Annotated in this window: 32 protein-coding genes and 4 pseudogenes; 25 read left to right on the forward strand and 11 right to left on the reverse strand. The window is 36.8% G+C overall.

What is annotated here, in order from left to right:
- Positions 1-229 (reverse strand): transposase (locus AC0UA9_RS15630; RefSeq protein WP_475661400.1); only part of this gene is annotated, 229 nt, incomplete at its 3' end.
- Positions 230-574: 345 nt separating this feature from the next.
- Between AC0UA9_RS15630 and AC0UA9_RS15635 the strand changes: the two genes are divergently transcribed.
- Entirely contained in the window at positions 575-1,339 is a 765-nt protein-coding gene (locus AC0UA9_RS15635; protein ID WP_475661402.1) for a phytanoyl-CoA dioxygenase family protein, read from the forward strand.
- A gap of 279 nt (positions 1,340-1,618) precedes the next feature.
- Positions 1,619-2,692 (forward strand): NHL repeat-containing protein, encoded by a 1,074-nt coding sequence (locus AC0UA9_RS15640; protein WP_475661403.1) that lies wholly within the window; start codon positions 1,619-1,621, stop codon positions 2,690-2,692.
- Positions 2,693-2,827: 135 nt separating this feature from the next.
- Here AC0UA9_RS15640 and AC0UA9_RS15645 read toward each other — a convergent pair whose 3' ends face one another.
- The 3 genes from AC0UA9_RS15645 to AC0UA9_RS15655 form a co-directional block, all read right to left on the reverse strand.
- The gene (locus tag AC0UA9_RS15645; RefSeq protein WP_475661405.1) at positions 2,828-4,543 is read right to left on the reverse strand and encodes a sulfatase-like hydrolase/transferase; all 1,716 of its coding nucleotides are present in this window, start codon (positions 4,541-4,543) and stop codon (positions 2,828-2,830) included.
- 263 nt (positions 4,544-4,806) lie between these two features.
- Positions 4,807-7,578, reverse strand: coding sequence for a TonB-dependent receptor (locus AC0UA9_RS15650; protein ID WP_475661407.1), 2,772 nt, complete (start codon positions 7,576-7,578; stop codon positions 4,807-4,809).
- A 382-nt stretch (positions 7,579-7,960) separates the two neighbouring features.
- A complete protein-coding gene (locus tag AC0UA9_RS15655) occupies positions 7,961-8,575 on the reverse strand; it encodes a GntR family transcriptional regulator (protein WP_475661409.1) in 615 nt (204 codons plus the stop codon).
- A gap of 210 nt (positions 8,576-8,785) precedes the next feature.
- On the opposite strand from AC0UA9_RS15655, the gene AC0UA9_RS15660 reads away from it, so the two are divergent.
- A complete protein-coding gene (locus tag AC0UA9_RS15660; protein WP_475661411.1) occupies positions 8,786-9,547 on the forward strand; it encodes an IS5 family transposase in 762 nt (253 codons plus the stop codon).
- A gap of 81 nt (positions 9,548-9,628) precedes the next feature.
- Here the strand turns inward: AC0UA9_RS15660 and AC0UA9_RS15665 are convergent, their stop codons facing one another.
- A complete protein-coding gene (locus AC0UA9_RS15665; RefSeq protein ID WP_475661413.1) occupies positions 9,629-11,947 on the reverse strand; it encodes a beta-galactosidase in 2,319 nt (772 codons plus the stop codon).
- Between the two features lie 363 nt (positions 11,948-12,310).
- Between AC0UA9_RS15665 and AC0UA9_RS15670 the strand changes: the two genes are divergently transcribed.
- The 8 genes and pseudogenes from AC0UA9_RS15670 (at position 12,311) to AC0UA9_RS15705 (ending at position 26,137) form a co-directional block, all read left to right on the forward strand.
- Positions 12,311-15,970 (forward strand): TonB-dependent receptor, encoded by a 3,660-nt coding sequence (locus AC0UA9_RS15670; RefSeq protein WP_475661416.1) that lies wholly within the window; start codon positions 12,311-12,313, stop codon positions 15,968-15,970.
- Between the two features lie 59 nt (positions 15,971-16,029).
- Positions 16,030-18,189, forward strand: coding sequence for a hypothetical protein (locus tag AC0UA9_RS15675; RefSeq protein WP_475661418.1), 2,160 nt, complete (start codon positions 16,030-16,032; stop codon positions 18,187-18,189).
- Positions 18,190-18,278: 89 nt separating this feature from the next.
- Positions 18,279-19,841: a tryptophan halogenase family protein gene (locus AC0UA9_RS15680; protein WP_475661420.1), complete on the forward strand. Its 1,563-nt coding sequence runs from the start codon at positions 18,279-18,281 to the stop codon at positions 19,839-19,841.
- Between the two features lie 14 nt (positions 19,842-19,855).
- Positions 19,856-20,575 (forward strand): SapC family protein, encoded by a 720-nt coding sequence (locus AC0UA9_RS15685; RefSeq protein WP_475661422.1) that lies wholly within the window; start codon positions 19,856-19,858, stop codon positions 20,573-20,575.
- 48 nt (positions 20,576-20,623) lie between these two features.
- Positions 20,624-20,785, forward strand: coding sequence for an IS66 family insertion sequence element accessory protein TnpA (gene tnpA / locus AC0UA9_RS15690; protein ID WP_475661426.1), 162 nt, complete (start codon positions 20,624-20,626; stop codon positions 20,783-20,785).
- A 76-nt stretch (positions 20,786-20,861) separates the two neighbouring features.
- Positions 20,862-21,161, forward strand: a complete 300-nt coding sequence (tnpA, locus tag AC0UA9_RS15695; protein WP_475661428.1) for an IS66 family insertion sequence element accessory protein TnpA — start codon at positions 20,862-20,864, stop codon at positions 21,159-21,161.
- A pseudogene (locus AC0UA9_RS15700) lies at positions 21,154-21,356 on the forward strand (transposase domain-containing protein); the annotation flags it as partial. The gene tnpA (AC0UA9_RS15695) and the pseudogene AC0UA9_RS15700, both read left to right, overlap by 8 nt.
- A gap of 320 nt (positions 21,357-21,676) precedes the next feature.
- Positions 21,677-26,137 (forward strand): FG-GAP-like repeat-containing protein, encoded by a 4,461-nt coding sequence (locus tag AC0UA9_RS15705; protein WP_475661430.1) that lies wholly within the window; start codon positions 21,677-21,679, stop codon positions 26,135-26,137.
- A 168-nt stretch (positions 26,138-26,305) separates the two neighbouring features.
- On the opposite strand, the pseudogene AC0UA9_RS15710 reads toward AC0UA9_RS15705, so the two are convergent.
- The 4 genes and pseudogenes from AC0UA9_RS15710 to AC0UA9_RS15725 all read right to left on the reverse strand — a co-directional run.
- Positions 26,306-26,794: pseudogene (locus tag AC0UA9_RS15710) on the reverse strand (transposase); the annotation flags it as partial.
- A 54-nt stretch (positions 26,795-26,848) separates the two neighbouring features.
- A pseudogene (locus AC0UA9_RS15715) lies at positions 26,849-27,031 on the reverse strand (IS982 family transposase); the annotation flags it as partial.
- Positions 27,032-27,129: 98 nt separating this feature from the next.
- On the reverse strand, positions 27,130-29,145 hold the full coding sequence (locus AC0UA9_RS15720) for a methyl-accepting chemotaxis protein (RefSeq protein ID WP_475661432.1): 2,016 nt from the start codon (positions 29,143-29,145) through the stop codon (positions 27,130-27,132).
- A gap of 120 nt (positions 29,146-29,265) precedes the next feature.
- Positions 29,266-31,728, reverse strand: coding sequence for a hypothetical protein (locus tag AC0UA9_RS15725; RefSeq protein ID WP_475661434.1), 2,463 nt, complete (start codon positions 31,726-31,728; stop codon positions 29,266-29,268).
- A 353-nt stretch (positions 31,729-32,081) separates the two neighbouring features.
- Between AC0UA9_RS15725 and AC0UA9_RS15730 the strand changes: the two genes are divergently transcribed.
- Positions 32,082-34,751 (forward strand): glycoside hydrolase family 2 TIM barrel-domain containing protein, encoded by a 2,670-nt coding sequence (locus tag AC0UA9_RS15730; protein WP_475661436.1) that lies wholly within the window; start codon positions 32,082-32,084, stop codon positions 34,749-34,751.
- A 149-nt stretch (positions 34,752-34,900) separates the two neighbouring features.
- Here AC0UA9_RS15730 and AC0UA9_RS15735 read toward each other — a convergent pair whose 3' ends face one another.
- On the reverse strand, positions 34,901-35,530 hold the full coding sequence (locus tag AC0UA9_RS15735; RefSeq protein ID WP_475661437.1) for an HAD-IA family hydrolase: 630 nt from the start codon (positions 35,528-35,530) through the stop codon (positions 34,901-34,903).
- 242 nt (positions 35,531-35,772) lie between these two features.
- Between AC0UA9_RS15735 and AC0UA9_RS15740 the strand changes: the two are divergent.
- Positions 35,773-36,001 (forward strand): annotated as a pseudogene (locus AC0UA9_RS15740) (LysR family transcriptional regulator); the annotation flags it as partial.
- 368 nt (positions 36,002-36,369) lie between these two features.
- Positions 36,370-37,350 carry a Gfo/Idh/MocA family protein gene (locus tag AC0UA9_RS15745; protein WP_475661441.1) on the forward strand — a complete coding sequence of 327 codons (981 nt, stop codon included), beginning with the start codon at positions 36,370-36,372 and terminating at the stop codon, positions 37,348-37,350.
- A gap of 185 nt (positions 37,351-37,535) precedes the next feature.
- On the opposite strand, the gene AC0UA9_RS15750 is transcribed toward AC0UA9_RS15745, so the two are convergent.
- Positions 37,536-38,507, reverse strand: coding sequence for a LamG domain-containing protein (locus AC0UA9_RS15750; RefSeq protein WP_475661444.1), 972 nt, complete (start codon positions 38,505-38,507; stop codon positions 37,536-37,538).
- A gap of 624 nt (positions 38,508-39,131) precedes the next feature.
- On the opposite strand from AC0UA9_RS15750, the gene AC0UA9_RS15755 reads away from it, so the two are divergent.
- The 11 genes from AC0UA9_RS15755 (at position 39,132) to AC0UA9_RS15805 (ending at position 50,950) form a co-directional block, all read left to right on the forward strand.
- The gene (locus tag AC0UA9_RS15755) at positions 39,132-40,058 is read left to right on the forward strand and encodes a sugar kinase (RefSeq protein ID WP_475661446.1); all 927 of its coding nucleotides are present in this window, start codon (positions 39,132-39,134) and stop codon (positions 40,056-40,058) included.
- Between the two features lie 141 nt (positions 40,059-40,199).
- A complete protein-coding gene (locus AC0UA9_RS15760; RefSeq protein WP_475661448.1) occupies positions 40,200-41,279 on the forward strand; it encodes a glycoside hydrolase family 117 protein in 1,080 nt (359 codons plus the stop codon).
- Positions 41,280-41,485: 206 nt separating this feature from the next.
- A complete protein-coding gene (locus tag AC0UA9_RS15765; RefSeq protein ID WP_475661451.1) occupies positions 41,486-42,526 on the forward strand; it encodes a UDP-glucose--hexose-1-phosphate uridylyltransferase in 1,041 nt (346 codons plus the stop codon).
- 8 nt (positions 42,527-42,534) lie between these two features.
- A complete protein-coding gene (gene galK / locus AC0UA9_RS15770) occupies positions 42,535-43,701 on the forward strand; it encodes a galactokinase (RefSeq protein ID WP_475661454.1) in 1,167 nt (388 codons plus the stop codon).
- Positions 43,701-44,726, forward strand: a complete 1,026-nt coding sequence (gene galE, locus AC0UA9_RS15775) for a UDP-glucose 4-epimerase GalE (RefSeq protein ID WP_475661456.1) — start codon at positions 43,701-43,703, stop codon at positions 44,724-44,726. The genes galK and galE overlap by 1 nt, the downstream gene beginning before the upstream one ends.
- The gene (locus tag AC0UA9_RS15780) at positions 44,726-45,703 is read left to right on the forward strand and encodes an aldose epimerase family protein (protein WP_475661458.1); all 978 of its coding nucleotides are present in this window, start codon (positions 44,726-44,728) and stop codon (positions 45,701-45,703) included. Before galE ends, AC0UA9_RS15780 begins: the two co-directional genes overlap by 1 nt.
- A 322-nt stretch (positions 45,704-46,025) precedes the next feature.
- Positions 46,026-47,186 (forward strand): cytochrome P450, encoded by a 1,161-nt coding sequence (locus AC0UA9_RS15785; protein ID WP_475661461.1) that lies wholly within the window; start codon positions 46,026-46,028, stop codon positions 47,184-47,186.
- 71 nt (positions 47,187-47,257) lie between these two features.
- Positions 47,258-47,566, forward strand: coding sequence for a 2Fe-2S iron-sulfur cluster-binding protein (locus tag AC0UA9_RS15790; protein WP_475661463.1), 309 nt, complete (start codon positions 47,258-47,260; stop codon positions 47,564-47,566).
- 38 nt (positions 47,567-47,604) lie between these two features.
- Positions 47,605-48,849, forward strand: a complete 1,245-nt coding sequence (locus tag AC0UA9_RS15795; protein ID WP_475661467.1) for an NAD(P)/FAD-dependent oxidoreductase — start codon at positions 47,605-47,607, stop codon at positions 48,847-48,849.
- A gap of 149 nt (positions 48,850-48,998) precedes the next feature.
- Positions 48,999-50,120 (forward strand): Zn-dependent alcohol dehydrogenase, encoded by a 1,122-nt coding sequence (locus AC0UA9_RS15800; protein WP_475661468.1) that lies wholly within the window; start codon positions 48,999-49,001, stop codon positions 50,118-50,120.
- A gap of 11 nt (positions 50,121-50,131) precedes the next feature.
- Positions 50,132-50,950 (forward strand): alpha/beta hydrolase, encoded by an 819-nt coding sequence (locus AC0UA9_RS15805; protein ID WP_475661469.1) that lies wholly within the window; start codon positions 50,132-50,134, stop codon positions 50,948-50,950.
- Positions 50,951-51,189 lie beyond the last annotated feature (239 nt).

The raw sequence follows: 51,189 nt of genomic DNA on the forward strand, positions 1-51,189 counted from the left end.
TAAGCCTTTCTTCTAAACTCCAGTCTTGAGGTCGTTTTTCTGTTGTCATATGACTACCATTATTTTTAGTTTTAAGTTCATGGTTTTTAGCAAGTGCTATCCATCGTTGTAACGTTGAATAGCCCACACCTAAATCATAAGCAATATCTTCCAAGCGTACACCATCACATTGAGATAATGCTTTTTCAACCGCATGTACTTTAAATTCTTGAGTAAATTTACGACTCATTATATCTGCCTATACTAAAAGTTATAAGCGACAACTATCCTGACACAGTCGGTAACTGGGGAAGCCTGGCATCTAAACTTAACTATTAAGTAAGTGGCTAATTTGAGTGATAAGAAATAGTAAATTGCATGAGCCGTATACGAGGTACGTACGGTTCTGTGAGAGGGATGAGGTATAAGCCTCACCCTACTCGATGTGTCTGAAATAAAGTCATTTTTTTCTAAATAACACTTTACTTATTATTTTTATTTGAATACAGTGTTTGCATATAAATATTATATTGTTTAATGTTTACAATGTGCTCATTAAACTGAGTGGTTTTTCTATAACTGAGAGAGTTAAATAATGAATAAAATTAGATTAACGAACGAGCAAATAGCAGAATTTAATGAAAATGGTTATGTTATTGCAAAGGGTTATTTCAATGACAAAGAAGTTGCTCGTTTACAAGAAGTCGCATATAACGATCCTAGGCTACACAATGATGCATGGCACCAAAAAGACAGCACAGGTGCTGTGAGTAAAGTTTGTATTTGGCAAGAAACTACGGATGATCTGTATAGTATGTTTTCTCGTAGTCGTCGTTTAATTGACTCATGTGAACAAATTATTGGCGAAGAAATGTATCACACTAGTACCAAAGTGATGATGAAAGAGTCTAAAGTCGGCGGAGCTTGGGAATGGCATCAAGATTTTGGTTACTGGCATCATGACAACTTAATGTTATATCCAAAAGCAATAAGCTGTATGGTAGCAATTAGTGAGGCAACCCAAGAAAATGGGTGTTTACAAGTTTTAAAGGCGTCACATAAATTAGGACGATTAAATCATAATAAAACGGGTGATCAAAAGGGTGCTGAATTAAAGTTTGTGGAAGAAGCAATGAAAACTTTAGAGTTAGTTTATGTAGAGTTAGAGCCAGGGGATACCTTGTTTTTTGATTGTAATTTATTACATAAATCAAATCAAAATAAATCCGACAATCCTCGTTGGTCTATGATTAGTGCCTATAATGCTATGTCGAATCAACCCTTTGAAGAAAATGAAGCTGAGTATTTTCCACTTAATCGTGTAGATGATGATGCAATTATAAACTGGAAAGAGTCGTAACTTTTAAAATAACAAGCCTATGTATTTGCATAAGGCGTATCCTTCTCGCCGATTATTAATCGTCAGTTCAGTTGATAAAAGGAGCATGGCCCTTCGATCAGAAACACCGAAGATTAGCCTTACAAGATGTTCCCTAGATAAACTACATAAGCATGTAAAATAGTTTTTATTTAAAACGGTGCTAATCAATAAGCACCTTTTTTGTTTGTAATACCCAAGTGGCTTAATGCTAATTAAACACAGCGAAGTCCTACAACACCGAAGTTAAGGAGAGCATATATGTCTAATTATTTTCCAAAATCTACTATTGACCCACATGGTTTAATCATAGGTCATGGTGATTTGAAATATAAAGTCGACACCCAGTGGGGGAAATTAGACCCTATAAAAAATCCCGTAGAAAATTGTCATGATCTAGCTATTGATTCACAAGGTAGAATTTTCATGCTAACAGACAATACCCAAAACAATTTTATTGTGTATAACCCTGATGGCACGTTGAATGAAGCATGGGGAAGTGAGTTTCCAGGCGCGCACTCTATTGAAATTGTCAATGAAAACGGTGAAGAGTTTATTTATGTTGTTGACCATGGTTGGGTGTTAAACAGGCATTGGGATGGAGTAAACACAGATGACTGGGACTCTCCCACTAATAAAGTTATATCTCAACAAGGTTTTGTTGCTAAGTTAACCATTGATGGTCGATTAGTCTTTACCATAGGTCACCCTTTAACAATTGGTATCTATGAGCCTGATATGCCTTTTCGACCATCAGACATTGCCGTAGCGCCTAACGGTGATATTTATATAACAGATGGCTATGGATCTGATTTTGTCATTCAATATGATTGTCACGGTCGCTATATTCGTCACTGGGGCGGTCACAAGAATGAAGACACTAATTACAACTTAGTTAATACCCATGGCATTGGTATCGATTTAAGAAATCCAGATGATCCGCATTTAATTGTAAGCTCTCGTTGGCAACAATGCTTAAAGCTATTTAATTTAGATGGAAGCTACCGTAAAACGATAGAAACTCCTGGTGCGTATATTCACGGCCCTGTTTTTAGTGGCGATAATTTTTTTGCTCCTGTTTGTTGGTCACATATTAATGATGAAAATGCACAGGACTCTGGATTTATTAGTGTTTTTGATAAAAATAACAAAGTAGTCGCTAATCTAGGCGGTACAGAGCCTATTTATATTGATGGAAAGTTACATACTATGTCAACTACATGGGATGTATTTAAACATTGCCATGGTATGTGTATAGATAATGCGGGTAACTTATATGTTGGCCAATGGCGTGCTAATCAAAGTTATCCATTTAAATTGACGCCCGTAAAATAAATCACATTAAATTAAAAATAGACTAGCTTTATATTTTTATAAGCCATTTAATGATGAATAATATGGAAATCCACCGAAAAATAAAAGGGGCAGATTTTACTCTGCCACTCTTCGAGGAGGCTAACTGATTGTGGCTTAATATGGGTCGTTAGGCTTTAATTTAATAATTTCTCTATAATCTACAATGTTACTTTCTTTTTTCCATTCTTCGGCCATCGCTGTTAATTTTGCGACTAATTCAGGATTGTTCTTGGCAAGGTTCTTGGTTTCTCCAGGATCATTGCTGATATCGTATAATTCATAATTAACACCAGGCTTTGCAAGGGTCTGTAAATACCAACCAGGTTCAATTAAAAGTTTCCAACGTCCTTGATAAAGTACACTTTGTTGTCCTTTATCATTGTTAAAAATAGCTTCTGGTGGTGCCATATTTTCACCTTTTAGGGTGGCAAGAATGTTTCGGCCATCAGGCTTTCTTGGCGTTGAGCCACGAAACATTTCAGGAAACTTAACGTTAGTAATATCTAGTAGCGTGGGAACAATATCACCCACCCAAACTACATCATCAGTAATGGTTCCTGGCTTCACAACACCGGGCCAATTAACAATAGCGTGTGTTCGAGCACCACCTTCCCATAGTAAGGCTTTAACGCCTTTATAAGGTGAATTCATCAAATCACCAATGTGAGAGGCGGCACCATTATCTGAAAAGTATAATATAAGGGTGTTTTCATATTCGCCACTGGCTTTTAAACTAGCAATAAGCTTACCTACGTTATCATCTATTTTCTCTATCATGGCGCCATGAACAGCAGATTGAAGTCTAAACTTATCAATCTTTGATTGGTCTTGTTTAGTCCATAGGAAATTATTGTTTGCAATTTTTACGTCTTTTGGAAATAATCTTTCATCAATCGCTCCTTGATGGCGCTCATCGGCAATTTTTTGTAAGTCACTGTAACGTTTTAAATATTTTTGTACTAACTCTTCCGGGGCTTGTAGTGGCTTGTGCGGTGCTCTATAAGCAACATACATGAAAAATGGCTCGTCTTTAGTTGCAGCTTCATCCATCATTTCAATAGCACGGTCAGTCATCCCGTCAGTGGCATAGAAAGCTTTTTCTGATTTACCATGGCATCCGCCATAACGCTGTTTATTAAATGCGTTATCAAAGTAGCAATGCATATTGTAGCTATTATCGTATTTTAACGAAGCTTTATTGTTGTCTTCGTAATAGTTATGAGGATCTTCAGGACTAAAGAATAAGTTACCTTGAGCGCCATGAAAAACAAAGCTTTTTTGAAAGCCACGTTGTGGTGGGAGCGCGAGATAGTCTTGCTCCATTTCTTCTTCAGTTAACTTTAGACCAGAACCTGCGTGAGTTTCTTCCCAAGCAGGCGATAATTCTTTTGGGTTGTTTTTTATATAACTACCACCTAAATGCCATTTACCAGCCATTAAAGTCTGATAGCCATTATCACTAAGTAATTCAGAGATGAGCGGTTGGTTGTAAGCTAATCTGCCTCGGTGTGCTGGAAATGGTAATTCTCTAACCCAATCGCCAACTACGCCACCGCCGAAGCCAACGTGGGCCGCATTAACCCCCGTTAATAAGGTTGCTCGTGTTGAGCTACATCTAGCATTACTATAGAAACTACTAAAACGCATACCCGTTTTTGCTAACTCATCAAGATTAGGGGTGTCTATTTCACCACCAAAGCTACCTAAATCGGTAAAACCTGAATCATCAGATAGTATTACTACTATATTAGGCGGTTTATCAGCAGCATAGCTAAAAAATGATAATAGGGCGCTGCATAATATTAAGTATGTTAAAATATTTTTTTTCATTACTTTCTACTTTAAATTTATTGAATTATCGTGTTACTGATACTGTTGGGCTTCTGTGGTCGTTCTAAGGTAATTATATATATTACGTTGAATTTATCAGATATAAGAAGAACCTTAATTAAATTTGTTATATTGCAGTTTATAGCAGCAACATATTTGATTTGTGTAGTCATATAGCCTTAGTTAATAATTCTGGCTAATAGTGTTCTCCTAAAAAGGAGATCTAACAATGTAGACCTCCTTAGTATTTAGTTGTTTAAATATTAAAATGTGGCACGAACACCAATATTATAACGAGCACCGTATTGTTCAAAATCAATTAATTGATTACTAAAGCGACCGTGACGTCGGGTATCTTCGTCTGTCACATTAATACCGTCAATAAATACCGATACATTGTCGTTGATATCGTAATTTGCTGAAATATCTATTTGTGAGTATGACTCGGTAAATACTGGGCTAATACCGCCTTTAAGTAAGAAATCATCACGCCAGTTATAGGCTACACGGAATGAAAATGAATCATTTTCATAAAAAGCAACTAAGTTAGCCGAGTCACTTAAACCAGTAACGGCAAAATTATTTTCTAAGCTATATGGGTTATATTTATCCTTAGTATTTACAAGCGTATAGTTTGCGATACCACCAAATCCTGTGTCACCAAACATGTGTTGAATGTTGAGTTCCCAACCATCTACTGTTGTATCACCTTGGTTTATTGGCGTTTCTACTTCCCATGTAATAGCAGGATCGTTAATTTGAGAAATACAATCAGGGTTAGGACTAGCAACACTTCCGTTAGGACACGTACCACGTGGATTAACACTTGGATCGGTTAATGGGCCATCTGGTCCATTAAGACTCCTGCTTTCTTCACCAATACCAATATAATTGCCAACATTTTTACTATAATATCCAACAGAAGCAAAACTGCCTTCGCTGTAGTACCACTCTAATGATAGATCTAAATTATCTGATTCATACGGTAGTAAACTTGGGTTACCTTGTGATGCTCTAAATGGACCACCAGAATAATGGTCATTGAGCGACGTTGCAGGAAACATTGCATCTATGTCGCTTCTAGCAATAGTTGTACTGTATGAAAAACGTGTAACTAAATCATCACTAATTTCTAAACTTAGATTAACGCTCGGTAATGTATTGGTGTAATCACCAGCTAATGTGCTTGACACTTCATCAGCTGCATACATTTTTGACATTTCAAGTGGTGTAATCCAGTTAAAACCATAAACTGGGTTTTCTACAGAGTAGGAAGTAACACTTGTGTCTTCATATCTAAGTCCTAAGTTAGCTTTAAAGAGCATACTACTTATTTCAGTTATTACATCTAGCGCAATATAAATGGCGGTTGTATCTTCTTCAATGCCATTGGTAGAAATATTTTTATCGTTCATTAAGTTTTGCTGTTTAACAAGATCAAGAAATTGGGCTGCACTATAGTGAGAACGTTGTTCAAACCCTAAATCACCAGGTGAAAAGCTTATATCAAGATCGCTAATATCCATAGCACCATTACCTAAACCAAAATTGGCGCCAGTAATCTTTTTTGTATCAACTTTGTAAATAGTCTTTGAGATACCAAATTGAATGGCTTCTAGTATACTGTCGTTGTCATTCTCCCAAGTACCAGCAAGGTGTAATTGTTGAATGTTATTTTCAATTTCATAACCACGTTCTTGATACAAATCACTTTCAATATTACTTAGGGCAAAAGCACCACCGGAAACACCTGAATCGTCATAAAAAACTGAAGGCATATCTTTAGTGAAATCAGCCCCTATATGTACAGGAGCAGCAGCACCAAAGGGGTTTTTTAAGTTAGCGATACTTTCAGCTGGTAATGCTCCTGGGTTTGCATGTGATGTCGAGTCATGAGCATCTAAAGTAAATGTTAATGTGTCGTTTGCTAACCATTCTAGGTTGATACCTAGGGAATCATTTTCAGTTTTATAAGCGTACTCCCATGCCCAAAAGTTGAGTTCATCATTTTGGCGAGCGGGGTTAATAATCGTGCCATTTGCATCAGCAGTACCCGTTTGAATATTATCAAACCAAAAGCTGGTACGATTCATTTTACTGTTTATATCTAAACGTGACAGGGTATAATCAACAGAGGCAATAAGTGAGTCTGTTGGTGCCCATTGTAGAACGAGTTGGGCATTTTGACGTTCACGTTCAGTATTACTACTATCTAGATCAACAGTTGGTACACCCCAAGTATTTAAATCTGGATTTTTAGTCGTATCAATGGCACTTTTATCTATATCTGCTTGCCCTGGGTAGCCAGTACTCCACTGACCTGAAGTACCAACACGATCGGTATGGCTATCTCGCTCAGCATGAGATACGGCAAGTAATAGCCCGAAAGTATCATCAAAAAAAGTGTTACTGACCATACCTGAAATTTCAGGTGTGATAGAGCTACCGGTATCAACACTAGTATCAACAACGCCTTTAACACTAGCCAATGCTTTCAAACCATCATAGTTGAACGGCTTTGCTGTTTGAATATTGATTGTTGCGCCAATACCGCCGGAATTAATATCTGCTCTACCTGTTTTAAAAACCTGAACCGCAGACACTGACTCTGAGCCTATTGCGTTAAAGTTAAAGCTACGCGAAATACCGTCTTCTTCTAAAGCAGAAGAGTTTGGCATTTGTCTACCGTTTAAGGTAACTAAATTAAAACTAGGACCAAAGCCACGTACGGTGACCTGGTTACCTTCATTATTAGCGCGGTCAATCGATACACCGGTAATACGCTGTAAAGACTCTGCTAAGTTTGTATCAGGAAATTTACCGATATCTTCAGCTGAAATAGCGTCAACAACTCCAGTACCATCACGTTTCATTGCAGCTGATTTACTTAATGAACTAAAGATTCCTGTAACTGCTATGACTTCAATTTTATCATCTTCTGAAGTAATGTTATCTTGTGCATATGTAGGAAGGATTGCTCCGGTACTCGCTAGAAAAATAGCAGTAGATAGCACTGTTTTACTAAATTGTTTCATTTTGTTATTCCTCTTTATTTGACAGAAATCGCACCTAGATATAATAGTTTTTTGTTAGTTTACTACCCTTTGTTTTTTGATTAATAAATATTGTTAACAATAGTGGTGCTGTATCAATAATGAACGAAAAATAACTACTGTCAACTGTTTATTGTTGACATTAGGTGTTTGGGATAGTGTTTAATGTGATTTAGCGGTCGAAATATTTAAAGAGAATTTTAGTAAGATATTCAAAAGAAAGGGGTAATCAAGAAAGGCGATGTTTTGGAGGTATTTAGCCGTTCATAGCATAATAAACTATGAGAACTTTATGATAAAATAAAAAACCCCGTTTGTATCATTTCGGGGTTTAAAAATGTTGATATGTATTAATTTATTTTTTTTATCTGACGTTTGCTCTAATAGCTTTTGTTGCTGCATTTATATCTGAATCTCTTAAAGCATCAACGACCCGTTTGTGTTCAGCTACACATTCAGTACTTGAACGTATTCGCTTATAGTTTAATCGCATTCTCATTACATAAGGATACCAAAGGTTAACAAGTTCATTACCACCGGCTTTGTATATTAAATAATTATGGAAGGCAATATCGCTTTTTGTTACTTCAGTATAATCTTCAATATCAAAAGCACTTTGAATCCTAGCAAGTAAACCATCTAAGTCGGCAAAGTCTTGTTCAGTGAGTTTATCTTTCAATTGTTCAATAGCATAAACTTCTATATCTCTGCGAAGTTTAATCATTAATTTTTGTATTTTAGGATCCAGAATACTATTGACAGAAGCACCACAATTGTTTTTTGAGATGATTAAACCTTCTTTACTGAGCTGTAAAATAACATCGCGAATAGGGCCTCTAGATACACCAAACCTATCAGCCATTTCTTTTTCATTTAGCTTAGTATTAGGCGCTAAATCACCTGCTATAATGTCTGAGCGTATTTGATCCGCTATTTGGTCTTTTATAGAGAGTATTTTATTAGGTTTACTTGTATTCATAGCGATACCTTTGATTAATTAATTCGTAATATTTTACAGTCAAAAATAAATTTAATTATTTATTGTTTACAAAAATCATAAGTATACAGTAAAAACAACTAAAGTAAATTTTGGAGTAAATTAGAGCGTGTTGATCTTTGTGGTTTAAAAAGTAAACAGCAATTGGGTCGGTTATAATGGTTTCGCCAAAAAACAATGTAACCTTCCCAAATGCCGAGACTAATGTTAACAGATGATAGCTGGCGATTGCTATCGAGAATAATGTATTTAACGGGGCGAATTTATAATAAGCCTGAACACAGAATGACACTTGAAGGTATTCTTTATCGAATGCGCACAGGGATTCCTTGGCGAGATTTACCCAGTGAATTTGGTCGTTGGAGTGCCGTATTTAGACGCTTTAACTTATGGTCTAAAAAAGGCGTCATCACTGAGATTTTTCAGTTTTTATCTCGCTTAAATGACCCTCAATGGTTATTCATTGATGGAAGTATTGTGAAAGCTCATCAAGATGGAACAAACATCAGTGCTCAAGCAGAGCAAGCGATAGGTAAGAGTCGTGGTGGCAATTCAACGAAAATCCATTTGGCAGTTGATAGTGGTGGCTTGCCCGTTCACTTTGAGCTATCAGGGGGACAAGCTCACGATGTTAGCTACGGTGAGTCCCTGATAGTTTCGTCACCAGAAGCCGAAGTAGTGGTCGCGGATAAAGGTTATGACAGTCAGGCATTACGTGAAATAATAAACAGCCGTAATGCAAAGCATGTCATACCGAGAAAAGGCAATAGTAAACAAGGTAATGATGATATCGATTGGGCGATGTATCGCTATCGGCATTTGGTTGAAAATGCTTTTTTGAAGATAAAGAAATATCGAGCTGTAGCCACTCGATATGATAAGTTGGCTAGAAACTACCAGAGTGTGGTTGCACTAGCCTTTTCGTTTATGTGGTTACCGATGTGGGTTGATTAATTCAATTTGTAAGCTTTTATAAAGCACAGAATATTGGTTAAGTTAATCGTTATTCTGTGCTTGTTTTTTATTTTTTATTTTTTATTTAAATCTACGTTCATACATCTTTGAATGAAGATCTTTAGCTGCTTTGACCATAGGAGCGTAGGGAGTATCAGTTACTGTAATAAAACCAACATTATAGTTTTCACCATCATAAGCTCGTCCTGTTATTGGTGAGTCTATATATTGAAACCAATGTGCGCCAATAAAATAAGGGTTATCAATAACCGAGTTCATATATTCTTTATACATTTTAGCGCGATCTTTTTGATCGGTAGCCATAATTAAACCAGGATGATATAAGCCAGAATCCATTGAGCCCATGTGAAATTCACCAATGATACTAGGCTTGTCAATTTCACTTAAAAAATCCCATGCGGTTGATGTAATGCCCTCTTTGTAGACATTATAACTGACTACATCTGAGTATTTAGCCGACGCTTTAATTACTTCATCAGACATCGCCCAACCAGGAAGGCGTGCCCCCATATATAGATGGTTTGGCATGTGCTCTGTTAACGCATTTTCAACAACACTAAAGTATTTTTCAACATAGCTAGAAAGTAAAGTTGAGTAATCTGCAATCTGTTCGTCATTATTAATTGTTGAATCAATTCCTTTGTTAAACTCTGCCCAACTTACAATGTTTTTGTCCCAAACTTTATTCAATTTAGCTATATCACCATATTTTTCTTTCATCAATTGTGTGAAAACTGCTTTAGTTGGTACTTCTTTACCATCTCGTGTTAAGGTGTTAACAACAATACCATAGGTACTTTCGGGGCTACCAGGGCGACCAAAACTTTTTTCATTGTCTATGAATACACCAACACACCAAGGGTTATTTTTAACTTGGTCGGCAACTGTTTTAACCGTAAATTGTGCTCGTTCTTCAAATTTTGGGTCGAAGACATCAGGCATCGCCCCCCAAAAGTCACTTCCACTTGAGACTGTTTTAAAATCACCAATAATCCAGCCATTTGCAAAAAAAGGAACTTTATTGGCATGGTAGTACATAGGGTCACTCCAGTTGCCTAAAGAAGTAAAGCCCCAATCTATCATGCGATTTAAAGTGACTTCTTTCCAAACTTCCATAAAATCATTATTATCTTCGCCATATTTTCTTTCTAAGTTTGCCGAGTAAAAGCTAAAGGTTTCACCATGCTTCATTGGTCCTGAATGCGCACTAATACGATAACCAAAATGTTTACCTAGTGGTTCGTCATATGTAGGTAGCCACTCGAATAGACCAGCTCTGGTTTCTGAAATTAATTCTCTGGTTTTACTTATAGTATTATCAACGCGGTTTAAACCTTGTGAATCTTCAGGTGTTACATTATCAGCTGATCTTTTTGCAATAAGGGATTGATTAAAATCGTAGCCAGTCATTGTTGACGAATTAGACAATCTGATAATATCAATACCAGTTGAAAAATATAAATAGCCCTCAGGGTCTACCAACGACCACTTGCCATTTACTTTTTCTGTTCTAAAATAACCGGTAGCGGCTAATTTAGGTCCATTTTTCCAACCACCATAAATTGAACGATCTTTTGGTAATATGCCCGATAGATGTTTTGCTTCGTTATTCTTTTGATTTATTAAGTCTTGGTCAGTATATATTTTGTCTATAAAATCTACAGTAGCATTTTGCCCATATTTATCGACTATTTTGGTTAAGTAATCTTGTTTAAACTCAGGGTTTTCTCTCAACCTTATATTATTTAGTGTAATGGTTTTATCGAAAATGTTACTTTGTACACTTATTGATATTTCTTTAATGCCCTTAAGGTTTAAGTTTTTCTTTCCCCATAAAGAGATAAATTGGGTATCATTCGATTCCCATGTATCAGGATTACCTCGTAGTCCAGATGTGAAATTAAGCTCAACAGACTCATCGCCTTCAGGTGTAGCTAAATCATGGCCCGCCATTTTGGCATAATAAGTTTTACTTTCGCCTATTGGCACATTAATACTTCTTGTGTAATTGCCACCATCGATATCCGTTATATCTAAATATATTTGTGCGCTGTGCTGACCTGTATTAGCAATATCCATTGCTAAATTAAAATTTTGATATTGACTCCAATCCCAAGGTTTTTTAGGCGAGATAACGATACCACTGTAAGTATGATCTTTTGAATCAAAGTTTACTTTTAAACCTTCGCCAGCAACAACTGTATCGGCAGAGGCATTCATAAATTCAACTTGTTTAGCATCAATTGCATGCTCAAATTTAATTAATGATTTTATAGTATTGCCGTCAGACTCTACAAACTCATTATTTTGCTTATTTTGACAAGCAGTAAGTGTAGATATTGCTATACAAGATAACAAAAGGAACATTTTTTTATTCATTTTTAACTCCTAAGTTTTATATCATTAACTAGTATACATCTTTTTTGTTTAAAGTAAATTGTTAACAATAAGGGTGTTGGTTTAACTTATCCTAATCTTATCAAAGAAAATATATACTATGCTCTTCGTAGATTTATTATTGTGTTTCGTAGATTTATTATTGTGTATTGTTAACAAAATAAAGTTGACATGCGGTGGTTTCTAATAATACAGTAGTCTTATAAATGATCTTATCAAAGTTAAGTTTGTTAGTTTTATTTATAACGATGCAAAAATACATAATCATTAATAAAATAAATAATCATTAATATAGTGCATCAAAATACAAAATAGATAGAAATAAGATACCTAGGGGAATCTAAAATGATAAATCTGCGTCAAAAATATAAATTAAGTCCTGTATACTTAGCACTACTTGCTTGTACAAGCTTGAATGTTTATGCACAAGATACAGAACTAGACAAGAAAAAAAATGATAATGCTGAAAAGCAAATTGAAGTGATTGAGGTTACAGGTTTAAGAGGTAGCATAAGAAAAAATATTAACGACAAACGATTTTCATCTAATATTTCTGATTCAATCAATGCTGAAGATATCGGTAAAAGTACCGATCAGAACATTGCTGATGCATTAGGTCGAATTACTGGTGTTACTGTTGTAAGTGCTGATGGTGAAGGTACACGAATTAGTGTTCGTGGCGCTGACGCTAACCAAAACCAAATCACACTTAATGGTCAAACGTTAACATCGACCGATTTTTCGCAAGCGGTTGACTTAAGTTCTTTTTCTGCAGATATCTTATCTAAATTAGAAGTTGTAAAAACCTCTAGTGCAGATCAGGATGAGGGATCATTAGGTGCTTCCGTTAATTTGATTACTGTTCGTCCGCTAGATCAAGAAGAAAGTGTTCGTTCAGTGACATTGCAAGGCCGTTATAACGATTTCTCAGAAGAACCAAACTACAAGCTTAATCTTTCTCTTTCAGAAAAATTCCTTGATGATACTTTGGGTGTTGCTTTCACTGCATATGATGAAACAAATGCTTATCGTAAAGATCAATTCAGTGCAGTAAATTTTAAGACATCACAATTGTACCCTCAAGCAATTGATCAACACGGAAACACCATTTCTAATGTAAAAGCAATCGAGGCTGAGAATGCCACTTACGAGCTTCACCAAAATGAAAGTGATCGTTTTGGTGGTTCTCTAGGTCTTCAATACTTAATCGGTGATGTGACCGAAGTTATGTTTGATGCTACCTACAGTAAGCAAACGGTAAAGATATCAAGAGATGCGATTCAAACAAAAAGTTTCGCTAATAACTCTAATTGGGTAGAAGGTGAAAGCTCATCTAGTTTCTCAAGACCACCTAATCCATCTAGTGACCCTATCGACTGGATTCAAGTTAATACTGACAGCTATGACACCGTTAAACGTCTGAACCGTTACGGTAACGGTATTATGCAACGTTCAGATGGCGGTGACGAAAATGAAAACTTCAGTACAACACTAAATTTCCAAACAGAGTTTACAGACTCTTTGCGTGTTGACGCTCAAGTAGGTTATTCTTCGAGTAAATCTGAAAGCTTACCAAACGCTTTTACATACATGCAAAACCATTGGCAAGTACCACCATTTTTATTATACGATGCGGGTAGCGATATCCAACCAGTAGGTACTGAGTGTGTTGCCGGTGATATTTGTCAAATGGTTTACGGCGATTCTTTTGTTGATTTAGGTGAAAACATATACAGCTATTATGACGAAGAAGGGGTTTACAGAGCAGGTAATTATGACAATAGCGTTTCTACAGGTTTTAACCCTCAAGACCTAGCATCTTTCTTCTTAGGTAGTATTACAGAACAAGATCGTAATGTGGAAGACACAATCCTCAATGCTCAAGTAGATTTTGAATGGGATATCTACGAATTTGGTATTTCCTCTATAGAGTTTGGTGCTAAAGTTTCTAAACGTAATAAAGCAGTTGATGATCAGCTATATAGCTTCCGTTCGTTGGAAGCAAGTGAAGTTATTGTTGACCCTATTACAGGCGAGACTATCGTTGAACCCGGTGGCTCTTTAAATGAAATCCGTGGTGATATGATAGCAGGTGAGCCGATTCCATATGATAATTTCATGGAGTCGCTTGGTGTGGGCCGAGAACCTGCAACAGTAGGTTGGACACCTATTGATGTGTTTGAAGCTAAATCATTGGTTTTAGGTGATGGTGAAGTTGTACGTGATGTTGATAACACAGCTTCTCGTGAAACAGATATAGATTCTCAAGCACTCTACTTGAAAACTAATTTTGAGTTTTTTGATAGTAAGTTAACTGGTAATATTGGTATTCGCTATGTTAAAACTGAGGTTGATGCAAGCGGCTATTCAGGTATTAATTATTACGAAAGTGGTGATTTACAACGTGATTCTGACCGTCATACATTAACTGAACTAGCAGACAGAAGTTTACCAGAATGTCCTGCAATTAAACTAGGTCCTACTGGAGAGCTACAATTGTATGACCAGAAATATCAACGTGTTGATGGTTTAGGTTGGGATACAAGTGCCGGTCCAGATCCATCAACTTGGACACCTATTCCTGATGCTGGTCCATGTCACGATCCCGCATTTGCAGACTACGCAGATGCATTAAACAGTTTCCGTGCAGGAACAGGTCCACAACCAACGCCTGATTCCTCGGATGTGTTATGGCAAGTAGCTTGGCGTTACGCAGATGTTGCGACTAGTACTACATACGGTTTTGATGATTTACCCGCGTGGAACGGTAATACTGATGGACAAAATACTAATTATACTCCTGCAAATCCTACTAATAGAGGTCTCGCTTCAGTAGCTGCCAATAAAAAACACAGTTACACTAACCTTTTACCTAGCTTAAATCTTAACTATGCAGTAACTGATAACTTTATTGCTCGCTTTGCTGTATCTCAAACTATGACCCGTCCAGAAATAGACTTGTTACGACCTGGTTATAAATTAAACGAAGGGCAGTACTGGGGAAGTGGTGATACTAATATTGGTAACGTGACTGTTTATAACACCGAATTAGAGCCACTTAAATCAAATAATTTAGATTTATCATCTGAATGGTATTTCAGTGATACAGGTATGTTAAGTCTTGCCTATTTCAGAAAAGATATGTCTAACTTTGCTGACCGTGAAACAGCGTTATCTCTTGTTAAGAGTGTAAGAGATCCTAATGACGCACCGACAAATGGTACTGACCTGATTTTAACTGCAGATGATCCTGTTTCTAACTGTCATCCTGTTAGAGCTGCTACTGAATTCGCATATAAAGAAAATGACGCTACAACATTTAGTGGTGAGCCAGTGGATGATTGTGCAAATATGACAGTGACCAAATATGTCAACTCTAAGGATGCTGTAATTGAGGGGATAGAAATTGGCTATATGGATACTTATGACTTTATCCCTGATATGTTTGATCTACCTGAATGGGCAGGGGGGTTCGGTGTTTCTGCTAACTATACATATCAACAAAGTGAGTATGAGTCAGGGACTTCATCTATTGACCCAACAGTTACACTACCTTCATACCCGGTAGCTGATACACCAGAGCATAGCTATAACTTTACTGGTTTTTGGGAGCATAATGGTCATCAATTTCGCTTGAGCTATAGAGGAACCTCTGACTCTCTAGTAGGTACCGATTGGTTTAATGGTCAGTCAGGCCGTACTTGGAATCAAGGCTCTATCTGGAATGAGGGGCGTAATACCCTAGATTTATCGGCTTCATATAAAGTGAATGATGATATTTCAATTACCTTCCAAGCTATCAACTTAACTGACGCAGCATATAGAACTTACTTTACAAGTAGAACGTTAGAAGTACAAAAAGTAGCCGCTGATAATGCAGCAGGTTATGACTTTGTAGCGTTAGAGGAGGGTAATCCACTTGACGGTAATGCTCCAACACATCGTACTTATACCAAGTACAAAGTGGGAGCTACTTACCGTTTAGGCATTCGCGTTAATTTCTAATAATTTAAAGGTTAGGGGCAACATAGCCTTGCCCCTAATCAAGATATAGGTGTTAAATTATGAAAACATTTAAAAGTTCAAAAATGTTATTAGCAAGTTCAATTGCCCTTGCATTGTCTGGCTGTGGTACAGAAAGCTACACACCAGAAGTTAAACCAAATGACAATGCCCCAACTCACGGTGGCGACATAAATATAACAATCAATGAAAATAAAGAAGCGCCTGAGCTGACTAGGTTAATTGACTTATTAGGCACCCCAGGAGGCGCTAGTTCTGGCGAAGGTGTTGCTATTGATGCAGATGCAAGTTACCTGTCTGTGACCGATGTTGTTATTAAATCTACAGGTGATGCTCCTGATGATGTTGCCGCGTTGGGGGTATCGTTGACTGGCAATAAATTAACCATTCGTCCAGAAGTATTTTCGCCTTCATTAGATACTAACGAAACTCAGACCATTGAAGTTAGTTACAATATCTCTGATGGTAAAAATAAAACGGCTAGAATGGCAACAATTACTCTCAACGGTTTAGATTTTGCGCCGGAGGCTACAGGCGATTTAGTTGGTAATTTTACCAAAGATGCTGAAATAGGCACTTTGGATTTACTTACTAATGTCTCTGACGCCGATGGTGAGCCATTAACTGTTGTAGCTTCAGATATTACTCCTGATGATGGCAACCCATTTGATATTGGTTATACTGTTGTTGATAATATATTGGATTTAGATATTGCTTCTATTTCAGATCAAATCCCTGATGGTGAAAAAGTTACCTTCAATTACACCTACAAAATTAAAGATCATAATAATGAAATATCTCGAAATATGATTATTAATGTGCTTGGTGTTAAAGATATAGCTGGTGCACCACTCATTCCAGAATATTTCTTAACCAGTGAGATAAATGAAACTGATACGGTACAAACTTATGATCTTTCTGATGGTGTGATTGACCGTGAAGGCGATGCCATAGTTGTTAGTGACTTAAGACTAAATGATAGTACTGAACTGCCATATGGGGTTGAATTGAATGAAAATACACTAACTTTAGATCCACATGCCTACTTTAACCAAGTTAATGCTGGTGAATTTATAGAGTTGTTATTTTCTTTTAAAGTATCAGATGACCAAGGTAATACGTCTGATGGCGAGAGAACTCTCACCGTTAAGTTAAATGGTGAACAAACCAACTTGATTGCTCAAGCATTCCCCAACTATGATTTTGAAGATTCAGCTCAAGTTGGTCCGCTTGATCAAGATAGCAACCCCGGTGGTTTTGCATGGGGCTGGGCTGGTTCGGATTGCCCTGAAGCAGCATTCCAAGCAGAATCCGCGAGAACAGGTAATTATGGGATGAAAATGACTGGCGAATTTTGTCATTTTGATATTACGAATGCTATTCTAGAATTGGAAGACAACCAGAAATACGCAGTCTCTTATTGGTTGAGGAATGAAACGTCCAATGGCGAAGATAGTAACCCTTACGTACCGCTTTCGGTTAATGTTGGAGATACGGGTTTAGATGATCGTTTTTGGGTTGGCGCTCGATTCTGGGATTCAAGCTTAGACACTTGGTTTGAACATGTTCAGTTATTGAATACTAATGAATCTGGCAACCTAGATGGTTATGAAAATTTATCAGTTAACTTTAATTTATTAAAATATGGTGGGGGCAGTGCAGCACACGATATTGATGATATCAATATCGTAAAGTACGGCCATTATGATACAGCAGTACATGATATGTTATTAGATGATGCTGGTCTATTTGAAAATAGTGAAGCTATTGCCAGTACAGGCGGTGTTGTTGAAATTCGTGATAATGAAGGCGACAACATGCTTTATGTAAATACCGAAGGTGCTACTGGTGGTGTAACAATTAGTATTCCTGTTAAGCCTGGCGCCATTAGAAAAGGTGAAAGATTTGCATTATCATTAAATGCTCAACTAACTAACCATGATGCACTTTATGATGCAACTGATGTGACAGAGGTTACTTACAATGTTGAACTCTCTAATGGTACAGAGTCTATTAAAGGTAATGGTACAGGTTCTACTTGGGGAGCAAATGTCTCTGCAGCAGATATCATTATTACTGAAGAAGCTGGTAAAACTGCGGACGTAGATTGGTCAACTGAGAAAATGACATTAAACATTACTCTAGAAGAAGCTAACGCAGAGTACTTTATTAATAATGTAAGACTTATCGCAATCCCATAAGTTATATATCCATTAGAAATATAAATAACTGATGAATTAAAATGGGGCTTAGGCCTCATTTTATTTTGTGTAACGGAATTATAACGATTATGAAAAACTTAATAAAATCAATTGTTATTGTTGGAGGGGGCTCTGCAGGTTGGATCACAGCTGGTATTTTAGCTTCACGTTTTCCTACCCGAATAGCAAATAAAGAACTTATTATCACGTTATGTGAATCTCCCAATATTCCCACGGTTGGTGTAGGTGAAGGTACTTGGCCCACTATGACTTCAACGCTGCAAAGTATGGGAATTTCAGAAACTGATTTTTTGAAAGAGTGTGATGTATCTTTCAAACAAGGCTCAAAGTTCCAAGGTTGGGATAATGATCAAGGAAAAGGTTTTTATCATCACCCCTTTGATGATTTAAAGCATTCTATTGATGGCGTTTTTGCTGAGTTTTGGTCAGAACAATCTAAGGTTCAGGTTCCAGAGCAAGCTTTCTCTAAACAATTTTCAGTTCAATCTGAAATTTTCGACCGTGCTTTAGCTCCAAAATCTATTACGGATGCTGAATACAAGTCGTCAACAAATTATGGTTATCATTTTAATGCAGGTTTATTTTCTTCATTTTTACAAAAACATTGTGTTTCTAAACTCGGAGTAAATCATGTTTTGGCTGAAGTAAATGAAATAACGCAAGACGAACAGCAAAACATAACATCTCTTGTTTTGGATAATGGCGAAATTCTCGCAGGTGATTTATTTATTGATTGTACTGGGTTTAAATCATTGCTTCTTGGCGATACATTAGGTGTTAAATTTAAACCGGTTGATGATATTTTATTTGTAGATACGGCATTAGCTACACAGGTGAAGTATAGTGACCCCAATGGCCCTATTGCCTCTTATACTAAATCAACGGCTCAACATGCAGGGTGGATTTGGGACATAGGGCTACCATCACGTAGAGGCGTTGGCTATGTGTTTTCAAGTAAATACCGGTCAGTTGAACAAGCGAAAGTTGACTTATTGCATTATATAGAATTATCAGGCGGAACAACCGATAACCTTACTATACGAGAAATACAGTTTACCTCTGGTCATAGAGAAAAATTTTGGCATAAAAACTGTGTAGCTGTAGGTTTATCAGCGGGATTTTTAGAGCCACTTGAAGCATCAGCATTAGTGTTAGTTGAATTATCTGCAATAATGATTGCAGAGCAACTGCCTTTAACCCATAACGTCATGGAAATATCAGCTAAACGTTTTAACGATAAATTTCAGTATCGGTGGAGTAGGGCAATAGACTTTCTCAAATTACATTATGTATTAAGCAATAGAACATCACCTTTTTGGTTAGATAATAAAAAAGGAAACACCATACCTAGACGATTACAAGAGTTACTTACTTTATGGAAACATAAAGTGCCTAACGTACATGACTTTGAAGCCACAGGTGAGCTTTTTCAGGCGACAAGTTATCAGTTTGTGTTGTATGGAAGCTCATTCCGTACAGAACCCCTTTTTGAACTTGAGCCTTATATTAAAAAGTATGTAACTGAGAATATTAAACAAAAAAATATCAGACAAAATAAACTACTTTCATCATTGCCAACCAACCGAGATCTACTTAATAAAATTTATAAATATGGTCTATCTAAAATTTAAATAATGAGACAATTATGACAACTAATACTATGGAATTACTTGATACCGTTCGCCACAAAAACATTAAAATAAATACCACTTTAATGGATGTGCCACATAATCACATCAATACAGCGATTGTAGTGATAGGTGAATTGGCTACCTTAGTACATGAATATCCGATATTTATTACTAAAAATCCAGGAACGGGACAATTTCAACTAAGTGCTATTTTCGGTTTTGAAAAAGGTGAAAATTTGTATTTAAAAAAGAATGCTTGGCAAGCCACTTATTTACCACTAGACATGCTAAGGCGACCGTTCATTGTTCACTTACCTGAAGGTGATTTGTCTGAGGGAGCTAAGCTTGTGCTTGATACCGCTAGCCCTTCATTAACAAAAGGTAAGGGTGAACGTCTTTTTAATAATAAAGGGGAAGCTACTGATTATCTACAACGTATTCAGAAAACATTCTCTCAATTAATGTCTGGCACTAAAGAAACTAATGATCTTTTAAAGAAAACGGATGAAATGGGGTTAATTGAGCCGGTATCCATTGATATTCAGTTTAATGATTCAGAAGCCACAAATTTAAATGGTTTATATGCTATAAATCAGAAAGCGGTAACTGAACTTAAAGGCAATTCTCTTGAAGAATGTCATCAAAGTGGAATATTACAGGTATGTCATTTATTACTATCATCAGGTATTCATATTGAAAAATTGATAAAATGGAAGAATTCCCAGAAAAAGTAAAAACGAAAAAGAAAGCGTAATGCCATTATTTACCCACCGAGAAAAACAATGGAGAATACCCGCAGAATACCTGATCAATGGCAACAAATCTTCAAACAACCTGCAAAAAGCGGTTTGCAAATAGCCGCACTGTATAAACAACAAAAACTCAACCCATCAACCTTTTATGCATGGCGCAAACGATTAGTCGATACTTCCCTTTATTCGTAAGCGTCGGCTAAACCACACCTACCAATAACGTTTTCTAATTATTATCCTTTCTCCAAATTTAAATAGGAGAAAATCAATGCAAATAAGTACCCAAAAGAAATGGTCAGCCATTATTCAACAACAAGCTCAAAGCACCTTAACCATTAAGCAATTTTGTCTTCAACAAAAAATATCACAATCAACTTTTTACCAACGAAAAAGTGAATTAGCTTCATTAGTTAACGATGAGCATACCTTTATCAAAGCCAGCGTCACTAAAACGGTAGAAGTCGCAACACACGCCACACCAATACGGTTAACGATTGGTAAATCTGAGTTGATTTTTTCTTCGCAAACGTCACCTATCTATTTAGCTTCGTTAATTAAAATGGTATGAACTTGGTGCTGAGCAACTAGGGATTTTACAAAGTTTACTGGTTACTTGCCGTTTGCAGGAAATCAATCTCACCACTACCTCGTTAATGTATTGCAACGTGTCAGTATGCATCCCGCTTCAAAAGTTGAAGCGCTTACCCCGAGAGTTTGGAAAGAAAAGTTTAGTGATAATTTTTTAACGTCAGATTTGGCTTGAATGGGGTGGTATAACCCCAGAATGATCGCTTACCACTAATCGTTAATACATGAATACCTTGAAAACAAAAGAACACACAACAGCACGCTGGTGATTCTTTTACTATTAACGTATTGACAATTAGTGCTGAACGTTGAGGATAGACGACTAATTACATTTGACTGTTAATTGTTAACCAAATACTATAATGAAAGCCAGTAAACTTTAAACAAAAATTTATAGGCTTACTTGTGATTTATAGCTTCAATTTTACGTAGCGGTAGTGAAGGTAAATAAATATAAGAATATAAAACAAAAAACATTAGTAGGTGGGAAGTAAGATGAAAAAAAATAGCACAGGAGCCTGTAGTTTAAATATAACTATAGCTTCAAAAGTTTATAAAGGATTATGCAGAATATTACCAGTAGTGTTAGTAATAGCGCTTTCAGCTTGTAATGATGATAAACAAAATATTGATCAAGCGCACTTATATGAAACGGGTTTCTTTATTGACTCTCCGGTTGGGAATATTGATTATAGAACCGATAGTTATAGTGGAAAAACAACAGTGTCAGGTGAGTTTAAGTATTTACCAGGTGAAAAAATAACTTTTTTTATTGATGGTATTTTTTTACCAGAAGTTAATGCAAACACTATAATTACTCCTATTGATATGGCCAAAGCAGCAAGTGATGACTTAGATATACAATCCAATATTGCCGTTAATATTGCTAGGTTTTTACAAACGTTAGATTTAGATAATGACTTAAGTAATGGTATCGAAATTGAGCCTGATTTAGTTTTGAATTCAAATGTGAGCTTTTCGGCGGATCAACAAGCCTTTGAAGACCAATTTTCAGCGGCTGCGCCCAGTTATACGATAGTTGGTGTTGAAACTGCATTGGCTCACATTGAAGAAGAGTTAAGTGCTCGTGGTATAGATATAACAATACTAACTAATTACATGCCTTATGCAGGTGGCAACAACACTGGTAGTGATAACACTGGTGGTGACAACAGTGGTAGTGACAACAGTGGTAGTGATAACACTGGTGGTGACAACAGTGGTAGTGACAACAGTGGTAGTGATAACAGTGGTAGTGATAACACTGGTGGTGACAACAGTGGTAGTGATAACACAGGTAGTGATAATACCGGTGGTGATAACAGTGGTGATGATAATACCGGTGATGATGAAGCTGATATTAGCTTAACTTCGCTTCCAACTGAAATTACTACCCTTAATAGTTTTAGACAAACAGTAAACATTACCGGAGGATTACAAAAGTTAGTAACGATAGAGCTATCTATTGACAAAAACTATGCGAGCTTGAGTCTCTTCTCAGACGACACATTACTCATCGATAACCTCGACGTACCAACTGCTGGCACCAATGAGTTAAAAGTGTTAGTGGTATTCCCAAAAGCAGGCAACCAAGAGTTAAGGTTTTTTGGTCGTAGTACTGATATTACCTTAAATTCAGTAAGTATTACCGATGCCACAGAGCAATTAGTTAACTTTACAGACATTTCACAAAGCATCGGACTAATCACTGAAGATACCTTAAAGTATGGTGGTCCAGCAGTTGGTGATATAAATAATAACGGACATTATGACTTTATAACCGTAAACCATAATTATATTCCGCCGCAGTTAGTTACCAATAACGGTAATAATACCGTAACTGTTGAGCGATTATTCCCTAATTCACAAGATTTCCATGGCGTTTCATTAGCAGATTACGATAATGATGGCGATTTAGATATAATGGTAGCGCTTGGTGGGGCTAATGGTACGAGTCCAACGTCTTATGCACTACTTAAAAACAACGAAGGCATTTTCGAAAATGTGTCTGTTGAAGCAGGGATAACTACTCCAGCACGAGGAAGAGCACCAAGATGGTCAGATTTTGACTCTGATGGTGATTTAGACCTTATGTTGGTTAATGCAAAAACCCCTAACGACGACGGTCCAATTCAATTGTTTTATCGTAACATGGGGGACGGTACATTTACTCCTGTGCGAATAGCAGGAGTTGAAAGTCAAAATGCAGAACGCATATTAATCACAGACTTTAATGGCGATCAAATTGACGATTTGGTGATGTATTCACCTTTAACCTTATGGAAAGGTAATGGTGACTTCACATTTACGAATATAACCGAAACACACTTACCGCAGGAGTTGCAATATGTTTGGGGTATTAATGCTATTACTGATGTTGACTTAAATAACGATGGTAACTTAGATTTATACTTAGCTTTTGGTAAAACACATTACCAATTATCTAGTAAGTCGATCGACTTCAATCCAATAAGCGGCTCATTGAACATTCATGATGATGGTGAAACAGGCACAACCTTAATTAATTTTGCTGCAGACGGTGACGTTACGTTATCTGGTCTCGGTTTAACTTATCGCCAATGGGATGGTGATTACCCTATCTTTTTAGGTTCGGCAAAAGGCCGCCACGTTGTTAAGGCTGAAGGTTTTCAAACTAACCAATTACCCGCTGAAATGTTGAATGCAGAAGAAACATTAACCATTACTCAAGCCAGTGCTGTAGGTTGGCCTGAAGATAGATCTGTTAATGGTTTATATATTGGGCATACCGGTGATGGGCAATGGAAAGCTGAGTGGGTACGTGATCAAGACATCTACTGGAATGTTTCATTTACGCTAGATAATTTAACGGACGTTAACATTGATTGGGTACCAAACAACCGTAATGGTCAAGATATACTATTAATTAACCAAGGTGATAAGTTTGTTGATGCAAGCGATGAATGGAATTTACCAAAAGGCGGCGATCATTGGGGCGTAACGCATGGCGACTTTAACAATGATGGTTGGAATGACCTTTTTGTATATCGTTATGGCTTTTTGAAAGAGCGCATTACTGATTTACTACTACTTAATACTGGCGAAGATAGCTTTATAACCACGCACATGCATGGCGCAATGGATGTTAATGACAACGGCCATGGCGATATGGGGCAAGCGTTTGATTTCGACAAAGACGGCGCTGTTGATATGTTAAGCGGCAGTGAAGAAGGTGGGCATTGGTACTTATGGAAAAATGAAACGGTTAACAATAATAATTATTTATTAGTTGATGTTGGCTACAGCCCATTACATAACGTCGATGCTATGTCTGCTCAGATTATCGTTACGTTAGAGTCTGGTAAAGTATATACAAAACGTGTTGCTTCTGCTGGTGAGGTATTTTCAGCAGGAATTATTGATACCGTTCACTTTGGCTTAGGTCAGGCGATTAACATTGCCTCTGTAGAGGTTAACTGGCGCAACGGAGAGTCAGTAATATTAACGGGTGTTAGCGCAAATGGCATAATTACCACCGATGATGCGAGTAGCCCAATGCCTGTTGCTATCGATTTAGGTATGGCGGCAGCTAAAGTACGTCCAAAAGAAAGTCTCACACTAACCCCTGCATTTACACCTTTAAACGCAGTAGAGAGTATAGAATGGACTTCAAGTGATAATAGTATTGCCACTGTTAATGAACAAGGTGTTGTAACAGGCGTTATTGATGGTGATGTAATTATTACCGCTACCTCAATAGCAGATAATAGTGTGGCAGCGCAAGTTGTGATCACAGTGGGTAATTTTGAAATTGTTTTTGCTACTGATGTCACTATCTCAGGTGAAAACGAAGCATTTTATGTTGGCCAACAAACACAGTTAACTGCAGATGTTGAACCAGGTAATGCTGATAATCAAGAAGTTATATGGTCAAGTAGCAATGAATCAATCGCTACAGTAGATGAAACTGGTTTAGTGTCTAATGTTTCGGTAGGCAATGCTACCATTACGGCTAGCGTAATAAGCGGTGAGAATAGCGAAACGGTTACAGATACTGTTGACATTTTCGTTGAAGAGTTCTCCACTATATCAATTGCTTATGATGATGAAGGAAAGTACACCGGTGACATCTACACTGATGAAGTGTTTGATGTAGCTGTTAACTATCATGCTGGTTCTACGCAAGTGGTTAATGAAGCAGGGGTGAAATTCTTTTTACGAGAAATGAACTCAGAATGGGGTGTTGTTAACGATATCACCTCTGACGATACGTCAGTAGCCGCTACAGAATCAGGTAGTGCTTCCGTAACTTTTGATTTAACTAATGTTAAATTAACTTCAGAGTTAGATGAAGGGAATTTCTACTTCTTGTTTGCTAAATTTACAACCGTTGACGGAAAAGCAATAGATAAGGGGCTTTGGCCACTAAATATTGTTGCGGGATCAGCTCAGGTTGAGACAGGTTGTGATGCTAATAACTTACTTGGTTGTGGCAGCGCAAATGCTGAAGGAGGCTCTATCAGTGATTGGTATGCTTATACTGTGGATGATTATGCGACTGACTTATCAAACTTAGTTACTTTTAGCGATGAACAGGTTAAAGATGGCGCCCAAAGTATTAAGTTTTCTTATACTAACAGCGCGCAACAAAACTTTGTGTTAACCAGTGTTGAGTTTGAAGTGACTAGCGAAGGAAGCTATAAATTCGATTCTGACGTATTTGGCGCTAACTTATCATCAGGTACGGATTACGTAATTGAGGCGTCAATACGTCCGGCAGACGCACCGCAGAACTCAGATCTTTATAAACTATGGCAAAGAAATGTAGGTGGAGTATGGCAAACTTTAAGTACAACTCATACTTTACCTGTAGGTAACTATGTTGTCGGTTATAAGGTATTTAGACCTGGTTTTTCAAATACCTTAGAGCTAGATGTTTACGTAGATAACCTATCTGTTACACGTGTGTCGCCGTAAGATAATGTGTTAAATATAATTGATATACACTTTGATAAGCTATTTTCAAAAGTAACGCTTATAAGTAACTCTGCAAAATAAGCTTTATAAGTGATTTTAATAATTAATGCAAAATGCCACTTCATTTGAAGTGGCATTTTTTTGTTTGCCCAGCGAAGCTGGCAAACCCATATAGCGCCCATCTTCTCTGACTTTATAATGAATAGCATCAAGCCAAACAATAGGGTAATGACTGTCTAGTGGTCTCTGTTGCCATGCTTTAAGCTCTGGAATTAGTTTATCGGTGATGGCGCTTATGGTGCCTATGGCAACGTTCATACCGTACATATCTTCAATATGTTTATTAATATCCCGACAACTCATCCCCATACTGAACATGGGTAGAATTTTTGAGTCTATTTCATCACTGAGCGTGGTTTGGTTTTTCTTAACGAGTTGAGGCTCAAAACTACCAACGGATGATTTAACCGTTTTAGTGCTAGAGCCATTTTTACGGTTAGGCTCTTGTTCATTAGAAAGGTGTTGTTCAAGCTCAGCCTAGAGGACTGACTCAGTTAATTGTTTGATAAGTGATGTTAATACACCATCTTTACCATTAAGTTTTTTACCTGATTGAAGTGCTTTAACAGCATCTTCGAAGTTGAATTGATTTGTCATGTGTCATTCCTGTTTTTACCAGTTTACCGAAATGACAAAGATTTTTAAACACCACCTAAAATCACGATAATGTGACATGTGAAAACCAACCACAATTGTCATGATTTCACTCGTGGTCATTCGTCCTGCTCGTTGGCGCTTACTTGTTCCATCTTCGAGTAATTGTTTTTGCCATTGGGGGATAAATATTTTGCAAAATTCATCGACATCGCAATACAATTCAACTAAATTCTTCATGCCTGTTCCTCGTGTGATTAAATGTTTCTTGGTCGAAAGATCTGATCACGGAACAGACAATTAGTTCAATTTTTCTTAAATAAGATTCAGGTTTATTATTAATGAGTTGTTGAGTTTTTGTTTATTTTGAACTCGCTTATATAAACATTTAAGCGCCCACCCGTTTCTTTCAACCCTTCAGCGGAAGAGGCAGTATCGGTTGTTTTTGACGTGATTTTATCAGCATCTTCTTTTATGGCATGTATGCGCTCATTAATTTCGTTTGACACATTTGTTTGTTGCTCTGCCGCAGTGGCAATTTGTTCAGCCATTTGCATAATGTTGTCTAACTCAGTTTTCATAATAGTCATCGCTTCAGCGCCTTCAATAACAACATCTACAGATTTAGTGCCTTCTGATTGCAAGTTATCCATTTTAGAAGTCGCATCATCAGCGCCTTTTTGAAGTGCTTCTATTTGCTGGCGAATTTGCTCTGTAGACTCTTGAGTTCGACCTGCTAAATTTCTTACTTCATCAGCTACAACGGCAAAGCCTCTGCCCATATCGCCAGCTCTTGCTGCTTCAATAGCGGCATTTAAAGCTAATAAGTTGGTTTGTTCTGCAATTCCTTGTATTACATTTAGCACATTACCAATAAGGCTTGTTTCTTGATTTAATGAATTAACGACCTGGCTTGTATTGCCTAACTCTAACGTTAATTTTTCCATCATTTTACGACTTAATGCTGCATTGTCTGCGCTTTTTACCGAAATGTTATAAGCTTTCTGAACTGCATTAGATGTTTGTAGTGCCATGTGAGAAACTTCTTCAATGGTTGAAGTCATTTGATTAATAGCAACTGAAATACTGTCAGTTGCTTGTAGTTGTCTGTCAGAAAGCACTAACGATTCATTCATTGCATTGGAAACTTCACTCGTTGTTTTGTTAATAACAGTGGCTTCATTTTTTACATAGCCAAGGGTCGCATTAAAGCTTTCGAGCAAGCTATTAAAAGCAGCACTTAATTCTGATAGTTCATCTTTACCGTCAGCGTTAAGTTTTATTGACATGTCTTTACTTTTGGTTAGCAGCTTAAAAGAACCAACCATATATTTTAATTGATTGGTAATACTGTGACCAATCAAGTATGAAATAACTGCAATGATAATAAGCGCCAAAGTCATCAATATTAACGTTTCTATTACCCTTTGGTTAGCATCATCTATGAGCGCATCTTTTGTATCAATAAGTTGTTTTAATGCAACACTCATTGTTTCTTGATAAAGATCGAAAATTTCAGCCGTTGTATGATCCCAATCTATGCTTGCGTCAACCTGTAAAGGCTTATTTAAGTTCTCATATATGCCTTCACGCGCTTGCAAAGCGATTTTGTCAGCCACCTGAAAGTATTTATTAGCTCTCATTTCATTATAAGCTTTGACCGTTTTTTTATCAGCAAAGCTTAAAAAGGTATCTAAGTAACTTTGAGCTTTAGTGAAGCTACTATAGATTTTAGTGTGAGTGTAAACATCCCTAGCATTGTATATTGCTAAGTAGATAAAACTATTATGAAAAGAATATTCTGTATTAGCGGCTAATAAATTATAATAAGCACTTGATAACCTACCTAATTTAGGGTTTTGCATTGAGATCACAACAATCTCATTAAGTGAAAGTACTAAGCGCTTAATTAAGACTTCCATTTCCCACATCGTATGTAGCTCGTGGCCAAATTCTGTTGTGTAATTTTTAGATAGGTGGGATTTCTCATCAGCTGCTTTACGAACATATTGAAATTTATCGATTAGTTCGCGAATAATATCGATATGTTCATTAAGAATTTTAAATTTTGAAATAGATGCTTTATTGTTATTAACAAAATTTAAATACTTATCTTGACTGAATAAAGCGCTAGCTCGTGCTTTTTTCATCTCATTTAAATACTTGTTGGTGTTCATAGGTTTACCAGCAATGTTTTTTTCTGGTACCGCATCAATATATAAACGAGAATAAAATGCTTCTTTTATAATGTTTGCTGCTAATGGGGCTGTTACCTCAGAATAATTTAGTACAACGTCTAACTGATTTATATTAGCTTGTTCAGTAAATGCTTTCTCAAGTCTTTCGATTGACAAAAAAAGTGTAAAAATTAGCGGAATTAGCACCAAAATTACAATACGTGTTTGAATCTTAAGTCTATTTAAAAATAACATGTCAATTATAGCCCCGGTAAAAATATTGTAACTAACGAGTCATTACTTGCTTCGCGTTAATGGCGTACTGCTTGTAAAAACCTGTAACGAAGTTGTTGTAATAAAACCGCCGGTGTCAGGGAACTCAACCGTTATTATATTACTAGATTCAAGTGCGGTAAGTGGTAATGGTATTTCAATCACACCAAAGAAGTTATCTCGCCCTTTCATCGCATCACCTTGCTTTTGGTCATAGCCTCTGAAGTTACTAGGAACAGCAACTTGAGTAGAGTTAACCTTCACAATCGGTTGTAAAGACTTACCATGTTCACGGCCTATACCTAAGCGTAATGTTGCTTCACCGTTAGCGCCTACTACCACATCATTAATGTTGAAAGTAATAGCAGTATTGGCGTCAATGGCTTGTTTAAAGTCATTAGAATAATACTTAACTTCGTTACTGGTGTTATCAATAGCAATATCACTGTTGTAAGTAACTTTCATTACGATAGTGCCTTCACCATCAATCGTTATTGCTTCAGGTAAAGTGTCTGGGTTTGTTTTATCAATTTTTGATACCCAACCGTCAGTTTTTAAGTGCTTAATATTTACCGCGGTAATATTTGCAGTATCAAGGCCTAGCGCATTTAGATTAACTTCAGATTCATCAAATTCTAAATTATTTAAAATAATAAAAGCGTCACTTCCATCAACATAGGCATCAACCTGAATATCTAAATTAGATGACCAAGTGTCAATTCTTGTTCCATTAATTTCAGACCATAAGTTGTAAAACAATACTAAATTAGAATATACCCAATCAGTTTGGCTAGTTACACCGGTACGCTCAAATTCTTGCACCATTAAACGAGGGCCGTATGGAATTGATTCACCATTTTGAGTTGTTCTGCCCCATTCAGCTTTAACTACAATAAATGGAATAGTTTTAGCAATAGTGTTTGGACGTTCTAAGAAGCTCATTAACATTTTGTTAGTAGCTCTAAGTACTAACGTATCTTTTTTATCGGTCCAGCCAACACTTCTTTCACAATGATTTGCGGCACCGTATTCAGAAATAACATAGGGCTTCATTTCACCAACAGCGATATGGCTGTAATTTTCCATCATATCCATAGTTGCTTCCATATTACTACCTGAACGATACTTTTCAGCATTATTATGGCAAGGAAAGTCATATAAATGGATTGAATAAAAGTCCATTTCTGCACCTATGCTATCAATAAACAGCTTATCTCTATCATGCCAGCGTTGGAAGTTATCTTTATCAAAGTCAGGAAAAGCTACAGTGTAACCACCTACAGCAATGTCATCATTTTTAGCAACTTTTCGAATTTCTTTTGCGGTAGTACTATGAAAATCAAACACTTTTTTTGGGGTAACATAATCACTATCACCGGGATTACGAATTGTTGTTAACTCAAATAATGGTTCATTCATTATTTCAAAATACTTAGGTTTAGGTTTCCAATCTTCAGTATCGTTATCTCTAAAAAAGTTAGACAGGTATTGTCCGAAATAATGCCCTGTAGCTGTACCAAAAGGTTCAGCTGCGGTATCTGTTTGCGAGAACTTCCATGGCGTTGAGGCAGGGTAAGGATTAATATTAGAATGATCTGCATTTTCAGACCAGTAAGGAAATTGCTGACCACCTTCAATCATATCAAGGCTTCGGGCTTTAATTTGTGGTAAACGTGCGTCACTACTTTTTTTAGCGGTGCTTGTACCGTATGCCCATTTTATGCTGTTTGCGGCAGCGGGAATTGATGCTTCGTCAATAAAACCCGGTTTGGTAGTATCTTCTGTTAAATTTTTCAGTGCCCAACCAATTGAGCCTGTATCACGACCAAAATAAACGTCGTTATCCGTCATAAAGTTAACCATTAAATCGGGATCTTTATTCGCGGCATTTTGTGAAAAACTATCATTTTCACCCCAGTCATTTTCAAGTGGAGAGGCGTGAATAGTAATAAACTTTTGACGATCGAAAGTGTCAATTCCACCAACACTATGTTTGGTATTAAAATTTATATCTACCTGAATGCCTGCAACTGAGCTTGTACTTTGAGTCGTAATAGTGAAAGTTGAAGCTACGCCACCAACAGTTAATTTTGCACTGGTTGTTGTTAAGTCTAATAATGAGCTAGTAACTCTAATTTTAACCTTATCGCCATCGTTAACAGTACCAGCGGCAGATGTGTAATCACCACTGTTAACTGAATATTCACCGCTTGTAATGCTAATATTTGTCGCTGAATTAATGCCAGCAATAGTTATTTCATTAGAAGTAACTATGGTATTTAACTGTGTATCACTAACGGCTGCAAAGGTGAAAACATCTGGTGTAGTATCTACTTCTGGAGTTGTAGGGGGAGTTATAACATCTGGGTTGTCTGGAGATGCGTTATTGGAGTCAGAGCTACCCCCGCAGCTTACAACGCCACTTAATACCAATGGAATAATTAATAATGAATTAGTTAACTTATTTTTTTTAAATTTTGTTATCACGTTAATACCTCAAATGTTCATAAGATGACCATTTTATGTTAACAGTATATTGTTGACAATAGTATTTTTTGTTTTAATGATTTATGTAGCTACTTTCTTAAGAGTATTCGCAAAAATATTTGATGATGTGCTATAGCATGCGGCTTTGTTATCAGTTTTATTGGCTTAAGAACGATAACCTTATTTTAACTTTTTAATACTTTACATTGACTTAATACATTAATTTAATATTGAATAGCACATTTTTTTGTGTAAAGAAATAACTTTAATTGTCAAATATCATGGATGGTTAATTGTAAATTGTATACTATGTCTTCATATCCATTAATAAGAAGTAGAAAAATATGAGCAACATGGACAATAGTAAACGTATTTTAACTCAACGTTTTAAAAAAAAATTATTTAAAAATAGCCCTATGAAAATACTGTTAAGCAAAATTATCCCACTATTTATTTTGGTTGGCTTTTTAAATGGCTGTAACACCATAGGTGACGATAAAGTTACAACTAATTCATCTACTTTGCCAAGTTCGTTTTATGGAATCAGTAGTGCCAGTAAAGTAAGTCGTGTGGAAAATAACTTCAATCAAGGCTGGTTATTCAACCTTGATGATGATGAGTCGTTTAATCAATTTGGTTATAAAGATAGCGCTTGGCGTAATGTTGACGTTCCACATGATTGGAGTGTTGAATTTGCGTTTACCCAAGAGAATGCGGGTGGCGCTACAGGCTATTTACCTGCTGGGGTTGCTTGGTATAGAAAACACTTTACGACTCCCGTGACAGATCAACAAAAACACTTTATTCATTTTGATGGTATTTATAATAATGCTGAAATTTGGATTAATGGCAAATCATTAGGTGAACAGCATTACGGTTATTCTCCTTTTTATTTTGATGTTACCAATGTTTTAACCCCAGCAGGGCAAGAGAATGTCATCGCGGTTCGTGTCGACCGTTCACGCTATATTGATAGTCGTTGGTATACAGGCTCTGGTATATATCGCGATGTCAGTTTTATCTCAACCAATTCGCTTTATATTCCAGTATGGGGAACTTATGTTACGACTCCTGAAATATCAAATACTCAAGCGACTGTTGATATTGCTATTGAGATAAATAATGACGCAGCTATCTCACGTGATTTTACATTAACAACACACATTGTGGATGCTGTTGGAGAAATTGTTGCAACAATTGATAGTGCCTCGGTACTTGAAAAAAATTCAAACCAAGTATTAACACAGCAATTAATAGTGAAGTCGCCTAATAAATGGGATATTGATTCACCTTACCTATATAAAGCAGTTAGTAAGCTAAGCGAATTAACCTCAGGTAAAGTAGTTGATGAATATATTACCCCTTTTGGTATCCGTGAGATTAAGTTTGATGCAAATACTGGATTTTATTTAAATGGAAAATCTTTAAAAATTAAAGGTGTGAATTTACATCATGATGCTGGTTTAGTTGGCGCAGCAGTGCCTAATGATGTTTGGCGACGCCGTTTAGAAACACTAAAAGATGCTGGGGTAAATGCTATTCGTACTGCGCATAACCCAGCATCAGCAGCATTTTTGGATTTGTGTGATGAAATGGGCTTTTTGGTTCAAGCAGAAATATTCGATGAATATGACAACCCTAAAGATAAGCGTTTAAATCAACAAGAAAGACATGAAGACTATATTAGTCGAGGTTATACAGAATACTTTCAAAAAGATGGCAAAAAAGATCTCGTCGCTTCGGTTAAACGTGATCGTAATCATCCATCAATCATAATGTGGAGCATAGGTAACGAAATTGAGTGGACATACCCTCGTTATCCTCAAGCGACAGGTTATTTTGATATGAACGCTAATGGTAATTACTTTTTTAATCCACCATTTATTAGCCCTGAAGAAATAGTTAAACGCTTTCATGAAAGTGAAGAAGGTGAATATGTTTTAGCTAAAACGGCCAAAGAGTTATCTGGCTGGGTGAAAGAGTTAGATTTAACCCGCCCAGTGACGGCAAATTTAATTTTACCATCGGTAAGTCATATCACCGGATATACAGATGCGCTTGATGTTATTGGTTACAGTTATCGCCGTGTTATTTATGATTACGGACATCGCTTATTTCCCGATAAAATGATTATGGGCCATGAAAATGTTGTGCAATGGCATGAATGGAAAGCTGTTAAAGAACGCGATTTTATAGGCGGTACTTTTTTATGGACAGGTATTGATTATATGGGTGAAAGTCACAATAAATGGCCTGTTAAAGCAACAGCAAGTGGCATGTTAGATTTAGCCGGGTTTGAAAAACCGTCATATCATATGATGAAGTCATTATGGAATGATCAGCCTACTATTTATTTAACAACACAACTCATGGAAAAGTCACCTTATAAAGTGGTTGATAATAATATTATGGCACGCAACCCTGATGCGTGGAAAACCTATATTTGGTTTTGGCACGCTGTAAATAACTACTGGCAATACCAAGATAACGATTTAATTGCTGTTGAAGCTTATACAAATTGTAGCGCTGCGGAGCTTTTTGTAAATAATAAGTCGCAAGGTATTGCGTACCTGAAAGATGCACCTGATCATATTTTGAAATGGTCAGTTGCATACCAAGCGGGTGATTTAATGGTGAAAGGTGTAGGCGACTGTAAAGCGGAAGATACTTTGCGTACAGCGGGCGTATTTAACGGTATTGATTTAACTATTGATAAGTCGCAAATTACGACAAATTATAATGACGTTGTACATTTAGTTGTACAATTAGTTGATGATAAACAAAATCCAATTACATTTTTAGATGCTGATATTGAGTTTGTCGTTAAAGGTCCTGCTAAGGTTTTAGGTGTTGATAATGGTGCCTCTGATAATGTACAAACGTTTCAATCAAACCGTATAACAACCTCAAAAGGACAAGCGTTACTTATTTTACAAGGAAAAGATATAGGTGAAATCACGATATTTGCTAAGTCGGCAAACGTTATAAGTAACACCGAGATAATTAAGGTCACTGAAGAATAGTCACAAGGTTATTATATAAACTGTTTTGGTTAAATTTCTTGGGTGTGATGTTATTGATACTTATTGAAACTACTGATAAATAAAAAAATCCGAACTATCTCAGTTCGGATTTTTATTTTACTAGAGTATCAGTTGCTAACGGACTGACACTATTTATTAATAAGGTCAGGTAAGCTTTTCATCGAAGTAAAGTTGATGGCAGCCGGAAATGGACAATCTTCATTATGACTATTAAAAAAAAATGTTTTCATGTCGGCGTTAATTCCAGCTTCAACCCCCAGTAAGCTATCTTCAATAACGGCACATTGTTTGGGCAAAAATCCCATGTCAGTTGCCGCATGCAGATATAAGGCAGGATCTGGCTTAAATATATTATTATCATAAGCACTATAGATATTATCACCAAAATATTTTCTCAAGCCGCAAATATCTAGTGATAATATAATTTTCTCTCTGGGAGCGTTAGATACTATTGCCTTGGGAAGGTCTAATGACTCAAGCGCTTCAACTACCCCTGCAATGGGCTTTAGCTCTGAGTTAAATAAATCGGTAACTAATGCCCTATATTCAGTAGTAAATAAAGGAGGCAGCTCAACTTTATGAATTGATGCCAATTCAGCAAATATAATGGCTAACTCTTTACCTCTGTAGTCTATTACTAATCGCTCAATAGATAAGTCTATCCCAAATTCTTTAAATTTAATGGCAATAGCCTTGTTGCATAAATATTCGCTATCTACCAAAGTTCCGTCATTATCAAACAGTAAGCAATCAATCATATTGTTGGGTAAACCTTATATATTTTAAAAAGTATGTTAAAAATGTAGTGTTAAAAAAGTGAGTCACTATATTAAGAGATGAATTAACGTTTCATCGCATGATACTAAACTTGAATGTTGTTTATCTAGGGTTGTTGGTCTTTCTGGGTTAAAATATATTAAATTTAAAACGGATTAAATCGCGGCGCGAGCTTTACTTACTTCATCCAGAGCTAGTTATTCTATCTAAAAAGCGAGCAATAATGAGTAAGTTCGTTTTAAATGAACCTAAAGGTAGCTTAAGTACTGCGGCAAAATATATGGGGTTTTCTTGCGCGGTGATAAGTTACTACTTAAAAAATTGAAGCACAATTCGACGTAAAGTTACTTAATTGTTCAACACGAACAATTAATCTTACCGAAGCTGGCCGGGCTTATTATGAACGATGTCGTATTATTGCCGAGCAAGCTATCGCCGCCAATCAACAAATTTAAAACTTCAAAAGTGAGCCTGTTGGCTTACTTAAAATAATATGCCTCTATCGGTCCGACGATATGACTGTCCTTCGTGTGACGCTGTGGACATAGATAGGGATGCTAATGCCGTCCTTAATATTCGTGATAAGGGGATATTGGATTTAAAAGCGGCTGGATAAGTCGTTACTGCTTATGGAGGCTTGCGTCAATCTCGATACTATCGAGTAGCGGCCTAAGAAAAAAGAAGCATCGCCCGAAGGTCGGTGAGAAGTCACTTCATTGATCTATCAACTAATGAGACAAGTTAAAACTAATCTTCTATATTTTTATATAAGGATTACACTATCAAGCATAAAAGTGCATTATCTTATGGAGCTAATTAAATGAAATCACTGACAGATAGAAAGATACGCTGGGGAATTATTGGTCTAGGTAATATAGCCAATAAATTTGCAGCTGACTTGTTAACAGTTGAAGATGCTGAGTTATATGCCGTCGCATCAAGGTCTCAATCAAAAGCCGATCATTTTGCCGCACAATACCACGCAAGCAAAGCTTATAGTAGCTATGAAGCATTAGTAAATGATGAAAATATTGACGCAATTTACATAGCAACCCCTCATGTAATGCATAAAGAAAATACAAAATTATGTTTAGAGAAAAATATAGCAGTGTTATGTGAAAAACCTTTTGCTATGACTAATGCTGAAGTAAATAGTATGATTGCTATAGCAAGTGCCCATAACACGCTACTAATGGAAGCGATGTGGACTTACTTTTTACCCCATTATAACTTTGTCTTAACTGAATTAAAAAGCAACACTTATGGTAAATTACTGAGTATCGAAGCCGACTTTGGCTTTGTAAAACCTTTCGATGACGACTCCCGATTATTTAATAAATCATTAGGTGGCGGCAGCCTGTTAGATATTGGCATTTACCCTATCTTTGCAGCGCTTTCAACCTTAGGTGTACCTGATGACATAAGTGCAGAAGCAACCTACTTTGATAATGGCGCAGATTCATCTTGCACGATGCAATTCACTTATAAGGATGCCAAAGCTACTTTAAAATCAAGCCTACTAGAAGCGACACCTTGTGAAGCCATTTTCCATTGTGAGCGCGGCATAATTAAAATAAATAGCGGTTTTCATCAGCCAACTAGTGTTACCTTAATTACAGCTAACAATGAAGAATCAATAGAATTTGACTGTAACACCCACGGTTATAATTTTGAGATAAGTCACTTTAATGAGCTGTTACGCCAGGGAAAAACTGAAAGCCCAATAATGAGTTTTGATATGAGCCATGAGCTTATTCAATTATTAGATAAAGTCAGAAACATTATTGGTTTGAAGTATTAGGGTTTAGACGTTAGGTTAGATATTCAAGGTATGCATTCCCGCGTTGTTTTGGCGGGAATGACATATTTAATGTAGCTTTTTTAAAATTAAAAAAGTGAGTGTTTGTTATCCACTTGTTATAAACTAGCTATAAACCGGTATTAAATTAATGATTTCAAGCTAATTTATTGATGTTTTTTAATTGATCAATTGGCAGCTTTATTCACTAACTTCCAAGTTCTTACCCAATCAATTTTCATTGTGTTTTGGGTATTATCAAGTAAATCATTTTTCTCAGGTAGCCCTCCCACCCATGAAGAATCTTGTGTCCACAAATCCCAAATAATATTTTGCTCTAAGGTAAAAGCTTGTGTTGAAACCACACTGTTAACAGGTTCACCGTTTAGGTAAAACTGTACTGTATGTTCATCTTTCCACCAAGCACCAAACACATGATATTGTTCATTCCAAGGCACACCTTTAAGTGTATTGCCGTCGGATAAATCTCGGCTATCTGACGGGTTATCGTCTCCTTCACGTTCAGTATGGCCATCTTTAACAATAAAATACTGAGAATGCATTTCATATGGATAGTTATCGTATTTAGCACCTGTGTATGATGGCTTGGAATTGTTTTCAATAATATCAATTTCATCACGATTGTTTATATCTCCGTTATTTAACCAAAAAGTATTATAAGCTGAGATATGTGCTACTTTAATACGGCTTTCGGTATACATTGGAAATTTGACCTGAGCTTTTGATTGTACACGCGATGTTTCAAACCACTGTTCTCCTCTAGCGTTATTTAAAGTAGCTTGAATCCATAAATTTCCATCACTGACACCTGCATTTTCACTTCTCATGTATACCGGTGTGTCACCATAGTTCCACAGAGGTTTAAACCATTTTGTCTCATCCCATCTATCAAACTCATCGGATAACGCTGTAATTTTTTCCCATGCCTTATTTTCAGGTGTTGTATCATTAAAAGAAACAAAACTAGGGAAGTTGGGATCGGCTTCATTGACGTCAATAACGACCGGAGTTGGCGTCGGAGTTGGAGTTGGCGTCGGAGTTGGAGTTGGCGTTGGGCTTGATGAACTACCACAAGCTGTAAGTAACGAGAGGGTTAAAACAGAGCAAGCAACTTTTAATTTGTGATTAATTTTATTCATAGTGTTGACTCAATGTAAAAAAAATTAATTAAACTATCACATACAAAAGTTACTTTGTAAACAATAAACAATTACCAATAAGCAAGCAGTAAGCAATGCGCACATAGTAATACTTACTGTTTTGTACTGTCACGTTATTATATACATCACACCTCAAGATGCAGATTTCAGCACGTTGAAGCGTGATAACTATATATTAGTGCGATTATTAGAGGGAATAACTTGCTTATTTTAAAATGTGCAAGGTTAATTTTTTGCAAGGCTCATATTTCGTCATACGGTAATTTGGGCTCAACTCGCCAATTGCGACCGTACATTATTTTTAGGCTTTTATTTTTGAAAGAAGCAACAGAAAGGATGTTTTGACTCTGACATTATGTTGAGTGATCAACAGACCCTAATATTTATTAAGTATTTTTTTATTTATTATCAAGAGAGTTGATCTTACAAGATAATTCTTAAATTTTATAATCATAATAGTAACCTTTATGGATATTAAGAGTATAACCTAATTAAAATTGGATATAATTAATTGTTAACAATTGTTATGTGTTAGGTTATGATGAATTACTATGAGCAGAAAGCTCTAAAAGATTAATTGACCCTAATAATGAGAAACTATATATGGCCGCATTACTAGCAATTGGCGAGTGTATGATGGAGTTAACTCGGTTGGAAGAAAACACCTATCAACGTTCGTTTGCAGGCGACACTTATAACGCGTTAGTTTACGCAAAGCGTAATGATCCCGAATTGGATGCGTTAATATTTACTGCGATAGGTAACGATGATATTAGCAGTGTCATGGAGTCTCAGTGGCAAAAAGAAGGGGTTTCTTCTGATTTTACGTTGAAATCAGACAAAGACACTATAGGAATATATGCCATTGCAACAGATACTTCAGGTGAAAGAAGCTTCAGTTATTGGCGTAAAAATTCTGCTGCATCAAACATGATGGCTATTAAATCAATTAATGAATTACTGGATTCATGCCCTGAACTTGATTGCGCATTTTTTAGTGGGATCTCATTGGCTATATTATCAGAAGAGGATAAAGCCAAGTTAATTGAGTTCATAAAAGGTTTAAAAGCAAAAGGTACCCGTATTGCATTTGATCCAAATTATAGATCCGCTATGTGGGACAATAAAGCACATGCTATTTATTGGTTAGAAAAAGCCTACAGTGTTAGTGATATTGTGCTGCCAGGTGAAGAAGATCACCAAGCAATATTTGACCATAGCGGTCATGCCCAAATTGCAGCCTATTGTCAGGCTTTTAAGATTAAAGAAGTGGTTGTTAAGTGTGGTGTAGAGGGCGTTTTTGCTTATTATGACGGTAAGTTATCAACCCATGTACCTTTTAAAGCGGCACCTGTGCAAGTTGACTCTACCGCTGCAGGCGATTCATTTGCAGGAACTTATTTATCACAAAGAATCATTAACCATAATATTGAGTCTGCTTTAATGCAAGCCACAAAAGTTGCTGGGCAAGTGGTACAGCATCGCGGCGCGATTATGCCGACAGCATTATACAACAGTGTGATTAACTAGCAGTGTAGCTAACAACCTAGTTAACCCGTAACTAATATAGCAGTTATTAAAGTAGCGAATACTGTAACTGTTAACATAGCTAATCACGGTAACTAACCATTTATAGTATTGCTAACAACCAGATAATTAAGGTTTAAAAATATGAGTAATAAAAAATTAAGCTTAGCAAGTAAACGCGCTATAGAGCGTGGATACGATGAAAAAGATTCAAGTTGGATGATTGAGTTCAATGTTACTGATCTAAAAGGTGACTTTGCTTTTGAAGAAGGCATTATCCGTCGAGACCCTACATCCGTCATTAAAGTTGGTGATTTATACCACTGTTGGTATACCAAAGGGCAAGACGAAACCGTAGGTTTTGGCTCTGATAACCCAAATGATAAAGTATTTCCGTGGGATTTAACCGAAGTGTGGCACGCAACATCTTCAGACACAATCACTTGGAAAGAGCAAGGGGTTGCCATTTCACGAGGCGCTGCAGGTGAATTTGACGATAGAGCTGTATTTACACCTGAAGTATTACAACATAAAGATATGTTTTACCTAGTGTACCAAACGGTTCAATACCCATATACCAATAGACAAATTGAACAAGTTGCTTTAGCGAGCGCTAAGTCGCCTTATGGGCCGTGGATTAAATCAACCAAGCCAATTTTAAGTCCAAGTCAAGATGGCGTTTGGGATGGCGAAGTGGATAGTCGCTTTTTAGTGAAAGAAAAAGGCAGTTTTGATAGTCATAAAGTACACGATCCATGTTTAATCTTCTTTAATGAAAAGTTCTATCTTTATTATAAAGGTGAAACCATGGGAGAAGAAATGAACTTCGGCGGTCGTGAAATAAAGCACGGTGTTGCTATTGCTGACAACATTGAAGGGCCTTATGTAAAGTCAGAATTGAATCCGATTTCTAATAGTGGTCATGAAGTAGTTGTATGGAACTATCAAGGCGGTGTTGCCAGTTTATTAACCACTGATGGCCCAGAAAAAAACACTGTTCAGTTTGCTCAAGATGGTGAGAACTTTGACATTAAAGCGCATATTAAAGGCGCGCCGGAAGCGATTGGTTTATTTAGGGACACTAATGCTGAAGAACTTAAAGAGCCAGGACTTTCTTGGGGGCTTTGTCATAAGTATGATAAGAGTTGGAACTGGAATTACATCTGCAAATTTGAAATTAAACGTCAGATATTAGATGCCGGTACTTTCCAAAACTCTAATTAACCGCTTCTAGTTAGCAGCATTAACTGAGCGTAATGAAAATTAGCAGCACCGAATTGTTTGGTGCTTTATAAAGCTATTCAAGCGAATAACTCATGGTTTATTCAGCGTTGTTTACAATTGAAAAATAATTGTAAATTATTAACTGTTAAAGTAAACAGAAATGCTTTGAATGAACTCAAATTAATAGCCAATTTAAGTAGAACATTATGACCAATGTATTTGATCCTACAGAACATCCTCATCGCCGTTTTAATCCATTAACTCAAGAATGGGTTCTAGTATCACCTCATAGAGCAAAGCGTCCTTGGCAAGGGCAAGAAGAAGTTGCTGATGAGTCGGTAAAGCCGGCGTACGATAAAAGCTGCTTTTTATGTAAAGGTAATACCCGCATTAATGGTGAAGTAAATCCTGAATATACAGGTACATTTGTTTTTACTAATGATTTTGCAGCATTAAATAAAGAAACACCAAGTTTTGAAAGTAATGATCCGTTATTTCGATTAGTGTCTGAGCAAGGTATCAGCCGCGTTATTTGTTTCTCTCCTGATCATGGTCGTTCATTACCAGAGTTATCGTTAAGTGAAGTCACTGAAGTTGTAAAAACTTGGAAAGATGAATGTAAAGAGTTGTCTAAGTCTTATCGTTGGGTTCAGGTATTTGAAAATAAAGGTGCGGTAATGGGGTGTTCAAATCCACATCCTCATGGGCAGATTTGGGCGCAAAATCAATTGCCTACATTAGCAGAAAAGAAACAAAAAGCATTTGGTGAGTATGCCCAAAAATTTGGGTCTAATTTACTTGCTGATTATGCAGCGAAAGAACTGGCTAGTGGTGAACGCGTTGTTGTTAAAAATGATGACTGGGTTGTTGTTGCTCCTTATTGGGCTGCATGGCCATTTGAAACCTTAGTATTACCACGTTTTAATATACAACGAATGACGGACTTAACATCAGAACAACAAATAACACTGGCTGATATATTACGACAAATTACCATTTGTTATGACAATTTATTTAAATGTTCGTTTCCATATTCAATGGGGTGGCATGGAGCTCCGTTTGACGGTAAAGCTCATGAAGAATGGACGCTACATGCACACTTCTTCCCGCCTTTATTGCGTTCGGCCACAGTGAAAAAGTTCATGGTAGGTTATGAAATGATGGCTGAAGCGCAACGAGATATTACCCCTGAGCAAGCAGCTCAGAGATTAAGAGACTTACCAGGTACTCATTATAAGAATAGCTAGGATTGATCATGGATATTATTAAAAAAGTAAAAACGAAATTTTTAAATCATTATAGTAAAAGTCCTGCTTTTATTGTTAATGCGCCAGGGCGAGTTAACCTTATTGGTGAGCATACCGATTACAATGATGGTTTTGTATTACCCTGTGCCATTGATTTTTCAACTGTTGTTTGTGTATCGCCGCGTACCGATTCAGTGGTAAAGGTATTTGCGATTGATTGTAATGAAGAAGTTGATAGCTTTGATTTGAATGACAGTATTGCTTTCAATGATTCGCAGTTTTGGAGTAACTATATTCGTGGTGTTATTGATGAGCTTAAAAAACGAGGCTTTACATTAGCGGGTTGTGATATTGCTATTGGTGGTAATGTGCCACAAGGTGCAGGTTTAAGCTCTTCAGCTTCATTAGAAGTAGGTATTGCAGCAACCTTTAATCAATTATGCGATTTAGGCCTTTCGACTGTTGAATTAGCGCAAATATCACAAGCAGCAGAAAATAACTTTGTTGGTTGTGCTTGTGGCATTATGGATCAACTTGCCTCCGCTTGCGGTAAAGATAACCAAGCACTAGGCATTGACTGTAGAAGCTTAGACTTAACTCATGTACCGCTTTCTGATGCGATGACCATTGTTATCATCAACTCAAATGTTAAACGCGGTTTAGTGGATAGCGAATACAATACCCGACGTCAACAATGTGAAAGTGGCGCAGAATTTTTTGGTAAAACAAAATTACGCGACGTAACTATTACTGAATTTGAGGCACAAAAAAGTGACTTAGATACCGTGGTTGCTAATAGAACAGAACATGTATTATATGAGAATCAGCGTACCCTAGACGCCATGGACGCATTTAAAGCAAATGATATTAAAACTATCAGCCGTTTGATGGCAGAAAGCCATGCATCGATGCGAGACTTATTTGAAATCACTACCTCTGAAATTGATTACCTTGTGAAAATTATCGGTGATGTTATCGGAGAGCGTGGTGGTGTTCGTATGACGGGCGGTGGTTTTGGTGGTTGTATTGTTGCTTTTGTTGCGAATGATTTAGTCGACACTGTTATAGATGTTATTACTGCAAAATATGAAAAACAAACAGGCATAAAAGAATCTATATTTATCACCACAGCAGCAGATGGTGTTTCAGTAATTACTGACATAGAGGTAATATAATGAATCATATATTAGTTACAGGTGGGGCAGGTTATATTGGAAGCCATACCGTTTTAGAATTACTTAAGTTAGGTGAAAACGTTGTTGTAATAGACGACTTGAGTAACTCATCTAAAGAGTCTTTAAATCGTGTCGAAACCCTTTCAGGGAAAACAGTGACTTTCTTTGAAGGCAGTATATTAGATCAGGATTTATTAAGCACAATCTTCTCACAGTTCACGTTCACCTCTGTTATTCATTTCGCTGGTCATAAAGCCGTTGGTGAATCAGTAAATAAACCATTAAGTTATTACCATAACAATGTTCAGGGTACGGTAGCCTTAGTAGAAGTTATGGAAAAGTTTAACGTTAATAACTTAGTTTTTAGTTCATCAGCTACGGTTTACGGTGAAGGTGCAAAACCACCCTACATTGAAACCCAATCACTTGGCTGTCCAACGAGTCCTTACGGACAAACTAAATTGATGGTTGAGCGAATTTTAGCGGATGTTGTTCGCAGTAATAGCAATTTTAAAGTCGCTAACTTACGTTACTTTAACCCTATTGGCGCAGATAAAAGCGGTCAAATTGGTGAAGATCCTAATGGTATTCCGAATAATTTAATGCCATTTGTAGCTCAAGTTGCGGTAGGGAAAAGGGCTGAATTATCTATATTTGGTAATGACTATGCAACAGAAGATGGTACTTGTGAGCGTGATTACATCCATGTGACTGATTTAGCACAAGGTCATGTTGCCGCCCTAAATTGGTTAGTAAACCAAGAAAATAGTTTGTGTGAAGCATTTAACTTAGGTACGGGTACGCCATATTCCGTTTTAAAAATAGTTAAAAGCTTTGAGCAATATACCAATGTTAAAGTACCGTTTAAATTTGTACCAAGACGTGACGGTGATTTAGATGCTTTTTGGGCGAATGCTGACAAAGCCGCAACCAAACTTAACTGGCAAGCCCATAAAACTATGCAAGATATGATGGAAGATACATGGCGTTGGCAGTCAAATAACCCTAACGGATATAACGCTTAATGACCCAGTTACAATCAATACTATTACAAAATAAAAAAGGTATGTATGTTGAAGTTATTAATTTTGGCGCACGGATAAAATCAATATTATTTCCCATCCAAGGAAAAGCCACGGAGATGGTTGTTGGTTATGCAACGGCTGAAGAATATCTTACAGATAGTTTCTATTTAGGAGCAACTTGTGGAAGAGTTTGTAATAGAATTGACGGTGGCAAGTTTGAGTTAAATGGTGTTAGCTACCAAGTGACACAAAATGAAAATAACAACACGCTACATGGTGGAGTAGATAACTTTGCTTACCGATTCTGGAATATTGAATCTTCAACAGATACAAAAGTTGTTTTATCACTGGAGTCTCAAGATGGCGACCAAGGGTTTCCGGGTAACCTAAAACTACAAGTTAGTTACCATTTGACTGAAAAAAATGCCTTAGAAATAGAGTACTTTGCCATTTCAGATGCGGCAACACCTATCAATATTACCAATCATGCGTATTTTAATTTGGGTGATGAAAGCTGTGAATCGTTAGACTTACAACTATTAGCTTCAAATTTTCTTGAATTGAAACAAGATAGCGTACCAAGCGGTAATATTTTACCGGTAGAACAATCTGATTTTGACTTAAGACATGTCACAAATATCGGTGACAGACAAAGTAACACCACTGATGTTAATTTAAAAAACATGAAAGGTTTTGACTACTGCTATGTTTTAGATGATGCCGATATATCAATAGTGAACGCGACATTAACGTCAAAAAATAATGGCGTTAAAATGTCATTTTATACTGATCAACTTGCAGTGCAGTTATATACAGGTTATTGGCTCAGTGGTGTTTTTAAGCCTTATCAAGGTGTGTGTTTAGAAGCTCAAGGTTATACTAATGCTGTTAATATCAATCATTTTCCTCATAGTATATTAGATTCAAGTGAAACATATCAGCGTAAGATTATTTACCAGTTTGAAGCGATAAACTAAGTAAGTATGCCATTCCTAAACTGAAGAAACGACTAACCACTGGTTGTCTTTCTTCACTCAAAAATGTAATGCTCAGCGTCAATCCGTTCAGTTTAATCTCCACAAATATAATATTTTTTAGTTACCACCGCTTTTTAAACAAATACAGAGTCTGCTTGAGTAAGGTTGACGAGGTGAAAACTAATATTCAGCTATTAGCACTAGTGAGCTAAGAATAGCATATATTTGATACTTTTATGCTTGATTAGTGTATCTCTGTTAATAATACTAGATTACCATAGTGTCGATTGTTAATAATATTGTGATTTATAAGAGGACACTTATGACTGTTAGTATTTTTCCGGACCCGTTTGAACAAGCAAGAACTACAGAGGGCGTTAGTACCATTGACGACCAAAATGACCCTGTAACTATGGTTATGGGATTAAAAGATGTACGTAAGTGTGCCCATAACTGGAAATCTTTCCAATCGGGTGGCGAAGAGGTAGGCCGCATTGTAGTTCCATCTGAAGCGGCAATAAGAGATGTTCGTCAAATACCTTTTGAAGTAGATCCTCCTCAGCACAGTGGCTTTCGAAAACTAGTTGAACCTTGGTTTAAGCGACCACTTGAGGCTGATTATCAGGATAAATTGAAAGCTATTATTGATGATCTGGTCGAAGAGGCAATTAAGCAACCTAAAATTGAAGTTGTTGAAGAGTTTGCACTTAAATTGCAATCACGCGCACTGACCTTATTATTGAATACTCCGTTTGAAGAGTCAGAAGTTTGGATTGGCTGGGGTACCCATGTATTTCGCAGCAAAGATAGTGATTTAGACGGCGATAAAGCAAGTTTACTATACGATTATATCGATGAAGAAATAGAGAATGCAATCGCTAACCCAAGCGATAACTTTTATTCAGTGTTACTTGCTAGCGAAGTGAATGGTAAAAAGTTAACAAAAGAAGAGGTTAAAGGGGTTATCAGCCTTACCTTTGCCGGCGGCAGAGATACGGTAATTAATGCTGTTACTAATACCGTTGCTTATTTTTCTGAGCACCCTGAATCTTTACAACGACTTCATGATGAACCTGAAATAACAACCAAAGCGGTTGAAGAGTTAGTACGATATTTCTCACCTTTAACCCACATGGGTAGAGTTGTAACAGAAGATACAGCGGTATGTGAGCACGCGGTAAAAGCCGATAGCCGTATTTCATTATGTTGGGCTTCTGCAAACCGAGATGCTAAAGCGTTTGAGAACCCTAATGAAGTTGTTCTTGATAGAAAATTAAATCCGCATGTTGGTTTTGGCTTTAGCACGCATAATTGCCTAGGCGCGACACACGCACGACAAATACTAGCCATACTTATTGGCTCCTTATCTGAAAAATTAAGCAGTATCAATGCGTTTGAAAATGAAGAAAACATCGAAGATTGGCAACAATTTCAACGTAAAGTTGGCTTTCATTCATTAAATGTAGCGTTTAACGCTAAGTAGTCATTATTCAATACTCATTATAAAAAACATTTAAATATTAATCAGTTAAAAAATAAAAAGCGAGCACCCACATGGCCAAAATTATATTTATAACACAAAACGATGAAAAAATTACTTTAGAAGCAGACTCAGGTTCCGTAATGGAATTAGCTGTTGAAAATGGCATACCCGGTATTGAAGGCGATTGCGGCGGCGTTTGTTCGTGTGCTACTTGCCACGTTCATGTTTCACCAGAGCATCAAGTTAAAGTGGGTGCTGCCAGTGAAGTTGAGCAAGACATGTTAGAGCTTGATGATGAAGCGAATGAATATAGTCGCCTATGCTGTCAAATTGAAGTGTCGGACGACATAGATGGTGTGATTTTTAAAGTTGCTCATTAACTTTCAATTGATTTTTTATAAGATAAATAAGGAAAATTATGTTACAAGCAATAGAACAAACATGCATAATTATTGGTGCGAGTCATGGTGGAGTTAGTGCCGCCTTTGCATTGCGTAAAGAGGGTTGGCAGGGCAGTATTATTTTGATTGACAGTGATCCATGCTTACCTTATCACCGTCCTCCTTTATCTAAAGCTTATTTAACGAGTAGCGACGACACAAAACCGCAAGTGATAAAACCCGAAGCAAGTTATGAGAAAAGTAACATAACGCTTAAGTTAGGTGTTTTAGTCACAAATATCGACAAAGAAAGTAAAGCTGTCAGCCTAAATAACGGTGAAATACTTAACTATAGCAAGCTAATTATTGCTACAGGCGCTAGAGCATTTGTACCACTTATTACCGGCATAGAGCAGGCTAAAAACCTTTTTGCGTTAAGAACACAAGCGGATGTTGAGCAAATTAGATCAGCCGTTAAACACAGTAAGCACAAAAGAGTGGTCATTATTGGTGGCGGTTATATAGGTTTAGAAACCGCCGCATCGATAAAAAAAATGGGCGGAGAAGTCACCGTTTTAGAAAGAGAAGGTCGCTTACTTGCTCGTGTAACTTCACCCGAAATGTCTGATTACTTTAAACAGTTACATATCCGTAACGGCGTGAATATTGAAACAGGTCAAAATGTAAAATCAATAACAACTATTGATGGTACACAAGAGGTTTGTTGTGAAAATGAACAAACGTTTATCGCTGATATTATCATTGTGGGTGTAGGCATTCGTGTTAACCAAGAACTAGCTCAAGAAGCGGGCTTAACAGTCGAGAATGGCATTAGCGTAAATGGACAGTGTCAAACAAGCGATGAAAATATCTTCGCCATTGGTGACTGTGCTTATCATCACAATAAGCATTATGATCGTTGGTTACGTTTAGAATCAGTTCAAAATGCTGTCGATCAGGCAAAAATAACCGCTTCAGTTATTTGTGAACAAGATGTGAGTTACGATGCATTACCTTGGTTTTGGTCGGATCAATTTGAGGTTAAATTGCAAATGGTTGGTTTAGCGACTGGCTATGATAATCTCATCATCCGCAAAGAGCTAGGCGAAAGCTCAAAGTTTTCAGTTTGGTATTTCAACGGTGATGAATTACTTGCCGTAGATGCTGTTAATCAGGCTAAAGCCTATGTATTAGGCACTAAGTTGATTAAAAGCAGAGCAATTATCAATAAAACACATCTTGCCAACGAAGCGTTACCGTTGGCGATTGATAGCGTAATTTAACTTATTACTTCTACTTAAAATACCAATTCAATATTTAACGACAGCCTAGAAATTTACTTTTCTAGGCTTTAATTTTTTCTCAATACCTTTGTTGCGCTAATTATTGTGGCAATGATGCGTATTATCCAATAATCAATAAGAGTATGACTATGATCCAAGCTAAAGCAGTAATTTCAAACGGCCAAGGTAAATTTGAATTAACGACAGTAAATATTGGTAATCCAGGTGCTGGTGAAGTTAGAGTTAAAATTAAAGCCTCAGGTATTTGCCATACTGATTGGGATTCTATTCAAAATTGGAACAAAAACTTTATTGTAGGTCATGAAGGTGCAGGTGTTATCGAAAGCATTGGTGAAAATGTTTCTGGCTTAGCCGTTGGCGATAAAGTCATTTTAAACTGGGCAATCCCTTGTGGAAAATGTTTTCAATGTAGAGAAGGAAACTTACACATTTGTGAGCAAAACTCCCCAGTGTGTGGTTGTGGCTTAAGTGGTCACGCGCATATTGAAAGCAGTACCCATAATGAAGAGCCAATTGAGCGTTCTTTTCATCTAGGCACCATGTGTGAATACGCAGTTGTTAAAGCTGAAGCGGTGGTAAAAATAGAAAGCGCCATTTCTTATGCTGCGGCTTCAATTGTTGGCTGTGGGGTAATGACCGGGTGGGGATCTGTTGTCAATGCTGCGCAAGTTAGCGTAGGCAGTAGTGTTTGTGTTATTGGTTGTGGTGGTGTTGGTTTAAATGTTATCCAAGCGGCTCAACAATCTGGTGCAGCCAAAATTATTGCCATAGACATTAATGAAGAAAGATTAGCACAAGCGAAAACATTTGGCGCGACAGAAGGTATTGTTGCAAGTAAAAGTGACATTGATTTTATTGATGTTAAAGCAAAAGTTAAAGAGTTAACCGATGGCCGTGGCGCTGATTACGCCTTTGAATGTACTGCTATACCGGCATTAGGCTCAGCGCCATTAGCGTTAATTCGTAGTGCAGGAAAAGCCGTGCAAGTCAGTGGTATTGAACAACGCATTGATTTTGATTGTGAATTGTTTGAATGGGATAAAATTTACATTAACCCACTGTATGGCATGTGTAATCCAGAGCGAGATTTTAGTCGTATTCTATCATTATATAATCAAGGTGACATGAAGCTGGAAGAATTAGTAACTAAAAGCTATACACTTGAAACATTAAGTGAAGGCTTTGATGATATGTTAAATGGTCGAATCGCTAAAGGTGTTGTGATTATCGATTCATCAGAAGAAAATTAGGATTAAATATTATGGCTATTTTACGCGTTGAAAAATCTAACCCAGAATACAGTCCAACAAATACAACGACACTAACCTTACATAGTAGCAATATCAGCGGTCGCCAAGATATAAGTGTCTATCACTCTGGCAAGTTATCACAAAACACGCCAGTGATTGTGCTGCTCCATGGTGTTTATGGTTCAAATTGGGTGTGGATGCAACTTGGCGGCGCAGATAAAGTTTATGAACAATTAAAACAGCAAGGGTTAAATGATTTTGTACTCGTCATGCCATCAGACGGAGGCTTATGGGACGGATCCGCCTATTTACCTTTATCAAAACAAGGTAATTATGAAGCTTGGATAGTAGAAGATGTTCTTAATGGTGTTATTGACAACATTGATGGAGTTAGCGAACAGAGCAGTATTTACATTACCGGCTTGTCTATGGGCGGGTATGGTGCATTGCGCCTTGGGGCTAAATATCCCCATAAGTTTAAAGGTATTTCAGCGCATTCATCAGTAACATCACTAAAAGATTTACAACAGTTTACCGATACACCTGTTGCTAATTATCTATGTGATTTTGAAAATGAAGCTGAGATTAGTTATTGGCTCAAACGCAACAAACAAGAACTACCGCCATTGCGACTTGATTGTGGCAAAGATGATAGTTTAATTGAGAGCAATTTAGCCTTATGCGTAACCATGGACAAACTCGGTATTAATTACCAATTCGAGTCGTTACCAGGTGGGCATGAATGGGAGTATTGGTATAAAAACTTAGCAAAAACTATGGTTTTTTTTAATGATATAGAGGGAAAAGACCCTGTAACAATGTCTGTGTAAGTACCAATTTTAAATATAATCTGAAACACGACCTTCGAATTCAATCATAAAGCGATTCAAGGTCAACTTTTCAATATAAACGTAAGCGCGCATTTAAGTAGTGTGCTTAGCTCAGGGCAAACGGGTTTAACTTCAGCGTTTAGCTCATAATTAAAGCAATCAAAATGGATCCATTGACCGATCATTTAGATCGTGGCATATAATGGTCTTTGCTTGAATTATTATGACAGAAACCACTA

The organism is Colwellia sp. F1, from assembly GCF_056238625.1.

Excerpts from the sequence above, each read along its gene's own strand:
- AC0UA9_RS15805 (WP_475661469.1), top strand. The coding sequence starts at position 50,132 with ATGGCTATTTTACGCGTTGAAAAATCTAACCCAGAATACAGTCCAACA.
- AC0UA9_RS15750 (WP_475661444.1), bottom strand. The coding sequence starts at position 38,507 with ATGAATAAAATTAATCACAAATTAAAAGTTGCTTGCTCTGTTTTAACC.
- AC0UA9_RS15745 (WP_475661441.1), top strand. The coding sequence starts at position 36,370 with ATGAAATCACTGACAGATAGAAAGATACGCTGGGGAATTATTGGTCTA.
- AC0UA9_RS15645 (WP_475661405.1), bottom strand. The coding sequence starts at position 4,543 with ATGAAAAAAAATATTTTAACATACTTAATATTATGCAGCGCCCTATTA.
- tnpA (WP_475661428.1), top strand. The coding sequence starts at position 20,862 with ATGCAAATAAGTACCCAAAAGAAATGGTCAGCCATTATTCAACAACAA.
- galE (WP_475661456.1), top strand. The coding sequence starts at position 43,701 with ATGAATCATATATTAGTTACAGGTGGGGCAGGTTATATTGGAAGCCAT.
- AC0UA9_RS15660 (WP_475661411.1), top strand. The coding sequence starts at position 8,786 with ATGCCGAGACTAATGTTAACAGATGATAGCTGGCGATTGCTATCGAGA.
- AC0UA9_RS15640 (WP_475661403.1), top strand. The coding sequence starts at position 1,619 with ATGTCTAATTATTTTCCAAAATCTACTATTGACCCACATGGTTTAATC.
- AC0UA9_RS15705 (WP_475661430.1), top strand. The coding sequence starts at position 21,677 with ATGAAAAAAAATAGCACAGGAGCCTGTAGTTTAAATATAACTATAGCT.
- AC0UA9_RS15790 (WP_475661463.1), top strand. The coding sequence starts at position 47,258 with ATGGCCAAAATTATATTTATAACACAAAACGATGAAAAAATTACTTTA.
- AC0UA9_RS15665 (WP_475661413.1), bottom strand. The coding sequence starts at position 11,947 with ATGAATAAAAAAATGTTCCTTTTGTTATCTTGTATAGCAATATCTACA.
- tnpA (WP_475661426.1), top strand. The coding sequence starts at position 20,624 with ATGGAGAATACCCGCAGAATACCTGATCAATGGCAACAAATCTTCAAA.
- AC0UA9_RS15760 (WP_475661448.1), top strand. The coding sequence starts at position 40,200 with ATGAGTAATAAAAAATTAAGCTTAGCAAGTAAACGCGCTATAGAGCGT.
- AC0UA9_RS15785 (WP_475661461.1), top strand. The coding sequence starts at position 46,026 with ATGACTGTTAGTATTTTTCCGGACCCGTTTGAACAAGCAAGAACTACA.
- AC0UA9_RS15730 (WP_475661436.1), top strand. The coding sequence starts at position 32,082 with ATGGACAATAGTAAACGTATTTTAACTCAACGTTTTAAAAAAAAATTA.
- AC0UA9_RS15650 (WP_475661407.1), bottom strand. The coding sequence starts at position 7,578 with ATGAAACAATTTAGTAAAACAGTGCTATCTACTGCTATTTTTCTAGCG.
- AC0UA9_RS15685 (WP_475661422.1), top strand. The coding sequence starts at position 19,856 with ATGACAACTAATACTATGGAATTACTTGATACCGTTCGCCACAAAAAC.
- AC0UA9_RS15655 (WP_475661409.1), bottom strand. The coding sequence starts at position 8,575 with ATGAATACAAGTAAACCTAATAAAATACTCTCTATAAAAGACCAAATA.
- AC0UA9_RS15670 (WP_475661416.1), top strand. The coding sequence starts at position 12,311 with ATGATAAATCTGCGTCAAAAATATAAATTAAGTCCTGTATACTTAGCA.
- AC0UA9_RS15675 (WP_475661418.1), top strand. The coding sequence starts at position 16,030 with ATGAAAACATTTAAAAGTTCAAAAATGTTATTAGCAAGTTCAATTGCC.
- galK (WP_475661454.1), top strand. The coding sequence starts at position 42,535 with ATGGATATTATTAAAAAAGTAAAAACGAAATTTTTAAATCATTATAGT.
- AC0UA9_RS15780 (WP_475661458.1), top strand. The coding sequence starts at position 44,726 with ATGACCCAGTTACAATCAATACTATTACAAAATAAAAAAGGTATGTAT.
- AC0UA9_RS15635 (WP_475661402.1), top strand. The coding sequence starts at position 575 with ATGAATAAAATTAGATTAACGAACGAGCAAATAGCAGAATTTAATGAA.
- AC0UA9_RS15755 (WP_475661446.1), top strand. The coding sequence starts at position 39,132 with ATGGCCGCATTACTAGCAATTGGCGAGTGTATGATGGAGTTAACTCGG.
- AC0UA9_RS15735 (WP_475661437.1), bottom strand. The coding sequence starts at position 35,530 with ATGATTGATTGCTTACTGTTTGATAATGACGGAACTTTGGTAGATAGC.
- AC0UA9_RS15795 (WP_475661467.1), top strand. The coding sequence starts at position 47,605 with ATGTTACAAGCAATAGAACAAACATGCATAATTATTGGTGCGAGTCAT.
- AC0UA9_RS15680 (WP_475661420.1), top strand. The coding sequence starts at position 18,279 with ATGAAAAACTTAATAAAATCAATTGTTATTGTTGGAGGGGGCTCTGCA.
- AC0UA9_RS15765 (WP_475661451.1), top strand. The coding sequence starts at position 41,486 with ATGACCAATGTATTTGATCCTACAGAACATCCTCATCGCCGTTTTAAT.
- AC0UA9_RS15800 (WP_475661468.1), top strand. The coding sequence starts at position 48,999 with ATGATCCAAGCTAAAGCAGTAATTTCAAACGGCCAAGGTAAATTTGAA.